We start from the raw sequence: 57,671 nt of genomic DNA, 5'->3' as shown, positions 1-57,671 counted from the left end.
CACGCCGGGCCGCCGAAGACGGCCTTCCAGTCGTTCGGCGGCAGGGCGCCGTCCGGGCCCTTGCCGGGCCGGAAGAGGTACCGCGCCCGCTCCGGCGAGCCCGGGCCTGCCGCGAGGGCCGCCACGAACCAGGCGTGCTCGTCCGAGGTGTGGTTCGGGACGATGTCGAGGATGACCTTGAGGCCCAGGGCGTGCGCCTCGTCGATCATCGCCTGCGCCTCGTCGAGGGTGCCGAACGCCGGCTCGATGTCGCGGTAGTCGGAGACGTCGTACCCGCCGTCCGCCTGCGGTGACGGGTACCACGGGTTGACCCAGATCGCGTCGACGCCGAGCGCCGCGAGATAGGGCAGCCGCTGCCGGATGCCGGCGACGTCGCCGAGGCCGTCCCCGTTGCCGTCGGCGAAGCTGCGGATGTACAGCTGGTAGGTCACCGCCGAGCGCCACCACGGGTCGTCCGTACGGGTCGCGGCGGGAGCAGCAGCAGGAGCAGGGGCGGGAGCGGCTCCGCCGGCGGCGGGCGCGGAGGCCGGGCCGGTCGTCGGGGCGGCTGCCGTGTCGGTGGTCTCGGGCGTCACGGCCGACCACACTACAAGCGCTTTCACGGACGTCACCCCGACTGCGCCCCGACGTCCGCGAGAAAAACGCGCGTCGGGTGCATCCGGATGATCGACGTGCGCGGAAGTGGGGTCGACAACGGCGTCCGGCCGTCGATCCGAAAGGTCTCGCCCATGAAGCTCTCGCGCCGCCTCGCCCTGGTCGCCTCCGCTGCGGCCCTCTCCCTCGCGGGCACCGCCGCCGTCGCCCCGTCCGCCAGCGCGACGACGACCGGCACGAAGTCCCTCGCCGCGGTGCTCACCGCGGACAAGAGCGGCTTCGACACGAACAAGTACGACTACGACATCGTCACGGCCGCCGTCCTCGCGGTGCTCGGCGCGAAGCCGAAGTCGGCCGTCGGCGTCCTCACGAAGGGCGACGTGGCCGTCACGGCGTTCATCCCGAACGACCAGGCCTTCCGGTACCTCGTGCACTCGCTGACCGGTAAGTGGGTCAGCAAGGAGAAGGACGTCTTCGCCGCCGTCGCCGGCCTCGGCATCGACACCGTCGAGACCGTGCTGCTCTACCACGTCGTCCCCGGCGCGACCGTGACCGCGAAGCAGGCGGTCAAGCTCGACGGCGCGAAGCTGACGACCGCCCAGGGCGGGACGATCAAGGTCAAGGTCACCTGGCACTGGTGGATCCCGACGATCACGCTGCGGGACAAGGACACCAACGCGAAGAACCCGGTCGTGAACAAGGTGAACATCAACAAGGGCAACAAGCAGATCGCCCACGGCATCAACCGGGTGCTGCGCCCGGTCGACCTGCCGCCGCTCGCCGCGCACTGACGAGCCCGCTCCACGACGACCCGGCAGGCCTGCGCCTGCCGGGTCGTCGGCGTCCGGGGGCTGTCGCCCGGGCGACGGCCGGTCTACGGTGATCTTGTCGCCGTCGGCAGGGGGTCGTCATGCCGTTCAAGGAGCACCACGTCGGCAAGGGCACGATCGCCTACCGGGGCGAGGACCCGGAGTACTGGTCGCGGAAGTCCGCGTCGTGGCGGCCCCGGCGCAACGCCGTCACCGTCGCGCTCACCGTCCTCGGGCTGCTCCTGCTGGGCTTCGCGGCGAGCCCGCTCGCGCGGCACCACCAGGAGGCCGAGGTGCTCACGCGGACGGCGGTGACCCCGCTCGACCCGGACGACCGCCGCGGGCCGCACGCCGTCCTCCAGGTCCGCGTCCTCCACGAGGGGGCGACCGCACCGCTCGAGGTCCTCGCCCCCACGGAGGTCCTCACCGACGACGCCTACCGGCCCGGCGCCGTCGTCACGGTGACGACCGGCGGGGCGGGGACCACCGTCCTCGGCGCCGACGACCTGCTGTGGCCCTGGGTCTTCGGCGGGCTGCTGGCCGCCGTCGCCCTCGGCCGGTTCCTCGGGGACCGGGCGACCGCGGACCGGCCGCACCGCTTCCGCTGAGGGCGCCGTCCTGCCGCGCCCTCGCGGACCGGTAGTTTGGAGGTCATGGCGGAATTCATCTTCACCATGACGAAGGCGCGCAAGGCGCTCGGTGACAAGGTCATCCTCGACGACGTCTCGATGTCGTTCTACCCGTCCGCCAAGATCGGCATGGTCGGCCCCAACGGTGCGGGCAAGTCGACCATCCTCAAGATCATGGCCGGCCTCGACCAGCCCTCGAACGGCGAGGCCCGGCTGACGCCCGGCTACACGGTCGGCATCCTCCAGCAGGAGCCGCCGCTCACCGAGGACAAGGACGTCCTGGGCAACGTCCAGGAGGGCCTCGGCGAGATCAAGGTCAAGCTCGACCGGTACAACGAGATCGCCGAGAAGATGGCGGTCGACTACTCCGACGAGCTCATGGAGGAGATGGGCCGGCTCCAGGAGGACATCGACCACGCCGACGCCTGGGACCTCGACGCCCAGCTCGAGCAGGCGATGGACGCCCTGCGCTGCCCGCCGCCGGACGCCGACGTCACCGTCCTGTCGGGTGGCGAGCGCCGCCGGGTCGCGCTGTGCAAGCTCCTGCTGAGCAAGCCCGACCTGCTGCTCCTCGACGAGCCGACGAACCACCTCGACGCCGAGAGCGTGCTCTGGCTCGAGCAGCACCTCGCCGGCTACGCGGGCGCCGTCATCGCCGTCACGCACGACCGGTACTTCCTCGACAACGTCGCGCAGTGGATCGCCGAGATCGACCGCGGCCGCCTCTACCCGTACGAGGGCAACTACTCGACGTACCTGGAGAAGAAACAGGAGCGCCTGCAGGTCCAGGGCCGCAAGGACGTCAAGCTCGCCAAGCGCCTCAAGGAGGAGCTGGAGTGGGTGCGGCAGAACGCCAAGGGCCGCCAGACGAAGAGCAAGTCCCGGCTCGCCCGCTACGAGGAGATGGCCGCGGAGGCCGAGCGCACCCGCAAGCTCGACTTCGACGAGATCCAGATCCCGCCGGGCCCCCGTCTGGGCAGCCAGGTCATCGAGGCGAAGGGCCTGACGAAGGGCTTCGGTGACCGGGTGCTCATCGAGAACCTCTCGTTCTCGTTGCCGCGCAACGGCATCGTCGGCGTCATCGGCCCGAACGGCGTCGGCAAGACCACGCTCTTCAAGACGATCGTCGGTCTCGAGCCGATCGACTCCGGCGACCTCAAGGTCGGCGAGACGGTGAAGATCGCCTACGTCGACCAGGGCCGCACGTCGCTCGACCCGAAGAAGAACGTCTGGGAGACCGTCTCCGACGGCCTCGACTACATCAAGGTCGGCCAGGTCGAGATGCCGTCGCGGGCGTACATCTCGGCGTTCGGCTTCAAGGGCCCGGACCAGCAGAAGCCGGCCGGCGTCCTGTCCGGCGGCGAGCGCAACCGGCTCAACCTCGCGCTCACGCTCAAGCTCGGCGGCAACCTGCTGCTGCTCGACGAGCCGACGAACGACCTGGACGTCGAGACGCTCGGCTCGCTCGAGAACGCGCTGCTCGAGTTCCCCGGCTGCGCCGTGGTCGTCTCCCACGACCGGTGGTTCCTCGACCGGGTCGCGACGCACATCCTCGCCTACGAGGGTGACGACGAGAACCCGGCGCGGTGGTTCTGGTTCGAGGGCAACTTCGCCTCGTACGAGGAGAACAAGGTCGAGCGGCTCGGCGCCGACGCGGCCCGCCCGCACCGGGTCACGTACCGCAAGCTCACGCGCGACTGACCCTGCCGCAGGAGCCCCCCGGCGTCGTCGGGGGGCTCCTGCGCGTCACGACCGGTGCCCGCGGGCCGGGGGAGCCACGACCGGTTCGTCCCGCATCGTGGGCGGACGCCGTGAATCGATGCATCGGCCGTTGGTGATGTCCATACTGGCCTGCGTGCATGATCGACGACCCGGTGCCGGACCGGCTCCCGGCCCCGAGGGGGCTGCGTTCACCGGGTCGTGCAGCCGCCGGACCGGCGCCGTCCTGGCCGCCCTGGGCCTGGCCGGCGTGCTCGCCGCCGTGCTCCTCGCCCCGGCCGGGCAGCCCGACCACCGGCCGGTCACGGGCTACCTCGTCGGGGCGCTCGTCGCCCTGGCCTCCGGGCTCGTCGTCCTGCTCGCCCAGCGCTTCGGCCTCACCCTGCGGCCGGCGGTGCACATCCCGCCGGCCCGGGTCGTCGGCAGCCTCATGGTCGTGCGCGGTGCCTCCTGGTTGCTCCTCGCGGGCTCCGCGCTCGACGGCCGGGTCGGCGTCCCCGAACCCGGGGACGCCGTCAACCCGGTGACCGGGTTCCTCGCGATCGGTGCGGCCCTCGCCGCGGCGCGCGGGCTGCGCCCCCACCGGTCCCGGCTGCTCGTGCTCGAGATCCTCATGACGACCTCGACGACGCTCCTCGCGCTCTGGGCGGTCGCGTTCAGCCGGGCGGCGGACGACGTCGCCGCCGCGGACCTCGCGTGGTGCCTGGCGCTCGTGGCCGTGTTCGTCGTGCAGCTCGTCACCGGCATCCTCGTCCTCGGTGCCGAAGGCGTGCTCCGGACGAGCCCGACGACGGTCGCCCTCGTGCTCATCACCGTCGGCGACGTGACCGGTCTGCTCACGTCGCTCTCGGGACCGCGGCACGTGCCCGCGGTCGCCCTCGCCTGCTGGTGCCTCGGCTGGCCGCTGCTCGCGTGGCGCGTCCTCACCGTGCGGACCGGTGCCGCGCCGGCCCCGACGCACCTGATGCGGCTGCGGCGCCAGGCCGCCACGTCGACGATCGTCCTCGCCGTCTCCGGTCTCGGCGTCCTCACGGCGATCCTCACCTGGGTCACGGGGATGGCCCCGGCACCGACCGGCGCCGTCGCGGGCACCCTCATGATCCTGTCGCTCGTGTCGTTCGCGCTGCACGAGGCGTTCGTCGGGGCCGACCGGCTGCAGCTCACCGAGGACCTCGCCGAGCAGGCGCTGCGCGACCCCTGGACCGGCCTGGCCAACCGGCGGGGCCTGTCCGAACGGATCCGGCTGGTCCCGGCCGGCTCCGAGTGGGCGGTGCTCGCCCTCGACCTCGACGGCTTCAAGGCCGTCAACGACGTCCACGGCCACAGCCGCGGCGACACCGTGCTCGCCGAGGTGGCACGTGTCCTGCGCGCGAACGCGCCGCCGGGCGCGCTCACCGCCCGCACCGGCGGGGACGAGTTCGCGATGCTCGTGCCCGGGGACGTCGAGCACGGCCGGCAGATCGGCGCCGCGGTGGTCGCCGCCGTGCCGCGCGCGCTCGAGCCGCTCGCCCTCGCCGTCCCCATCACTGTGAGCGTCGGCGTCGGGCGGCTGGGGCCGGGCGGCGCGGCCGCGGCGGATCCCGCGGGCACCGACCCGCTCACGCCGCTCGTCGAGGCGTCCGCGGCGCTGCGGTCGGCGAAGGCCGGCGGCCGCAACCGGGTACAGGTCTACCCCGGGCACGTCGCCCGGCTGCGGGAGCGCAGGCTGCGCGTCGAGTCCCGGCTGCGCGACGTCCTCGGGCCGCAGCCCGCCGGGCCCGCCGCCGGCCCGGCGGAGGACGTCGCCGGCGGGGTGACGTCGGTCGGCCAGCCGGTCGTCGACCTCGCGACCCGGCGGGTCGTCGCGGTCGAGGCCCTCGCCCGCTGGCACGACGCCGAGCTCGGGACGGTCCCGCCCTCGGAGTTCGTCCCGGTCGCGGAGGAGACCGGCCTCGTCGCGTCCATGGGCACGCGGGTGCTGCGGTCCGCCCTCGACGGCTTCGCCGCGCAGGGGCTCGTCGGCAGCGGGCTGACCCTCGGCGTCAACGTCTCGCCGATCGAGCTGCGCAGCCCGTCGTTCGCCGAGTCCGTCGCCGGGATCCTCGCGGCCGCGGCGTTCCCGCCGCGGCACCTCGTCATCGAGGTCACCGAGGCGGTCCTCGTCGAGGAGGACGACCCCGCGGTCCGCGTCCTCGGGGCCCTGACCGACCTCGGTGTCCGGGTCGCCATCGACGACTTCGGCACCGGCTACTCGGCGCTCGGGTACCTGCGGCGGCTGCCGGTCCAGGCGCTGAAGATCGACCGCTCGCTGCTCGACGAGGCCCGGACGACGATGCGCACCCGGCACCTGCTCGCCGGTCTCGCGGACCTCGCGGGCCGGATCGGGGTCGCCGTCGTCGTCGAGGGCGTCGAGGACGAGCACACGGCCCGGATGGCCGAGGACCTCGGTGCCTCCCTGGGCCAGGGGCACTTCCTGGGCCGGCCGATGCACTGGGCCGGGGTCGCCGATCAGTTCCGTGGGAGCGCGACCAGCCCGACGTGACCGCGCACCGGCCGGGTTGCGGACGAAGATCACGCCGCCGGCGCGAACCGGTCATACTGCACGCGTGCTGCGCGTGCCCCGACCCGACCGGACCCCCGGGTCGGGCGCCGTCCTGCGCGTCGTGGTGGCGGTCGCCTGGCTGGGCTCGGTCGCCCTCGTCGTCGCCGACGTCGTCCGGGACGAGTCGGTCCTCGCGTCCGGCGGCCTCGTCGCCACCGTGGGAGCGGCGACCGCGCTCGTGGGCGAGCGCCTCGGCCTGCGCCTCCCGCCGCGCGGACCCGCCGAGCCGTCGCTGCGGGCCTTCGCGCTGGGCTCCTTCGTGCGCGCCTGGACGTGGCTCGTCCTGGCCTGGGAGCAGTCGCGTGCGCCCCTCGGGCTGCCGGCGTTCGGCGACCTGCCGCTCGCCGTCCAGACGATCGGGGTGGCGGTCGGGGTGCTCGTCGTCTCCCCGTACCGCAGCCTGGTGCGCAGCCTGCGCCTCGGGCTGGACGCCCTGCTGGCGACCTTCGGCGTGATCCTCGCGCTCTGGGTGCTCGAGATCGGCCCGGAGGTGGGGTTCGACCTCGGCCGCGGGCAGGTCCTCGTCGCCCTGGCGCTGTGCTTCGTCCTCACCCTGCAGGTCGCGCTCGTCGCGCTCGTCGTCGTCCGGGAGCCCGTGACGTCCGGGCCGGCGTCCGTGCTGGGGGTCGCCCTGCTCGTCGCCGCCGAGATGGGGCTCGTGATCACCGGCATCACCGCCGGGCCCGCGGACGGCGGCCGGCACGTGCCGTGGCCGCTCACGCTGGGCTGGTGCATCGGCTGGGGCGTCACCGTGCGCCAGATGCTCTACAACCGGTCGGTCCCCGCCGAGCTCGTGCCGGTGGAGACCGCGGAACGCCGGGAGATCCGGTCGACCGACCTCGCGACCGGGGTGGTCGTCGGCTCCGTGGTCCTGGTGCTCGTCGGCGTCCTGCTGTTCCCGCAGGAGGGCCGGGCGGTGCCGGGCGGCCCCGTCGCGGCCGCGGCGGTGCTCGTCGCGGTCTGCCTCTTCGCCGCCCGGGAGAGCGTGCTCGGCCGGCTGCGGGCCCGCCTCACCACCCAGCTGCGCTGGCAGGCCCGGATCGACCCGCTCACCCACCTGGTGAACCGCCGCGGTCTCACCGACCGGATCCGGCGGATCCCGCCCGGTGCGGAGTGGTCCGTGCTCGCGCTCGACCTCGACGGTTTCAAGGCCGTCAACGACGTGCACGGCCACGCGGCCGGCGACGAGGTGCTCGTCGTCGTCGCCGAGGCGCTGCGCGCCCTGGCCCCCGACGACGGGGTCGCCGCGCGGACCGGCGGCGACGAGTTCGCCGTCCTCACCCCGGGCGACGTCGACGCCGGTCGTCAGCTGGGCAACCGGATCGCCGCGGCCGTCCGCGAGCAGGTCGCGGGTCTCGGCCTCGGTCCGCGGATCACCGTGAGCGTCGGCGTGGGCCGGGTGGACCCCGCCCCCGGCGCCGTCCCGGGCGTGCGCGGCCTCGCGCCCGCGCACGCCGCGCCCGACCGCCTCGTCGCCGTCGTCGAGGCCGCGGCCGCGCTGCAGGCGGCGAAGGCGCTCGGCCGGGACCGGGTGCAGGTCTACCCCGGGGTCGTCGCCCGGCAGCGCGAGCGCCGGCTGCTCCTCGAGGCCCGGCTGGCGCAGGCGCTGGCCGACGGCTCGGTCACGGCCGTCGGGCAGCCGATCGTGGACCTGCGCACCGGCGCCGTCGTCGCCGTCGAGGCCCTCGCCCGATGGGACGACGACCTGCTCGGCCAGGTCCCGCCGGCCGAGTTCGTCGTCGTCGCGGAGCGCTCGGGCCTGGTCCCCGAGCTCGGCCGGTGCGTCCTCGCGTCGGCCGTCGAGGGCTACCGCGAGAACGGGCTCGTCGGCTCCGGGCTGCGCCTGGCCGTCAACGTCTCGCCGCTGGAGCTGCGCGGGCCCGGGTACATCGACGGGCTCGCCGACGTCCTCGCCCGGACCGGGATGCCGGCGCGCGACCTCGTCGTCGAGGTCACCGAGGCCGTCGTCATCGAGGCCGGCGACCCGGCGGTGCGGGTGCTGTCGGCGATCAACGACCTCGGGGTGCAGGTCGCCATCGACGACTTCGGCACCGGGTACTCGGCACTGGGGTACCTGCGGCGGCTGCCGGTCCAGGCGCTCAAGGTCGACAAGTCCCTCGTCGGCGAGGCGCAGACGAGCGTGCGGACCCGGCAGATCGTCTCCGGCGTCGTCGACCTCGCCCGCCGGCTCGGGCTCGTCGTCACCCTCGAGGGCATCGAGGACGGCGACACCGCCCGGCTCGCGGTCGACCTCGGCGCCGACCAGGGGCAGGGCTACTGGTTCGGGCGGCCCGTCACGTGGGACCTCGTCGCGCTCGCAGCGTCGCAGGAACCCCCCGGCGCGGCCGCAGGGTGACGAGCGGCTGCAGGCCGGGGTCGAAGCCCGGCGTCACCTCGGCCCGCCAGTCCCGGGCCAGCGTCGCGAGCAGCAGCGTCGCCTCCATCTGGGCGAACGCGGCCCCGATGCAGACCCGCGAGCCGGCCCCGAACGGCAGGAAGGCCCCGCGGGGCTGGCCCGGGGCGGCCTCGTCGTAGCGGCCCTCGGGGTCGAGCCAGCGCTGCGGCCGCCACCGGTCGGCGTCCGGGCCCCACGACTTCGGGTCGCGGCCCAGCGCGAACGGCGAGACGAAGCAGACCGTGCCGGCCCGCACCTGCGTGTCGCCGAGGGTGATGTCGGTGGTCGCGACCCGGGTCGTCGTGTGCGCCGGCGGGCGAAGCCGCAGCGTCTCGGCGACGACGGCCCGGGTCACCGGCAGCGCCTGCCAGTCCGCGCGGTCCAGCGCGTCGAGGGCCTGCGGCGTCGCCAGCTCGGCGTCGAGCAGGGCCGCCGCCTCCGGGTCTCGGGCGAGCTCGTACCAGGCCCACGACAGGAGCACCGCCGTGGTCTCGTGCCCGGCGAGCAGCAGGGTGAGGACCTCGTCGCGGACCTGCCGGGCCGGCATCGGCTCGCCGGTCTCCTCGTCCCGGACGGCGAGCAGCATGCTCACCATGTCGCCGGTGTCGCCGCCCGCGCGCCGGGCCGCGACGACGTGCTCGACGACCTCGTCGAGCGCTTCGACGTCCCGGCGGACCCGCCGTCGCAGCGGCGTCGGCAGCCGGACGGCGAGCAGGCCGAGCGGTCGCATGACCCGCGGGAAGAGGCTCAGCAGGTCGCCCTGGGCGCGGGCGACGGTCGCAGCGTCCTCGGTGACGTCCATCCCGAAGATGGTCCGGCCGACGACGTCGAGCGTCAGCGCCGACATCTCCTCGGCGAGGTCGAGCCGCTGCCCGTCGTGCCACAGTGCCGAGCGCTCTCGCGCCGCCCGGACGGCGTCGGTCGCGTAGACGGCGATCCGGCCCGGGTGGAACGCCGGCTGCACGAGCCGGCGCTGCCGCTTGTGCAGCTCGCCGCTGCTCGTGAGCAGACCCTGGCCGAGGATCGTCCGCAGGACGGCGATGCCGCGGCCCTGCGTCGTCCCGGTCGGGCGCGTGAGCAGCTCGCGGGCCAGCCCCGGGTCGCACAGCACCGCGAACCGGATCGGGCCGGAGCGGCCCTGGACGACGCCCGAGTGGGTCGCGACCAGCGCCGCCATCTTCTCCGGCATGGCGTCGAAGTCCAGCAGGAGCCCGCGCAGGCCCGGGGGCGGGCCCTGCGCGGCGGGGGCGGCGCTCGTGGCGGTCATCGCGGCAGGCTCTCCCGGGGCACCCGGACCATGCCCTCCTGGGCGACCGAGCACGCGAGCGTGCCGTCGCGGGTGTAGATCCGGCCGAGCCCGAGGCCCCGCGAGCCCTGCGCCGACGGGCTCTCCTGGGTGTAGAGCAGCCAGTCGTCGGCCCGCGCGGGCCGGTGCCACCACATCGCGTGGTCGAGGCTGGCCATCTTCAGGCCCGGGGTGATGAACGCGAGGCCGTGGGCGCGCAGGATCGGCTCGAGGAGCGAGTAGTCGCTCGCGTAGGCGAGGACGGCGGCGTGCAGCGCGGGGTCGTCGGGCAGCCGGCCGACGGCCCGCATCCACAGCGACTGCCGGGTCGACGGCTCCTTGGCCGGGTCGACGTAGAGCGGCTCCTCGACGTGCCGCAGGTCGATCGGCCGCTGCCGCACCCAGTAGTTGCCGCCGTAGGTGCCGGCGAAGCGCTCGGCGACCGACGGCAGCGTCTCGGGGGCGGGCACGGACGGCATCGGCTCGGCGTGGTCGACGCCGTCGGCCGGCTCCTGGAACGAGACGATCATCGACAGGATCGGCCGGCCGAACTGGAGCGCGTGCGTGCGCCGGGCCGAGAACGAGCGGCCGTCCCGCAGCCGCTCCACGGCGAAGGAGATCGGCTCGTTCGAGTCGCCGGCGCGCAGGAAGTAGCCGTGCAGCGAGTGCACCGGCCGGTCCGCGTCGACCGTGCGCTGGGCCGCGACGAGGGACTGCGCGAGCACCTGCCCGCCGTAGACCCGGCCCCACGGCTGCGGCTGGCTCTCCCCGGTGAAGACGTCGTCGCCCTCGGCGGGCACCGCGCGCAGGTCGAGCACCCGCAGCAGCGTCTCGAGCGCCTCGTCCGCGTCGGCCGGGGCCTTCTCCTGCCAGGCGGGGTCGGGCTCGCGCACGGGGCGGGTCTCGGTCTCGTCCGCCGGTGGGGCGCTCTGGTTCGTCTCCTCGGGCACGGGCGTCATTGTGTCCCTCCCTCCGGTGCGGCGCCCACCATCCGGGCGGCGAGGTCGGCGTACAGGGCGCCCAGGGCGGCGGGGGAGTCCCGGCCGGCCGGGTCGTACCAGCGGGCGACGTCGATGCCGAGCGACAGGACCGCCCGGGCCACCCGCCGCGGGTCGGGCGCCGTCATGACCTCGGCCCGGACGCCGTCCGCGACAGTCGCCTCGACGGCCCCCTCGATCCTGCGCCGCAGCGCGACCGAGTGCGCGCGGGCGTCGTCCGGCAGCGCCCCGAGCTCGTACTGGACGACGCGCGCGATCCGGTGGTGGGTCGCGTGCCACGCGACGAAGTCGGCGACGACGAGCCGCAGCCGCTCGACCGGATCGGTGCCGCGGGCCACCGCGGCCTCGACGAGCGCGAGGGCGGCCTCGTGGCCGGTGCTGCTGATCTGGGCGAGCAGCGCCGCCTTGCTCGGGTAGTGCACGTAGAGCGCCGCGGGCGACAGCCCGGCCCGGGCGGCGATGTCCCGCGTCGTCGTCGCGTGGTAGCCGCGCTCGGCGAACGCGTCGACCGCCCCGACGAGCATCCGCCGTGACGCCTCCGGCTCGACCGCCGCCCAGAGGGCGTCGGGCGACGTGTGCGGCACCACGACCTCCCGGTGGTTGACGTCGGCGCCCCGGTCCGGCGACGCTGGTCCGAGCATCGGAGGTAAGCAAGCGCTTAGTCAAGGCCCGGCCGCGGACCGGGCCGTCGGCCGACAGTGGGGGAGCCCGTTGGAACGCACGATCTTCACCGAGGAGCACGAGGCGCTGCGGGCGTCCGTCGCCGAGTTCCTCGACCGGCACGTCCGGCCGCGGTACGACGAGTTCGTCGAGGCGAAGGCGATCCCGCGCGACGTCTGGATCGAGGCGGGCAAGCAGGGCTTCCTCGGCCTCCAGGTGCCCGAGGAGCACGGCGGCGGCGGGGTCGCGGACGACTACCGGTTCACCGTCGTCCTCGGCGAGGAGCTGAGCAAGGTCTCGGCCGCGATGTCGTCGTGCCTCGGGATCCACGCGGACGTCGTCGCGCCGTACCTCACCGAGCTGACGACCGACGAGCAGAAGGCGCGCTGGCTGCCCGGGTTCTGCAGCGGCGAGATCGTCACGGCGATCGGCATGACCGAGCCGAGCGGCGGCTCCGACCTCGCCGCGCTGCGGACGACCGCGGTCCGGGACGGCGACACCTTCGTCGTCAACGGCTCCAAGACGTTCATCACGAACGGGTACGGCGCCGACCTCGTGCTCGTCGCGGCCCGCACCGATCCGGCCAAGGGCGCCAAGGGCATCTCGCTCATCGCGGTCGAGACCGGTATGGCGGGCTTCACCCGCGGCCGCAAGCTCGACAAGGTCGGCCAGGACGAGTCCGACACGGCGGAGCTGTTCTTCGACGACGTCCGGGTGCCCGCCGCGAACCTCGTCGGCGAGCTCGACCGCGGGTTCGTCCACATGATGGAGCGGCTGCCGCAGGAGCGGATCGGCGCCGCCGTCGGCAACCTCGCGCACGTCCGGCAGATCCTCGACGAGACGATCGAGTACACCAAGGCGCGCAAGGCCTTCGGGCAGTCGATCGGCAGCTTCCAGCACAACAAGTTCCTCATCGCCGACCTCGTGACCCAGGTCGAGGTCGCGCAGGCGTTCGTCGACCAGTGCGTGCTCGCGCACTGCGACCGCCGGCTCTCCGCCGTCGACGCGGCGAAGGCGAAGTGGTGGACGGCGAAGGTGCAGAACGACGTGCTCGACGCGTGCGTCCAGCTGCACGGCGGCTACGGGTTCATGAACGAGTACCGGGTCGGCCGGGCCTGGCGCGACGCCCGGGTGACGAAGATCTGGGCCGGCTCGAACGAGATCATGAAGGAGCTCATCGGCCGAGACCTGGGGCTGTGAACCCGGGCGCCGCCGCGGGTACCTGTGACGTCGGAGACCTGTGAAGATGCACCACGACGGGCCCGAGGGCGGGACCGCGACGAGGAGGGCACCGTGACGATGGGACGCTTCGACGGCAGGGTGGCCGTCGTGACCGGCGCGAGCCGCGGCATCGGGCTGGCGATCGCGCAGCGGCTCGTCTCCGAGGGCGCGAAGGTGGTCGTCACCGCCCGCAACGCGGGGCCGCTCGCGGAGGCGGTGGAGCTGCTCGGCGGCCCGGCGCACGCCGCCTCCGTCGCGGGCAAGGCGGACGACGTCGCGCACCAGGAGGAGGTCGTCCGGACCGCGGTCGAGCTCTTCGGCGGGCTCGACGTCCTCGTGAACAACACCGGGATCAACCCGGTGGCCGGCCCGGTCGCGAGCACCGACCCGGCGGCGATCGCCAAGACGTTCGCGGTGAACTTCACGGCGGCCGCGGGCTGGGTCGAGCGCGCCTGCCAGGCGGGGCTCGGCTCCCGGCCCGGCGCCGCCGTCGTCAACATCGCCTCGGTCGCGGGGCTCAAGCCCTCGCCGCCGATCGGCGTGTACGGCGCGAGCAAGGCCGCGCTCATCCATCTCACCGCCGAGCTCGGGGTCGAGCTCGCCCCGCGGATCCGGGTCAACGCGGTCGCGCCGGCCGTCGTCAAGACGAAGTTCGCGACGCTGCTCTACGAGGGCCGCGAGGAGGAGGTCGCCAGGGCCTACCCGCTCATGCGGCTCGGGGTCCCCGAGGACATCGCCGGCCCCGTCGCCTTCCTCGCGAGCGACGACGCGGCGTGGGTCACCGGGCAGACCCTGACGATCGACGGCGGCCTGCTCCTCGCCGGGTCCGTCGCATGAGCACGCCCGCCTCGCCGCCGCCCACGCCGCCGCCGTCCACGCCCCCGCCGACGATGCAGGCGTGGCAGGTCGGCGCGCACGGCGAGCCGGTCGACGTCATGCGGATCGTCGAGGTGCCGGTGCCGACGCCCGGGCCGGGGCAGGTGCTCGTCGAGGTCTGGTCGACGGCGCTGAACTTCCCGGACGTGCTGCTGGCCCGGGGCCACTACCAGGAGCGGCCGCCGCTGCCGTTCACGCCCGGCATCGAGATGTGCGGCCAGGTCGTCGCCGTCGGCCAGGGCGTCGGCCGGCACCTCGTCGGGGAGCGGGTCGTCGGCACGACGGTGCTGCCGCAGGGCGCGCTCGCCCGCTACGCGATCGCCCCCGCGTCCGACATCCACGAGGCGCCGACCGGCCTGGACGACGTGACGGCGTCCGCGCTCCACATCGCCTACCAGACGGCCTGGTTCGCGCTGTACCGGCGGGCGAACCTGCGCGTCACCGAGACCCTGCTCGTGCATGCCGCCGCGGGCGGTGTCGGCAGCGCCGCCGTCCAGCTCGGCAAGGCGGCCGGGGCCCGGGTCATCGCCGTCGTCGGCGGGCCACTCAAGGCGATGGCCGCGCGCGGCCTCGGCGCCGACGTCGTCATCGACCGGACGACGACCGACGTCGTCGAGGCGGTCAAGCAGGTCACCGGCGGCAACGGCGTCGACGTCGTCTTCGACCCGGTCGGCGGGGCGGCCTTCACCGCCTCGACGAAGGTCGTCGCGTTCGAGGGCCGGATCGTCGTCATCGGCTTCGCGAGCGGCGAGATCCTCCCCGCCGCGACGAACCACCTGCTCGTCAAGAACTACTCGGTCGTCGGCCTGCACTGGGGGCTGTACCGGTCGAAGAACCCCGAGCTCGTCCGGCGCTGCCACGAGGAGCTGACGAACCTCGTCGACGCGGGCGCCGTCCGGCCGCTCGTCAGCGAGCACATCGACTTCGACCGGGCGTCCGCGGCGCTCGGCCGGCTCGCGGCGGGGGAGAGCACCGGCCGGATCGTCGTCGCGCCGCCCACCGCGTAGCCCCCGGCCCGACGAGAGACGGGCGCCGGCGCACACCGCGTGCGGTGCGCCGGCGCCCGGTCTCGTGCCGCGGAGCGCCCCGTCCGCGCGGACCGGCGGTGCTCCGCCTGCCGTCGGTCCCTTCGGAACGGTGATCTGCTGGTCGGACGCCGCCGCCGCGGGCTTGAGCCGGACGGGCGACCCGATCCCGCGTGACCCACGTCACGAAGCCCGGGGCGGTGCTCGGCCGGGGGGTGCGCGGTGGTCCATCATGGGGCCGTGCCTCGCCACCGGGTGCTCACGCCGCTGCGCTGGTCCGACATGGACGCATACGGCCACGTGAACAACGTCCAGTTCCTGCGCCTCGTCGAGGACGCGCGCGTCGTCGCGTTCGCCGCCGCCGGCAGCGACGAGGGGGGCTCCGTCGTCAGTACGGGCCTGCTCGTCGCCCGGTCGGAGATCGAGTACGTCGAGCCGCTCGTCTACCGGACCGCGCCGGTCGCCATCGACCTGTGGGTCACCGCCTTCGCAGGGGCCAGCTTCGACCTCCAGTACGAGGTCCGCGACGACCCCACCGAGGAGGGCGGCAAGCCCGTGATCTACGCCCGGGCCGAGTCGACGCTCGTCCTCTACGACCTGGAGAACCACCGGCCGCGGCGGATGACCCCCGAGGAGCGGACGACGCTCGAGGCCTGGGTCGACGAGCCGTTCGTGTGGCGCTCGCGCAAGGCGCGCAGCCGGTGACCGCCCTGCTGCTGGCGGACGCCGAGGTGCTCGGCGACCTCGCGACGTTCGTCGCCCGGGCCAAGCGGGTCGACCCGGACGGCGCGGCCCGGCTCGTCGGGCACGGGGACGTGCTGGCCGTCTACGTCTCGCCGATCCACGGCGGCGGCGGCCCGACGGTCCTCGGCCTGCGGACGCTCGCGCTCGCGGCCCCGACCGACCTCGACGTCACCGTGCCGCTCGCGGCGCTCACCGACCGCTTCGCGCGCCCGGCCGACGGCGCCGCGCCCGAGGGCCCGGTCCCGCTCGCCGTCCCGCCGGCGCCCGTCGCCGCCCCCTGGGCCGGCGTCACCCCGCCGCGCACGGGCTGGACGGCGGTCGGCCTCGTCGAGTCCGCGACCCTGCGGCAGGTGGCCGCCGGCGGGATCGCCGAGGTCGCGCTCGGGATGCCGGACGTCGCCGGCGCCGCCGCCGTCGCCCGGCTGCGGGCCGGGGTCTGGGGCCGGCCGCTCTTCGGCGCCGGCGGTGGCCCGGACGTGCCGGCCGGTGTCGCCTACGCCGCCGACGCCCTCGGGTTCGTCACCGAGGGCGAGCCGGCCGCGCTGTACTCGAGCGGCCCGTGGTGGCGGCTCACGACGTCCCGCGGTCACGTGCTCGCGCGGCGTCCGGCGCTGCTCTGACCCGGACGGGCACGCCCGCGACCACTGGGCCGATCCGGTGAATCCGCTCCGGCGGCACGCACAGTAGTCATAACGGCTGGTTGTGTAGTGACTACGGATAGTTAGAATTGCGGATCATGTCGTGGAAGGACCGCCTGAGGTACAAGTTCGACAACGTCATGGCCCGGGGCGTCGCCGCCCAGGTGCTGCTGCTGGCCGTCGTCACGGCCGCGCTCGTCGTCGTCGGAGCCGCCGCCACGTTCGTGCTCGCCCGCCCCCAGGACGACGCGGGCGCGGACGACAACGCCCTCCAGGTCATGTGGCTGACGCTCATGCACGCGCTCGACCCCGGCATGATCGGCGGCGACGGCGTCACGGAGTGGGTCTACCTGCTCCTCATGCTCGCCGTGACCATCGGCGGCATCTTCGTCGTGTCGGCCCTCATCGGCGTCCTCAACCAGGGCTTCGGCGAACGCCTCGAGGACCTGCGCCGCGGCCGCAGCCGGGTCGTCGAGCACGGTCACACCGTGATCCTCGGCTGGAGCACGAAGATCTTCCCGCTGCTCTCCGAGCTCGCCGAGGCGAACCGCAACGTGCGGGGCGCGTGCGTCGTCGTCCTCGCCGACCGGGACAAGGTCGAGATGGACTCCGAGATCGCGGCCTTCCTCGCCGCGACCGCGGAGGGCACCTCGCTGCGCGTCGTCACCCGCCGCGGCGAGGCGCAGTCCGTCGACGACCTCGCGCTCGTCGCGCTCGACCGCTGCAAGGCCGTCGTCGTCCTCGCCCCGGAGCGGCACCCCGACGGCACGGCGACGACGCCGAGCGAGGCCGACGCCGTCGTCCTCAAGACGCTCCTCGCGCTGCGCAAGGTGACGGCCGACCACGCCCTGCACCTCGTCACCGAGATCGTCGACGAGCGGACCGCGCCGGTCGCGCGGATGGTCGTCGGGGACGCCGCCGCGCTCGTCCTCACCGGTCCGCTCGTGAGCCGGCTGCTCGTCCAGACCGGTCGGCAGTCGGGGCTGTCCGACGTCTACGGCGAGCTCCTCGACTTCGCCGGCTCGGAGATCTACGTGACGCCCGAGCCGCGCCTGGCCGGGGTGCCGTTCCGGGACGCCGTCCACCGCTACGGCTCGTCGACGCTGCTCGGCGTCGTCACCGCGGACGGCACCCTGCTGCTCCCGCCGGACCTGGACCGTCCCTTCGCCGCCGGCGACCAGGTCGTCGCCATCAGCGAGGACGACGACACGGTCGTCCTCGACGGCACGCCGCACGTCGACGAGACCGCGATCGCCGTCGTCGGGCCGCCGCGTGCGCCCGAGGCCGAGCGCACCCTCGTGCTCGGCGCCAGCCCCCGCCTGGACCTCATCCTCCGCGAGCTCGACGGGTTCATGGCGCCCGGCAGCGCCATCGTCGTCGTCGGCGAGGGTCGCCCGGACGTCGCCCTCGCCGGCCTCGCGCCCCAGCTCGTGCACGCGACGCTCGACCTGCGCCCCGGGGACGTCACCGACCGCAGCGTCCTCGACGGCCTCGACGTCGGCGGTTTCGACCACGTCATCGTGCTGTCCGAGACCGACGGCCGCTCGCAGGACATGGCCGACGCCCGGACGATCGTCGCGCTGCTCCACCTGCGCGACATCACCCGGGACGCCCCGGTTCCGGTCATCAGCGAGATCCTCGACGCCCGCAACCGCGACCTCGCGAGCACCGGCGAGCGTGACGACTTCATCGTGAGCAACCGGCTCGTGTCGCTCGTCATGTCCCAGATCGCCGAGAACCCGCACCTCGCGGCGGTCCTCGACGAGCTCATGAGCAAGCAGGGCCACGAGCTCTACGTCCGCCCCGTGACGGACTACGTGACGCCGGGGGAGGTCACCTTCGGCACCGTGTGCGAGGCGGCCCTGCGCCGCGGCGAGATCGCCATCGGCTACCGCAGCGTCGGCCGCAACGGCCAGGAGGACGGGCTCGCGGCGATCGTCAACCCCGCCAAGGGCACCCGGCTCACGTTCACCGCGGACGACAAGGTCGTCGTCCTCGCGGAGGCCTGAGGCCGGACGGCGGGGACGGCGGGGACGGCCGGGACCGGGGCGGACGGCGGTCAGCCGGGGGCGTTGACCATGCTCCAGGCGGCGCGCTCGAGGTAGTCCCAGAGGACCGATTCGTACATCGGCGCGAGCCGCAGGTCGGTGACGGCGGCGCGCATGTGGAGGAGCCAGCGGTCGCGGGCGTCGGTGTCGACCACGTACGGCGCGTGCCGCATCCGCAGCCGCGGGTGCCCGCGCTCCTCGCTGTACGTGCCCGGCCCGCCCCAGTACTGCTCGAGGAACCCGCGCAGCCGGTCCTCGGCCGGGCCGAGGTCCTCCTCGGGGTACATCGCCCGCAGCACCGGGTCGGCGGCGACGCCCTCGTAGAACTTCGCGACGAGGCGCACGAAGGTGTCGTGGCCGCCGACGGCCTCGTAGAACGTCTCGGCGCGCCCCTCGCGGCCCGTGCCGGGGACGACCTGCTCGCCGGCGGGTTCGGGCGTGCCCGTGCTCTGCTGCTCCACGGGCCCAGTCTCTCAGCCGCCGCCCGGGCCCCGGGACCCCGGGGGACGGCGGGCCGCCCGGTCAGCGCCCGTCCGGCCCCGAGATCGCGTCGGCGACCTTGCGCACCGGGTTGGACGGCTGCCACCGCGGCGGCGAGCCGGTCCGCTCGAACTCCTCGGCGGCCCGCGCGATGTTGCGCTGCATCCCGCCGAAGACGACGCCGTGGAACGGGGTCACCGACCACCAGTAGAGCTGGCCGAGCAGCCCCCGCGGGTGGAAGTACGCGGTCTGCTTGAAGACCGTGCGGCCCTCGTCGTCCTCCTCGACGGCGAGGTCGAGCCAGGCCAGGCCGGGCAGCCGCATCTCGGCGCGCAGCCGCAGCAGCCGGGTGTCCTGGACGTCCTCGACGCGCCACCAGTCGACGGCGTCGCCGACCCGCAGGTCGAACGGGCTGCGCCGGCCGCGACGCAGGCCCGGGCCGCCCCACACCCGGTCGAGGACGCCGCGGACCTGCCACGCGAGAGCCCAGGAGTACCAGCCGTTCTCACCGCCGATGCCCTCGACGACCGCCCACAGCGAGGCCTTCGAGGCTGCGACGACGCTCTTGCGCTCGTCGACGAAGAGGCTGCCGCCGGCCCAGTCCGGGTCGCTCGGCATCGGGTCGCTCGGGGCGCCGACGGTGGACGCCGAGGCCCACCGGGTCGCGACGTCCGCCTCGCCGATCCGGGTCAGGGCGAGCCCGACCGCGCGGTCGAACCCGACGAGCCCCTCGGCCGGGTCGGGGACGTGCTGCTCGATGTCGTGCTCCTTGCAGACGACCTCGTGGACGAGCGACTCGACGAGCGGTCGCGCGATGCTGTTCGGCACCGGGGTCACGACGCCGACCCAGTGGCTCGACAGGTTGGGCGTCAGCACGTTGACCGGCACGATGATCCGCTTCGGCAGCCCCGCGACGGCCGCGTAGCGGACCATCATGTCCTTGTAGGTGAGGACGTCCGGGCCGCCGATGTCGAACGCGCGGTGCACGTCGTCGGGCATCGTCGCGCTGCCGACGAGGTAGCGCAGCACGTCCCGGATGGCGATCGGCTGGATCCGGTTGAAGACCCAGCGCGGCGTGATCATGACGGGCAGCCGCTCGGTGAGGTAGCGGAGCATCTCGAAGGACGCCGACCCCGAGCCGAGGATCACCGCGGCCCGCAGGACCGTCGTCGGGACGCCGCTCGCGAGGAGGATCTCGCCGACCTCCTTGCGCGAGTCGAGGTGCCGGGAGAGCACCTCGCCCTCGGGGTAGAGGCCGCCGAGGTAGACGATCCGGCGGATCCCGGCCTCGCGGGCCGCCTGGCCGAAGACGATCGCCGTCCGCCGGTCGGTGGACTCGAAGCGGCTGCCGGTGCCGAGCGCGTGCACGAGGTAGTAGGCGACGTGGACGCCGTCCATCGCCCGGCGGAGCCCTTCGAGGTCGCCCGCGTCGCCGCGCACCACCTCGATGTCGTCCGACCAGGGCCGGTCCGCCAGTGCCTCCGGGCGGCGCGCGAGCGCCCGGACCCGCCAGCCGGCGGCGAGCAGCTCGGGGACCAGCCGGCCGCCGATGTACCCGGTCGCCCCGGTGACGAGGGCGATCCGGCCGCGCCCGGGGGAGAGCCCTTCGGTCGAGACCTGTGCCTCGTCGTCGGTGTCGGCGGGGTGGTCGTCGTCCGTCAGGGCCATGCGTCGAGTGTCGACGGGGTGTGGTCGGGGCGCATCCCGGAGTGATCGTTCCCGTGCTGGCCTGCGCTCACTCCTTGGGCTCGGCCGCCTCGTGGACGACGACCGCGCCCGGCCCGTAGGCCGCCCGGATGCCCTCGGTGTCGAAGCGCAGCTTGATCCGCCGCCGGAGCTCGCGGGCGACGCCCCACTGCTCCATGGGGGCGGTCTTGACGAGCAGCCGGACGACGACCCCCTCGGCCGACACCGACTCGACGCCGGTGACCTCCGGGTCCTCCAGCACGAGCGCGGCGAACTCCGGGTCCCGCTGGAGCCCGTGGGCCACGTCGAGGAGCACCTCGGACGCGCGGTCGACGTCCTCGCCGTAGGCGATGCCGACGTCGAGGACGGCCCGGGCCCAGCCCTGCGACCGGTTGCCGACCCTCAGCACCTCGCCGTTGCGGACGTACCAGACGGCACCGTCGACGTCCCGCAGCCGCGTCACCCGCAGCCCCACGGCCTCGACGACGCCCGACGCCTCCCCGAGGTCGACGACGTCGCCGACGCCGTACTGGTCCTCGACGATCATGAAGATCCCGGAGAGGAAGTCCTTGACGAGCGCCTGCGAGCCGAAGCCCACGGCCACCCCGAGGATGCCGGCGCTCGCGAGGATCGGGCCGATCGGGATGCCCAGGGTCTGGAGCACCATGAGCAGGACGACGGTCATGACGACGCCCGTCGTCAGGCTCTTGAGGACCGACGCGGTGGTGCGGGCACGCTGCTCGCGGCGGGCGGACGCCGTCGGCCCGCCGGAGAGGATCGCGGACGCCGTCGACAGCCTCCCGTCGAGCCGCCCGAGCCCGGCGCTGCCCGTGACGATCCGCTCGGCGATCCGCCCGATGAGCCGGTGCAGGACGTACCGCAGGACGAGCCCGAGGACGACGATCGTGAGGATCCGTAGCGGGGTGCCGAGCAGCGTCTGCGCCCACAGGCCGGCCTTCACGCTGCCGAACCAGTCCTGGAACGAGGAGCAGATGAGCGAGCCCTGGTCGCACTGCTGGGCCGCCTCGGTGAGGGGGCTGGTGAAGCTCGGGCTCGGCGACGGGGAGGGGGACGGCGTAGCGGCCGCAAGCACGCGGGAGGACCTCTCGGGAGCGGGACCGGACCCGTCGAGGCTACCGAGAACCGGCGCGCCGCGGACCTCGGCGGCGTCCCGGGCGGAGGGGGCGAGTCCGCCCGGGACGCCTGACGGCGTCGAGGCCGTCACGGTCCGGCGGGGTTCCGCCGGCGCTGGGGGCGCAGCGCCGGCTCAGCCGGATCGTCACGGCCGTGCGGCTCGTCCGCGGAGCGGGGCCGTTCCGCCTCTCGGCGCGGTCGTGACCTCTTCAGAGTGCACCACGGACGGGCGTTGCGCGAGACCCGGCGACCGGGCCGTGGCAAGGGATCGGCGCGCCGTCACGGTGCGCCGCGTACCCCCGCGCCCTGCGTGACGCCGGCGCCTGCGACGGGCGGCTCCGCCACGGTCTGCTGCGGTGCGGACGGTGCGGTGCCGGCGGGCGTCGCGACGGCCAGCGGGATGCGCAGAGACAGCAGCGCGCCACCCTCCGGAGCGGCCCCGGCGGTCGCCGTCCCGCCGTGCGCCGCGGCGACGGCGGCGACGAGCGCGAGGCCCAGCCCGGTGCCCGGCTCCTCGCCCTGCGGGTGCCGGTGGAAGAACCGGTCGAAGACGGCTTCCCGGTCGGCCTCGGGGATGCCGGGGCCGTCGTCGGCCACCTCGACGACGACGGTGTCGCCGTCCCGGCGGCAGCTCAGCCGGACCGTGCCGTCCACGGTCGTGAACCGCAGGGCGTTCTCCACGAGCGCGTCGACGGCCTCTTCGAGCCGGTGCTCGTCGGCCCGGACCACGCCGACCGGCGGGGCGTCGACGACCCAGGTCCGGGCGGCCGAGACCGACCAGCGCCGGCCGACCGCCTCGAGGAAGCCGCCCACCTCGATGGGCACCCGGTCGAGCATCCGCGTCGTCTGGAGCTGCTCGATCGACAGCAGCCGCCCCGCGAGGTGGCTCAGCCGGTCGAGCTGGTGGAGGACGACGTCGAGGTCCTCCTGGGCCTCGGCGTCGGTCGTCGTCATCCGCAGCAGGTCGACGTGGCCGCGGGCGATGGTGACGGGCGTGCGGATGGCGTGCGAGCTGTCCCGGAGGAACTCGCGCTGCCGGTCGAGCCGGGAGGACTCCAGCGCGGCGAGCTGCTCGACCCGGTGCTGCATCTGGCTGCGCCGCCAGGCGTGCATCGCCCCGATGCCGACGAGCAGCGGCATGAGCGGGATCTCGGTGAGCTCGTCGAGGGTGGTGTACCCGCGGACGTAGGCGACGAGGAAGTTCGCCGCCGTGAGGACGGCGAGCAGTCCGATGAGCGGGGCGAACACCCGCGGCGGCCACATCCGGAAGCCGTAGAGCAGCCCGAGCGAGACCCAGATGAGGTGGTACGGCCAGGTGAGGTTGTGCAGGTCGTTCCACATCTGCGCGAGCATGACGAGGACGAAGACGACCCACACGACGTCGACGGCGTCGAGCCGCCGCCGCGGGTCGTCCGCGGGTGCGGCGTCGCCGGTCGCCCCCGGCGGCACTCAGGCCTGCTGGAGCGCGTAGCCGACGTTGCGGACCGTCTCGATGCGCAGGTCCTGCAGCTTGGAGCGCAGCCGGGCCACGGTGACGTCGACGACGTTGCTGCCCGGGTCGAAGGCGTAGCCCCAGACCTCGGAGAGCAGCTCCGCGCGGGTGCAGACCGCGCCGGCGTTGCGCATGAGGTGCTGCATGAGCGCGAACTCGCGCTGCGAGAGCTCCACGTGACGGTCGCCGGTGACGAGCCGGCGCGTGCGCAGGTCGAGCCGGATGCCGGCGAACTGCAGCTCGTCGTCGGGCCGGGCGTGGGCCGCGGCGATCTCGCGCAGCCGGGACCGGACCCGGGCCAGCAGCTCGGCGACGGCGAACGGCTTGGGGAGGAAGTCGACCGCGCCGGCGTCGAGGCAGCGGACCCGCGCCTGGACGTCGCCGACCGCGGAGAGCACGAGCACCTTGGTGTCCCGGCGGTCCGCGAGCAGCGCCGCGAGGACCGCCGTGCCGGAGAGCCCGGGCATGACGAGGTCGAGGATGACGAGTGCCGGGCTGTGCTCGGCGGCCAGTCGCAGCCCCTCTGCGCCGTCCGCCGCGGTGAGCACGGAGTAGCCCTCGGACTCCAGTGCCCTGCGGATGAACCGGAGGATCCCCGGTTCGTCGTCGATGACGAGAATCTTGGTCATTGGTGCGCCCCTTCGGTGGGGCTCACGACCTGCCCCTGAAACATGTCGCGGCCCCAGGGAAAGCGTCTTCGTCACGTAACGCGTTGGGTATCCGCTGATCGCATGACACTGACGTCATCCGAGTCGTCATGTAAGCGATTTCAGGGGGGTTTTCGTCTCTTTGGGTGACCGTACGTGAGCGGAGCGGCGACGTTCGCCCCCGAACAGAATGACAAGCGAATGCTTCACATCCTGCCGGGGGCTCCGCGTCAGCCGAGCGGCAGGCCGGTCATCGCCGCGGTGAAGGCCATGGTGTCGGCGGACAGGTCGACGCTGCGCGAGACGGCGCGGGCGCCGTGGCCGACGTCCTTCTCCCGGCGCAGGAGCACCGGCAGCCCGGACGTCGTCGCGTGCTGGAGCGCGGCGCACATCTTGCGGGCGTGCAGCGGGTCGACGCGGGTGTCGCCGTCGAAGACCGTGAAGAGCACCGCGGGGTAGGCCGTGCCCGGGCGCACGTGGTGGTAGGGCGAGTAGCCGAGCAGCCAGCCGAGCTGCTCGGCGTCGGCCGCGGTCCCGTACTCGACGTTCCACGTCGCGCCGAGCCCGAAGAGCTCGTACCGGACCATGTCGAGCAGCGGCGCGGAGCAGACGACGGCCCGGAACAGGTCGGGCCGCTGGACGCACGCCGCGCCGACGAGCAGGCCGCCGTTCGAGCCACCGCTCACCGCGAGCCGCTCACGCGTCGTCCAGCCGTCGGCGAGCAGCCGCTCGCCCGCCGCGTGGAAGTCGTCGAAGACGTTCTGCTTGGCGCCGAGCATGCCGTCGCGGTGCCACTGCTCGCCCTCCTCGGCCCCGCCTCGCAGGTTCGCGACCGCGTAGACGCCGCCCGCCTCCACCCACGCGAGGATCGAGGCCGAGTAGCCCGGGGTCAGCGGGACCCCGAAGCCGCCGTAGCCGTAGAGGATCGTCGGCCGCGGGCCGGTCGGGGCGCCGTCCGGCCCGACGGCGTCGGCGCGGGTCATGACGAACATCCGCACCGTCGTGCCGTCGGCGGACGTGTACGCGACCTGGCGGGTGACGACGTCCGGCACCTCGACCGTGCCCGGCGGACGGGACCAGACCGCGACCGAGCCGTCCCGGCCGTCGAGCCGGTGCACGTGCGGCACCGTCGTGTGGTCGGTGTAGGAGAACCACGCCTCGTGGCCCCCCTCGGGGCGGGTGACGATGCCGCCGACGGAGCCGAGGCCGGGCAGCGGGACGCGGCCGCGGTCGCCCTCGAGCCGGGCACCGGTCACGAGGTCGTGGACGGTCACCTCGCTCACGGCGTGCCGGGTCCACGCGGCGACGAGCATCGGGGCGTCGAGCTCCGGGCCGTCGAGGACGCCGAAGTCCTCCAGGACCGCCTCGTCGTCCTGGGGAAGGAGGTCGACCCAGGTGTCCGGGGTCGGGGTGAGCGGGGACGTCACCGCGAGCCGGCCGCGCGGCGCGTCGAGGTCGGTCGCGACGTAGAGCCGGCCGTCCCGGCCGACCCACAGCCCGACCCGGGCGTCGAGGCCGACGGCGACCGGGGAGAGCGACGGTCGCTCGGTGCGCTCCCGGTCCACCTCGGGCGCCGGACCGCCCGCGGGCCGGTCCGGGTCGGTCGCGTCCGCGGTGAGCGGTGCGATCCAGACGTCGTTGCGGGGCGCCGTCCCGGTCGCCGCGGACACCGTGAGCCAGCGACCGCTGCGCGAGACCGAGACGCCGTAGTAGCTGCGCAGGTCCTGGCCCTCGCCGAAGATCTCGACGTCGGTCGCGGGGTCGGTGCCGACCCGGTGCAGCCAGACCCGGCGGTGGTACTGGTGCTCGTCCGCGGGCAGGGTCGCCGGGTCGAGCCGGCGCACGTAGTAGTAGGCGCTGCCGCCGGGCAGCCATGCGACGGGGGAGTACCGGGCCCGGTCGATCGGCCCGTCGACGACGTCGCCGGTCGCGACGTCCATGACCCGCAGCGTGCTCTCCTCGGTGCCGCCCTCGGAGACCTGGTAGGCGAGCAACCGCCCTTCGAGGTCCGGCTGCCAGGCATCGAGCGTCGTCAGGCCCGTCGGGTCCAGCGACATCGGGTCGACGAGGACGCGCTCGGCGCGCGGGGCGTCCGGCCCGGCCGACGGGTCGGCGGGCACCGAGGTCACGAGGACGCCGTGCTCCTGGCTGCCCTCGCGCCGCACGAAGAAGCAGCGCTCGCCGCGCCAGATCGGCACCCCGACGACGCCCGCGCCGAGCAGCTCGCGCAGGCGGCGGGCGACGGCGTCCCGGCCCGGCCATGTCGCGGCGGCGCCGGCGAACAGGTCGTCCTGCGCCGACGACCAGTCGACGGTCCGCGGGTCGGCGGTGTCCTCGAGCCAGCGGTACGGGTCGGCGACCTGGTGGCCGTGGAGGTCCTCGACGAGGTCCAGCCGTTCGGCGGCGGGGTACTGCGCGGGGGCGTGCTGGGTGGGGGCGTCGGCCATGCACGGAGCCTAGGGCGTCCGGGGACGTCGCCCCCGGACGATCGCGGCCGTCGCGGCGACCAGTGCCGTGAGCCAGCCCGCGGTCATGGCGGTCAGCGCCGCTGCGGGCTGCCGCGCGGACACGTAGGCCGCCCCTGCGGCGACCGAGGTGAGCGTCCCCGCGAGGGCGACCAGGGGGAGTGGTCGCGCGCGTGCGGTGACCGCAAGGGCCGTCGCGTGCACGAGGACGAGCGCTCCGAGGGCCGCGTGGGCCGCCGCGTAGGCGTGCGTCGCGAGGAAGCCCCACGCGATGGAGGGGTCGGCCGCCGTCGGGAACGCCGGCCCGAAGCCGGCCAGGGCGGCGACGGCGACGAGCTCCACCGCGAGCGCGACGGTCCACGACCGCTGTCGTCCGGGCGTCATGACCGCCCCTCCCTATCGCAACTCCGCGTTGCGTTATGCTCCGAGCATGCCAGTGTCGAGCAGTCATCGCAACAGCTTGTTGCGATCTGGGGCGGTGCCGTCGTGACGGCCCGCCGTGGCGAGGTGGTCCGGCAGGCGGTGCTCGCCGCGGCGCTCGCGGAGCTCGCCGAGCGGGGCTACGCGGACCTGTCGGTGGAGCACGTCGCCGTCCGCGCGGGGGTCCACAAGACGACCGTGTACCGGCGCTGGCCGGACCGGGAGTCGCTCCTCACCGATGCCGTCCTCGAGCAGGCGGCCGGTGACTTCGCGATCCCCGACACCGGGGACGTCGACGGCGACCTCGCCGTGGGCCTGCGCGCCCTGGTCGCCTGGCTGACCGGCCCGACCGGTCGGCCGCTCGTGGCGATGCTCCGGTCGGACGCCGGCCGGCTGCCCGCCGTGGTGCAGGCCCGCCGGCGTTTCCTCGCAGCCCGGGCGCAGGTCCTGGCCCGGCGACTGGCGTCGGCGGTCGAGGCCGGGCAGGTGCCCGCCGGCACCCGGCCCGACGTCTTCCTCGCGACCCTCGTGGCGCCGGTGTACCTGGACCTTCTCGTGCTGGACCGGGACCCGGCGCCCGAGGACTGCGACCGCTGGGCGAAGGTGGCCCTCGCCGCCGCCCGGGCGCACCTGCTGGCCTGAGGACCGGCGCCGGGCCCGGTCGCCGTGCCGGATCCTGGTCCGCACACGGACCGGGTCGCGCGGTCTGGCAGGATTCACGGCGGGCCTGACGGCGCCGGAGGGGGATTCCGGACGGCGCGCGCCGGGTTCGCCCGCGCCGAGCACCGCCAGCACAGCCGACCGAAAGCCGAGACGTGACCGACAAGCCCCGCACGAGTCCCGATCCGCAGGTGCCGCCCGCCGGCCCTGCGGCGGTCGACCTGTTCCGGCCGAACGTCGAGCCGGGCCCGCTGCCGGAGCACGACCCGGAGCACGACCCGGAGCACGGCCCCGAGCACGGTGGTCCCGCGGTGAACGGCGCGCACCCCGAGGCGGGGACCGAGACGGGGGACGACGAGGCGCCCGTGGTTGACGAGGCGCCCGTGGCCGACGAGGTGCCCGTGGCCGACGAGGCGGTCGCGGCGGACGAGGCCGCCGCGGAGGACGACGACGCCGCGGTCGGCACCGAGGACGAGGCGGCCGCGGAGGTCGACGCCGCGGCCGGCACCGAGGACGAGGCCGAGCCCGTCGCGGAGCCCGAGGCTGTCGTCGAGGCCGCGCCCGAGGAGCTCTCGCAGCACCTCGTCGAGCTCGCGCACGTCTACGGCGTCGCCACCGAGTTCTGGGACTGGCAGGGGCGGCACACCGTCGTCCCGCGCCGGACCATCCTCGCCGTCCTCGACGCCCTCGGTGTCGTCGCGCGCACCGAGGACGAGATCACCTTCGCCCTCGGCGAGGCCCGGGACCGCTCGTGGCGCCGCACCCTGCCGAACGTCGTCGTCACCCGGGCCGGCCAGACGCCGCGGGTGCCGGTCCACGTCGACCACGGCCAGCCCGTCGAGGTCTGGGTCGAGACCGAGGACGGCGAGAGCCGCCCGCTCGGCCAGGAGGACCGCTGGGTCGAGCCGCGCGTCGTCACCGGCCGGCTCGTCGGCCAGGCGAGCTTCCTCGTGCCGCCGGACCTGCCGCTCGGCTGGCACACGCTGTACGCCCGGCACTCCGGCGGCCTGTCCGCCTGCCCGCTCGTCGTCACCCCGGCCCGGCTCGAGCTGCCCGAGCAGGTCGCGCAGCGGCGCGCCTGGGGCTTCATGACGCAGCTGTACTCGGTGCGCTCCAAGCAGTCCTGGGGGACGGGCGACCTCGCCGACCTCGCGGAGATCGCCGACTGGAGCGCCCGCGAGCACGGCGCCGGGTTCGTGCTGGTGAACCCGATGCACGCGGCCGAGCCGATCGCGCCCATGGAGCCGTCGCCGTACCTGCCGACGACCCGGCGCTTCGTCAACCCGATCTACCTGCGCGTCGAGGACGTCCGCGAGGTCGCGTACATGCCCTCGACGGACCGCGCGATCGTCGAGTGGCAGGCCGAGGAGCTGTGGGCGCTCAACGACGCCCCGGGCGAGCTCGACCGGGACCGGGTCTGGGAGGCGAAGAAGAACGCGCTCGAGACGGTCTTCGCCCAGCCGCGCTCGGCGGCCCGGCAGCGCCAGTTCGAGGCGTTCTGCGTCCGTGAGGGCCAGGGCCTCGTCGACTACGCGACGTGGTGCGCCCTCGCCGAGCGGTACGGGCTGCCCGCGGCCGGCTGGCCGTCGCACGCGCGCGACCCGCGCTCGCAGTCGGTCGCGCAGATCCGTGAGGAGCTCGCCGACCGGGTCGAGTTCTACATGTGGCTGCAGTGGTGCCTCGACGAGCAGCTCGCCGCGGCGCAGCGCACCGCGAAGGACGCCGGGATGCCGCTGGGGATCATGCACGACCTCGCGGTCGGCGTGCACCCGGACGGTGCGGACACCTGGGCGCTGAGCGACGTCCTCGCGACCGACGTGACGGTCGGCGCCCCGCCGGACGCCTTCAACCAGCAGGGCCAGGACTGGAGCCAGCCGCCGTGGCGGCCGGACCGGCTCGCCGACCTCGGGTACGCGCCGTACCGCGACATGCTCCGGACGATCCTGCGGCACGCCGGGGGCCTGCGGGTCGACCACATCATCGGCCTCTTCCGGCTGTGGTGGGTGCCCCGCGGCGCCGGCCCCGACGAGGGCACCTACGTGCGTTACGACCACGAGGCGCTCGTCGGCATCCTCGCGCTCGAGGCGCACCGGGCCGGTGCCGTCGTCGTCGGCGAGGACCTCGGCACCGTCGAGCCGTGGGCCCGCGACTACCTGCGCGAGCGGGGCATCCTCGGCACCTCGATCCTGTGGTTCGAGAAGGACCACTCCGGCCGCCCGCTCGCACCGCAGGCCTGGCGCGAGCTGTGCCTGGCGACCGTCACGACGCACGACCTGCCGCCGACCGCCGGCTACCTCGCGGGCGAGCACATCGAGCTGCGCCAGCGGCTCGGGCTGCTCACCCGGTCGATCGAGGAGGAGATCGCGGTCGACGAGGCGGACCGGCTCGCCGTCCTGCGCCAGCTCACGGAGCTCGGGCTGCTCGGGGAGCGGTCGACCGAGCGCGAGCGGGTCGAGGCGCTGCACCGCTTCATCACGTGGACGCCGGCCCGGCTGCTCGGCGTCGCGCTCGCGGACGCCGTCGGCGACCGCCGGGCGATGAACCAGCCGGGAACGAGCCGCGAGTACCCGAACTGGCGCCTGCCGCTCGCGGACGGCGTCGGGCAGCCGGTGCTCCTCGAGGACGTCATGACGAGCGTGCGGGCGGCGTCCCTCGCCCGGTCGGTGCACGAGCGGGGCTGAGCAGCCGCCCGGCGCCCGGCGGCCTTCGTCCCCACCGTTCCCGGCGGGCGTGATGGACGCTCCACACGGTGGCGCACGCCGCTCGGGGCCGTTGCCGACGTGCGCGCCGCGTGGTAGCAAGGCGCACCGTCGTCCACGGGGGTGGAGATGTCGGCTTCACGAGCCTTCCGGCGCCGCGTGGCGCTGCTGGGAGCAGCGGCGACGGCGGTGCTCGTACCGGGGCCGGTCACGACCGGGCCCGCGCAGGCGGCCCTGACGTGCCGCGACGACCTCGTCATGAACATCGCCGCCCACGAGGACGACGACATCCTCTTCATGAACCCGGACATCCAGACGGGTGTCGCGGCCGGTCGCTGCACGCTCACGGTGTTCGTCACGGCGGGCGACAACGGTCTGAACCCGGTGTACTGGGAGGGCCGGGAGGCCGGCGCCCGGGCCGCGGCGGCCCACATGGCCGGCGTCGAGGACGACTGGACGCGCGAGGGGCTCCGGCTCGCCGACGGGCAGACCGTCGTCCACGACGTGCTCGTCGGCCGGCCGACGGTCGGTCTGGTCTTCCTGAGGCTGCCCGACGGCGGCAGCGGTGCGGGATTCGGTGCGACCGGCAGCCAGAGCCTGCAGCGGCTCTGGCAGAACAGCATCACCTCGATCGACGCGATCGACGGGAGCGCCCGCTACAGCCGGGCCGGTGTCGTCGCGGCGCTCGCGTCCCTCATGACGACGTTCCGGCCGGTGCTCGTGCGGGCGCACGACCACGTCGGCAAGTTCGGCGACGGCGACCACAGCGACCACCACGGCTCGGCGTTCTTCGCCCGCGCCGCTCACGACCTCGTCACCGAGCGGCACCGGTTCACCGGCTACCGGGGGTACGGCGTCGCGGCCCTGGCGGCGAACCTCACCGCCGCCCAGGCCGACGCCAAGCTCGCGACCTTCCTCGCCTACGCGCCGCACGACCGTTTCGTCTGCCAGGACGCCGCGGCCTGCCTGGCGAGCAGCAGCGGCCCGCGCTTCTCCCGGCAGTACACCGTCGGCAGCGAGCTGGGCGGCCTGCAGAACGCGGCCCGGGTCGGGACGGCGAAAGCCTCCTCGCAGAACACGACGACGGGCCAGACCGCGGCCAAGGCCGTGGACGGCGTCATCGGCGGCAACCCGGTCGCCACCCTCAACGAGTGGGCCACGGTCGGCGGCCGGGCCGGCAGCTGGCTCGAGGTCACCTGGCCCGGCCCGCACACCCTCGAGAGCGTCGTCCTCTACGACCGCCCGAACTCCTCGGACCAGGTCACCCGGGGGACGTTGCTGTTCGGCGACGGCAGCACCGTCGCGGTCGGCGCGCTGCGCAACGAAGGCAGCGCCACCGTCGTGACGTTCAGCCCCCGGCGGGTGACCCGGGTCCGGCTGCGGGTGGACGCCGTCAGCCCGACGACCCGCAACGTCGGGCTCGCCGAGCTCCAGGCGTTCACGACGAACGTCGCGCCGCGAGCGGTCGTCACCGCGTCGTCGCAGAACACCTCGACCGGGCAGACCGCCGTCAAGGCCGTCGACGGCTACCCGCTGGGCAACCCGGCGGCGACGACCCGCGAGTGGGCGACGGTCGGCGGCCGGGCCGGGACGACGCTCGACCTCACGTGGCCGGTGCCGGTGCGGGTCGACCGGGTGGTGCTCTACGACCGGCCGAACGCGAACGACCAGGTGACGGCCGGCCAGCTGACGTTCAGCTCGGGCAGCGCGGTCACGGTCCCCGCCCTGCCGAACGAGGGCGTCCAGAAGGTGGTGACCTTCGCGCCCAGGACCATCACGAGCCTGCGCCTGACCGTCACCGCGGTGAGCCCGACGACGCGCAACATCGGGCTCGCGGAGATCCAGGTGCAGACCGGTTGACCGGCCGCGGCCGGACGACGGGCCCGCGTCGACATGGTCAGGAGAGGCGTCCCTCGTCCCGCCGGCGCACGAGATGGGCGCGCTGGGGCGCGTCGTGCGTGAGCGCGATCGCCTCGTCGTAGGCGGTCACCGCCTCGCGGTCCCGGCCCAGGCCGGCGAGCAGGTGCGCGCGGGCCGCCCATGCGGGCTGGAACCGCCGGGCGGCCGCGCCGTGGGGCTCGAGCAGCGCGTCGAGGAGCGCCAGGCCCCGGGCGGGGCCCTCGACGCCGGCGGTGACGACGGCGAGCGCCGTCGCGCTGCCGAGCGAGGGCGCGACCGCGTGCAGCGCCTCGTGCAGGTCCCGCAGCGTGTGCGGGTCCGCCGGTCCCGGCCCCGTCCGGGCGCAGTGCACGGCCTGGACCGCCGCCTCCAGCTGGAACCGGCCGAGCACCCGGTGCCCGTGCGCGGCGCGCAGGTGGGCCCGGCCGCGCTCCACGAGGTCGCGGTCCCAGCGGGCCGGGTCCTGCTCGTCGAGCGGCACGAAGCGCCCGTCGGGGTCGAGCCGGGCCGCCGCCCGCGCGGACGACAGCGCGACGAGGGCGGCCAGGCCGCGGACCTCCGGGTCGTCCGGCAGCAGGTCGGCGAGCACCTCGGCGAGCTGCAGGGCCTCGGACGGCGCCCCGCGCGGCTCCGGGCCGGTCGTCGACCACTCGACGGCGTAGGCGCCGTAGACCGCCTCGAGGACCGCCGCCGTCCGGGTCCGCAGGTCCTCGCGGCCGGGGAACACGAACGGGATCCCGGCCTGGGCGACCCGCCGCTTGGCCCGGACGAGCCGGGTCGCCATCGTCGCCGTCGGGACCGACCAGGCCCGGGCGATCTGCTCGGCGGTGAAGCCGAGCACGGTGCTGAGCATGAGCGGGGTGCGCGCCGGGGCGGCGATCGCCGGGTGCGCGCAGACGAGCATGAGCTCGAGCCGCTTGTCGGGCACGGCGTCCGGGTCGACGGCGTCGAGCGCGTCCAGGTGCACCGGTGCGTGCGCCACCGGGTCGAGCGGCTCGGTCCGCCGGACCTCCGCCGAGCGCCACCGGTCGCGCAACCGGTTGCGGGCGACGGTGAGCAGCCAGCCGGCCGGGTTGCCCGGCGTCCCGTCGTCCGGCCACGTCCGCAACGCGCGCTCGAAGGCGTCCGCCAGGGCGTCCTCGGCGCTCACGAGGTCGCCCGACTGCGCGGCGAGCAGGGCCAGCAGGCGGCCGTACCCGTCCCGGGCCGCCGCCTCGGCGACGGCCCGGGACGCGTCGTCCGGGTCGGTCACGCCGTCCAGGCGCCGTCGACGAACGACGTGGCGACCGGGCGGACCTCGATGACGCCGAACTGGGCGGCCGGGCACTTCTCGGCCCAGCCGAGCGCGGCGTCCAGGTGCGGGACGTCCAGCACGAAGACGCCCGCGAGGGCCTCCTTCGTCTCGGCGAAGGGCCCGTCCTGCACCTGGAGGTCGCCCGAGCGCAGCGTCACCGTCGTCGTCGCGGCGCCCGGGGCGAGCACCTCGGCGGCGACGAGGACGCCGGCGTCCTCGAGTGCGCGCCCGTACCGGCCGAACGCCTCCTGCACCTCGCGGATCGTCTCCGCCGGGACCTCGCCCTCGCCGGGCTCGGGGTAGTGCAGCAGCAGGGTGTAGCGCATGGTGCCTCCTCGACGGTCACGGGGCCGCCGTGCGGCGGCCCCGTACCGATGACGATCGGGGCCGCCCCGGATCGTCAGCCTGCCCCGCCCTCGGAGGACGGGTCAGCGGGCCCGGTCCCGCTCGTGCGCGGCGACCGCCCGGGCCACGCCGTCCCGGGCCTCGACGACGAGCCGGCGCAGCGCCGGCTCGGCCTGCGTCGTCGCGAGCCACGCCTCGGTGCGCTCGAGGAGCGCCGGGCCCGCGAGCACGGTCGGGTAGAGCCCGACGACGATCTGGGTCGCCATCTCGCTCGTCCGCTCGGCCCAGACCGGCTCGAGAGCGGCGAAGTAGCGCTCGACGTACGGCTCGAGGAGCGTCGTGTCGCTCACCCGGCCGAAGCCGCCGATGACCGCCGCCTGCACGGCGTTCGGCAGCTCGCCGGTGCCGACGACGAGCTCCCAGGCCTGCGCCTTCGCCTCCGGGGTCGGGACGGCGGCCCTGGCCGCCGCCGCGTGCACCCGCCCGCTCGCGGTGTCGTCGCGGTCGAGCTCGCGGACGACGTCCTCCTCGCCGAGGACACCGCCCGCGACGAGCGCGGTGAGCAGCGTCCAGCGCATGTCGGTGTCGACCGAGAGCCCCGCGACGGGGGCGTCGCCGTCGAGCAGCCCGCGCAGCCGGGCGAGTTGCTCGGGCGTCGTCGCGTGCGCCGCGAAGGCCCGGGCGTAGAGCAGCTGCGCGTCGCCGCCCGGTGCCGCGCCCTCGAGCAGGGCCAGCAGCGCGTCGGCCGCCGAAGCCGTTGCGGCGGAACGGTTCTCGGGCGCGACGTAGAACATGAGCGTCGACGCGAGCTGGCGCAGCAGGGTCTGCGCGACGCTCGCGTCGTCGACCGACGCGATGTTGCGCACGACGAGGTCGACGAAGTCGCGCGGGCCCGTCTCGGCGTCCCGCGTCATGTCCCACGCGGCGCCCCAGACCAGGGTGCGGGGGAGCGAGTCCTCGAAGTCGGACAGGTGCCCGATCGCGGTGTCGAGCGAGCGCCCGTCGAGCCGGATCTTGCAGTACGCGAGGTCGTCGTCGTTGACGAGCAGCAGGTCCGGGCGGGCGTGGCCGACGAGCTGCGGCACCTCGGTCGCGGCGCCCGCGACGTCCAGCTCGATCCGCTGCGTGCGGCGCAGCCGGCCGTCGACGACGTCGTAGCAGCCGACCGCGAGCCGGTGCGAGCGCAGCGTCGGGTGGTCGGCGGGGGCCTCCTGGCCGATGACCGCCGTCGTCACGACGCCGTCCGCGTCGACCTCGAGGTGCGGGCGCAGGGTCGCGACGCCGGCGGTCTGCAGCCACTCGGCCGCCCAGGCGTCGAGGTCGCGCCCGCTCGTCGCCTCGAGCTCCGCGAGCAGGTCGGCGAGCGTCGTGTTGCCCCACTCGTGCGCCCGGAAGTACCGGCGCAGGCCCTCGTCGAACGCGTCGGTGCCGACCCAGTGCACGAGCTGCTTGAGCACCGAGGCGCCCTTCGCGTACGTGATGCCGTCGAAGTTCACCTCGACGTCCGCGAGGTCGCGGATGTCCGCGACGATCGGGTGCGTCGAGGCGAGCTGGTCCTGCCGGTAGGCCCAGGACTTCTCGGCGCTCGAGAACGTCGTCCACGCCGTCGTCCAGCGCGTCGCCTCGGCCTGGCAGCGGGTGCTCGCGTACTCGGCGAACGACTCGTTGAGCCACAGGTCGTCCCACCAGCGCATCGTCACGAGGTCGCCGAACCACATGTGCGCCAGCTCGTGGAGGATCGTCAGCGCGCGCCGCTCGACGGCCGCCTCGGGGACCTTCGAGCGGAAGACGTACTGCTCGGTGATCGTCACGGCCCCGGCGTTCTCCATGGCGCCGGCGTTGAACTCGGGCACGAAGAGCTGGTCGTACTTGTCGAACGGGTAGGCCCGGTCGAAGAGCTCCTCGAAGAACGCGAAGCCCTCGCGGGTGACGTCCATGACGTTGCCCGCGTCGAGGTGCTCGGCGAGCGAGGCCCGGCAGAGCACCCCGAGCGGGATCGTCCGCCCGTCCCGGCTCGTGAGCTCGCCGCGCTCGGCGTGGTACGGGCCGGCGACGAGCGCGGTGACGTAGGTCGACAGCCGGGGCGTCGCGGCGAAGGCCCAGGTGGCCCGGCCGTCGCCGAGGTCCTGCGGCGCGGGTGTGGGGGAGTTGGAGACGACCTGCCAGTGGGACGGCGCGGTGACGGTGAACGCGTACGTCGCCTTGAGGTCGGGCTGGTCGAAGCAGGTGAAGACCCGGCGCGCGTCGGAGACCTCGAACTGCGTGTAGAGGTACACCTCCTTGTCGACCGGGTCGACGAAGCGGTGCAGCCCTTCGCCGGTCGTCATGTAGGCGGCGTCCGCCACGACCCGCAGCTCGTTGCGGGCCGCGAGGTCGGACAGGGCGATCCGCCCCGTCGAGACGACCTCGGCGACGTCGAGCGCGCGGCCGTTGAGCACCACCTCGCGCACGGTCGGGGCGATGAGGTCGACGAACGTCGACGCCCCCGGCTCGCGGCACGTGAACGTGACGACCGTCGTCGAGGCGTACGTGTCCGCGCCCGTCGTGAGGTCGAGGGTGACGTCGTAGGCCTCGACGCCCAGCAGACGCGCGCGCTCGGCGGCCTCGTCGCGGGTCAGGTTGGTGCCGGGCACGGGTTCTCCTCGGAGGTGGTGCGTCGGGGACGGTGGGGGACCGGAGGGTTTCCTGCGCAGGACCCGGTCGCCCGGCCGAAATTGTTGCACCGACCGCTCCCGGCGCGCTCACCGACCCGCGCCTGCGCCGGTCGGGAACCGGCCCGGACGCTGCCATGACGGACTGTCATGTCGGCCCCGAATTCGCGTAGTCGATCGTGCGCGGAAAGTTACTTCAGGCGTGCTTGACCCGGCGAGGACCACGAACTGGTGACACGCGGATGACACGCCCGTCACGCATGGGTGCGGGATCTCCGCAAGGGACGAAAGTCCGTCGGGCCGGTCAAGGTGACGTAAGGGGTAGTCATGTCTCGTCGTGGGCTGCGGTTCCGCCAGTCTCCACTCGCACGCAGGCGGGCGCTGTCGTGGCTCGTCGTCCCGGCCCTCGCCGTCGCGGCGACGGTCGTGCCGATCCTCGCGGGCGTCGTGTCACCCGCGCAGGCGGCGACACCGAGCCGGATGTGGCTCGAGGTCGTCAGCAGCGCGACGGGCAGCCCGGCGGTCGGCGAGTACCGCTGGCTCGTCACCCGCGAGGGTGTCCAGGACGTCGGTGACCCGTCGTCCGACCGGTCGACGCCGGAGGGCGCCGCCAACCTCGGCAAGTGCCTGCCGGCGAGCAACGCCGCCGGTGACACGAAGGCGGGCTACACCCCGGCCCTGTCGTACCAGGCGAACGCCCCCGTCTTCGGGCAGCCGGACCCGGTCGCACCCGTGACGTCGACCCTCGGCACGGCGAACTGCCCGTGGCCCTCGGTGCGGCCGACCGCCGGCGACACCCACACCGTCGCGTCCGGCGACCAGGACGACGTCGCCGCGGACGGCACGGTGACCTTCACCGACGGCTCGGGGGCCGCCGCGGCCGACCAGGACCTCGCGCCCGGCAGGTACCTCGTCTCGGTCGTCGCGAACGGGTTCAAGATCGGCGGTGCCCACTTCTCGGTGCCCATGACGTCGTCCGCCCCGGCGACCGTCACGCTGCCGACGACCCCCACGCCGCTGGGCAACATCCGCGTCCAGGTCTTCGAGGACGCCGCCTTCGTCGACGGGACCTACGCGGCCGGTGCCGAGGGCCCGGACCCCGGCAACAACGACGTCTTCACGAAGATGCCCGGCTTCCAGGCCTTCATCAGCGACGTCATGGGCCCGGTGACGACCGACTTCTTCGGCAACCCGCTGTGCACCCACTACGTCCACACCCCGAAGGGCACGGTCACCGCCGACACCCCGGACGGCGACGGCCCGATCGCGAAGGACCCGGACGGCAGGCCCGTCGTCGACGGCACGAAGCCGGCGAAGTGCGTCACGGACGCCCGCAACCAGATCCTCATCCCCAACCTCGGCCCGAACCGCTACGGCGTCACCGTCAACCCGCCGGCCGGCCAGGTCTGGTCGCAGACGACCAACCTCGAGGGTGGTCACGACCACGACGTGTGGGTCATGGAGAACGACACCGGCTTCGACACCGAGCTCGTCGTCGGTGGTGAGCCCGTGCCGTTCGTGCCGTTCGGCTTCGTGAAGCCCAAGAGCATCGGCGGCGGCACCAACACGGTCACGGGCCAGGTCATGGCCGGCCTCAGCTACATCGGAGGCCCGGGCGGCGGTCAGACGATCCCCGCCGAGCCGGGCGTGGGCACGGGTGCCTACAAGGGCCCGATCGACCGGCCGTGGGTCGCGCTGTCGGACCTGAACAACGGCGACAAGCAGGCCTGGACCGGTCGCGGCGACGCCGACGGCACCTTCACCGTCAGCGGCGTGCCGGACGGCACCTACGCGCTGACGACCTGGGACGACGCCCAGAACTACATCATCCAGAACGTCACGATCTCGGTGCAGGGCGGCGAGACGCTCGACGTCGGCAAGCAGTTCCTGCCGGGCTGGTTCACCGAGATCAAGGGCACCGTCTTCGTCGACGACAACGGCAACGGCCGACGGGACGCCGGTGAGCAGGGCCTGAAGAACACGATCGTGACCCTGCGGGAGCGCGACAACACCCTCATGGACCAGTTCGCGAACACCGCGACCACGGACCAGAACGGCCACTACGCGCTGACCCAGTCCTACCCGCTGACGAAGTGGCTCGTCCTCGAGCACTTCAACACCCTCTACGAGGGGACCGGCGTCACGGTCCAGGCCTCGAACGACCCGACGCCGACGACCTACCACGGCTCCGCGGTCGACATCAGCGTCGCCAACATCATCGGCCTCGGCGGCACCGTCGACTGGGGCGTCAAGCCCTACGACGCCGGGACGAACGGCGGCATCGCCGGCACCGTCTCGTACGACACGACCCGCAACGAGCTCGACCCCCGCTACGACGCGGCCGAGCCGTACCAGCCGGGCATCCCCGACGTCACCGTGAACCTCTACCCGACGCTGCGGTGCGAGACGGGTGCGGTCGGCGTGCAGCGCCTCTTCGACCCGAAGACCGGCGCCGAGCTGCCCTGGGTCGACGAGGGCAGCGGTGACCCCGTCGCGGCCTGCACGCCGGGCGCGCTCATCGACGACCCGGACGGCACCGGGGAGCCGCACAAGGACCTGAGCCACCTGCTCGGCACCACCGTGACCGAGCACTGGGCGGCGCCGACCGGCTGCACCGCCCGGGACTACCAGGGCAAGCCGCTGACCGACCAGCTCGCGCTGCCGGCCTTCGGCGACCCGAAGAACCTCTGCGTCGAGGCCCCGATGGGTGGCTTCCAGGCCCGCCCCTCCGAGGTGACGACGGACGCCGACGGGAACAACGTCGACTTCGCGCAGACGGTGAACGGCAACTACGGGTTCTCCGAGTCCGAGCTCAACCTCTTCGCGCCGGGCGACCCGAAGAACCCGGCCGCCGGTCACGACCTGCCGCTGTACGCGAACCTCGCCGACGCCGGCTTCGACCCGCAGCCCCTCCCCGCGGACGACTACGTCGTCCAGGTCGTCAGCCCTCAGGACGACAAGGGCAAGCCGGTCTACCAGGTCACCAAGGAGGAGGACGTCAACGTCTTCGACGGTGACGGCCGCGACGCCCAGGAGAACTTCGCCCACGGCCAGGTGACGACGGTCGACCAGACGCCGCAGCTGGCGCCCGGCGACGCGCCGACGTCGTCGACGCCGCCGGAGCCGCCGAGCCAGCAGGCCGGCATCGTCCCCGCCTGCGTCGGTGCGCCGCACACCGTGCGGGTGACGAACCCGAACTTCGCCGACGCCGGGGGCAGCCCCTTCGAGGGCCAGGACCGCCCCCTGTGCGACGAGCGGCTCGTGACCCTGCGCAGCCAGCAGGCCGTCGCGCCGACGTTCTTCATGTTCACCCCGGTGCCGCTGCCCACGCACTTCTGGGGCATCGTCATCAACGACCTCGGGCTCACGTACGACCCGCGGAGCACGAACTACGGCGAGGCGCAGGGCATCGGCAACGTGCCGGTCGGCCTGTACGACTTCCGGGGCGACCTCGTCGACACCGTCACGACGGACTTCAACGGCTTCTACGAGGCCATCGAGCCGTCGACGAGCTCCTACAACTGCCCGCTGCCGGCCGGCCCCTGCCCGGGGATGTACCGGTTCGTCGGCAACGACCCCGGCCAGCCGGACCGCGCGAACGCCAACTACGACCCGCGGTTCCGCACGATCGCCACGAACTTCCAGGCGTGGCCCGGGCTGTACACCGTCACCGACACGGCGCCGACGATGGTCGCGAACCAGATCCTGACGCCGGGCTCGACGACGCCGACGCAGCCCAACTGCGACGTCGTGACGACCGACATCCCCGCGACGGCCACGGCACCGGGCGTCCGGGCCACCCCGCAGCTGTTCGCCTCGAGCAAGGTCGTCCTCGAGACCGGCTCGAACGCGTCGGCCCGGGCCGTGGCCCTGAGCGGCGCCGGCTTCGGGACCACGAAGGGCCGCGTCACCCTGACGACCCCGTCCGGGGGAGTGCGGACCCTGCAGGGCGGCGACATCGCGACCTGGTCACCGACGAGGATCACGTTCACCGCGCCGAACCTGCCGCAGAACACCTACCAGGTGGCGGTCACGACGGCCGGGACGACGGCCCTGGCCGCACGGTCGACGGTGACCGGGCTGACCCTTCACGTCGTGGACTCGCTGGCCCACGTGTTCATGGTCAACCCACCGGCGAACCTCGACCCGGCCGTGCCGGCCGCTCGGCGGTCGACGACCGTCCAGGGGGCCCTCGACAAGGCCCGTGACTACGTCAGCGGCGGCAGCAACCGGAGCACGCCGGTCGTCGTGGTCTACCCGAACCCGTCGGCGGGTGCGTTCAACGCGCACCGGGGGTACGTCGAGAACGTCATCGTCCAGTCCCGGGTGCGGCTCCAGGGCGTCGGCCCCGGTGGCCTCGACCCCGTGACGAAGCAGTGGGTCGCCGGCTCCGAGCTGAGCGGCCTGGGCTTCGACGCCGACCCGGTGACGGCGGCGACCTGGTACGACAAGCTCGCCTCCCAGCCGCACGGCGGGATCGCGGACGTCGCGGACGCCGCGGTCGTGACGATCGTGCCGCCGGCGCCCGGCGGGACCGTCGGCCGGCGGGCCTTCCTCGACACCACCGCGGGCCGGTCGATCATCGACGGGTTCAGCATCACCGGTGGCCACCAGATGGGCGGCGGCGGCAACGTCAACGCGATCACCGGCGCCGTGCACACGGCCGTCGGCAGCGCCGGGGCGACCGTGACCCAGGGCGGCGGCATCTACGCCCACGCCTACGCCCACGACCTGCAGGTCACGAACAACGTCATCGCCGGCAACGACGGCACCTACGGCGGTGCGGTCCGGATCGGGACGCCGTTCGTGGACAACACGAACAGCGGCAACAGCAACCAGAACCGGGACATCCGGATCGCGAACAACTACATCCGGGACAACGGCGGCATCAACCTCGCCGGCGCGGTCGGGATCTTCAGCCAGGCCGACCGGTACGTCGTCGACCGCAACGTCCTCTGCGGGAACTTCTCCGCCGAGTACGGCGGCGCCGTCACGGTGTACGGCCGCAGCCCCAACGGTTCCGTGACGAACAACGACGTCTACTACAACCTCAGCTACGACGAGGGCGGCGCGCTCATGCTCGCCGGTGAGCTGCCGGCCGACCCGGACCAGGTGTCGCGGGGGATCGGTCAGACCGCTTCGACGACCCGCGTTGCGGGCAACGAGTTCTACTACAACAACAGCAACGACGACGGCGGCGCGGTCCGGCTGCTCCAGGCGGGCACGTCCCGCTTCGACATCTACAACAACATGATCGCGGACAACGTGTCGGCCCACGAGGGCGGCGGCGTCGCCCTCGACGACGCGCCGAACGTGCGCTTCTACAACAACACCGTCGTCAACAACGTCACGACGGCGACCGCGATCACGAGCGACGGCCGGCCCGCCCCGGCAGGCCTGTCGACGGGCGACACCAGCGTCCAGCTCAGGGCGGCCGCGGGACTGCCGCAGTTCTCGCCGCCGGTCATGTTCAACAACGTGTTCGGCAACAACCGCGCCGGGACCTGGGACGCCGCCGGCGGGACGGTGACCGGCATCGGTATCGGCGGCACGTCGGACGTCAGGGTCTGGGACATGGGCGCCCCCGGCAGCAGCGGGGTCCTGACGATCAACCGCTCGGTCTACCAGCCGGCCGACGCGACCGGGTCGACGGACCCGGTGCTCGGCACCGGGAACACCGCCACCGCGGCGACGTTCTTCCGGCCCGTCGACCTGTCGGTCTCGGTGCTGCCGTGGCGGACGATGCCCGCCTTCCGGCAGGCCATGATCGTCACGCAGAACCTGCCCCTGTCGCGCTACAGCCTCGACTACCGGCTGCGGCCGGGGGCGAACTCGGCGGCCGGACTCGGCCGGTCGACCGTGGGCGGCGTCGCCGCACCCGCGACGGACTTCGAGGGCACCGCGCGCAACGGCTCGAGCATCGACGCCGGGGCGGACGAGCGATGAGCCGCGACACCTCCACGAACCGGTCCACGTCAGACGAGGGGACAGCCGTGAACGACACCCCGGCACGACGCGGCGTCAGCCGCAGGAGCCTGCTCACCGGCGGGCTCGGGATGGTGGGTGCCGGCGTCGTCGGGGCCACCGTCCTGCAGCCCCAGCTGGCGAGCGCGGGCCTCAACGACCCCCGCCCGGCCGACGTCGCGGCGGCCAAGGCCGGGCTCACCGACGGCCGCACGCTGCACCTCGCGGCGACCGACGGCTGGGTCGGGATGCCGACGGACGCCCCCGCGCGGGCGCCGTTCTTCCCGGACGCCCTGGCGCCCAGCCCGTTCAACACGTACGTCTTCGGGTTCCGGGACGTCACGCACCTGCACGCGGCCGACGGCTCGATCTCGGACGCGAACCAGGCGAAGCTCGACGCGCTCAAGGGGCACGCCCAGATCAGCGCCCCGCTCCTCGACTTCGACGAGATGACGAGGGTCCGGGTCTCGCTGACGAACCTGGGGCTGGCGATCCGGCCGGACCTCACCGACGGGCACACCGTGCACTGGCACGGCTTCGACAACGCCATCCCGCTCTTCGACGGCGTCCCGGAACTGTCCGTCGCCGTGCCCATCGGGCACACGTTCACGTACTACTACCAGCCGCGCGACGCCGGCACGTACATGTACCACTGCCACTTCGAGGACGTGGAGCACGTCCAGATGGGCATGACGGGCATGCTCTTCGTCCGGCCGAAGCAGAACGGCACGACGAAGAACCACGGCGGCAAGACGTTCTCGAGGTTCGCGTACAACGACGGCGACGGGTCGACGGGCTACCACCGCGAGTTCGCGTTCATGCTCACCGAGCTGTGGTCGGAGGCGCACTACCGGGACGCGCACATCCAGGTGAACGACTGGACCGACTACGCGCCGAGCTTCTGGCTGCTCAACGGCCGCGCGTACCCGGACACGCTGGCGGACAACGGCTCCCTGGACGCCGGTTCCGGCGACTTCGCCGTCCCGGCCGACGAGCGGCTGCGCTATCAGCCGATCTCCTCGCTCGTCGAGGCCAACAAGGGCGACCGGGTGCTGCTGCGGCTGTCGAACCTCGGCTACCAGCAGCACGCCATGACGCTCGACGGCCTCCCGATGCGGGTCGTCGCCAAGGACGCCGGGCTGCTCCGCAACGGCGGGACCGACCTCAGCTTCCTCACGAACACCGTCGAGATCGGCCCGGGGGAGAGCCGCGACGTCCTCGTGGACACGGACACGGAAGGGGAGTTCCTGCTCTACGACCGGAACTTCTCCTTCCTCACCAACGGCGGCGACTCCACGCAGTACGGCGGCCAGATGACGAAGGTCGTCGTGCACCCCGCCGGGACCCTGGCGCCCCAGTCCCGCGCCAACGAGAACCCCCACGCCTGAGCCGGTCGAGGAGACGACGATGCGAACCAAGCTTCCCCGGGTGATCTCCCGGGTCGGTGGGGCCGTGCTGGCAGGCGCCGTCGTGGCGCTCATGGCCGCGACCCCGCCCGCCGCGCAGGCGGTCACGGACGGCGTGGAGTGCGAGACGCCGACGAGCGCGAGCGACACCGCGGAGAGCTACGTGCTCACCGCGAAGTCGGGCTACGTGTTCACCCCGGACGGCAACTCCATCTTCATGTGGGGCTACGCCGGCAGCACCGGCAGCTTCCAGCTGCCCGGTCCGACGCTCTGCGTCACGGCCGGCCGGACGGTCTCGGTGACCCTGAAGAACACCCTGCCCGACCCGGTGTCCATCGTGTTCCCGGGGCAGCAGCAGGTCACCGCGGACGGCCAGGCCGACGCGGCGAACCTCGCGGCGAGCCCGCCGACCCTCGCCAAGCCGGCGGCGCGGACGAGCGGGACGGTCACCTACACGTTCGTGCCCGACAAGCCCGGGACCTACCTGTACGAGAGCGGCACCGACCAGCGCAAGCAGGTGCAGATGGGCCTGTTCGGCGGGCTCATCGTCCGCCCGGCCAACTACGCGAGCGGCGGCGCCGACGCGCACACGGCCTACGGGACAGCGGCGACGAGGTTCGGCGAGGGGCAGGAGTACCTGCACATCCTCTCCGAGGTCGACCCGGCCGTGCACCTCGCGGTCGAGAAGAACCGCGTCGTCAACTGGGCCGGTTACCGGCCGCGCTACTTCATGATCAACGGCCGGAGCATGCCGGACACGCTGGCGCCCAACCGGGCCAGCTACCTGCCCGCGCAGCCGTACAGCGCGTTCGTCCACGTGCAGCCGTTCGACCCGACCGCCAACCCGGACCCGGCGATCATCCGGTACGTCAACGTCGGCACGGTCACGTACCCGTTCCACCCGCACGGCAACTCCCAGCGGGTCGTCGGCCGCGACGGCCGCCCGCTCCAGGACGGCGCGGCGGACCTGAGCTACGACAAGTTCCTCGTCAACGTCGGCCCGGGGCAGACCGTCGACACGCTCTTCTCGTGGACCGACGTCGACATGTTCGACCCGATCGACAACTCCCTCGCCGAGTTCGTCCCGAACCAGGCGGACGTCATGACGACGGGCGACACCTTCTACAGCCAGAGCCCGTACCTCGGCAGCTACGCCGACCCGATCCAGGGCGTGACGAGCTACAACGTCTGCGGCGAGTACTACCACGTCGCCCACAGCCACGCGCTGCAGCAGTCCACCAACTACGGCGCGGCGATGGGCGGGATGATGACCTTGATCCGCATCGACCCGCCGTCGGCCCTGCAGACCGTCGACAAGCCGTGCAACTGACCGGAAGGACGAGGACGATGCGAACCACTCCTCGGTACCGGCGCGCCCTCGCGGGCCTCGTCGGGACCACCCTCGCCCTGACGGTCCCCGTCTGGGCGGCCTCGGCGGCGTCCGCCGCGGTCGGCGCGTGCGCCGGCACCGCGGACACCTCGCTCGACCTGTGGACGGCGAGCGGCAAGGTCACGCTGACCGCCGGCGCCACGCCGGTCAGGGCCGACGTGTGGGGCTACTCCACGACCGGCAATGTCACGGACCTGACCGCCCCCGGCGGCCCGCTGCTCACGGTGACCAAGGGCAGCAGCGTCCAGGTCACCCTGCACAACGGGCTGGCCGTCCGCTCGTCGCTCTCCCTGCCGCAGATGGACGGGTTCACCGACGACGCCGGCGGTGCACCGGCGGGTGGCACCCAGACCTACTGCTTCACCGCGGGCCGGGCCGGCACGTACCTCTACCAGGCCGGTGCCACGGCGACCGGCGCGCGCCAGGTCGCGATGGGCATGGCCGGCATCCTCGTCGTCCGGCCCGCGGCCGGGGACGTCGCCGCGAGCATCGACGGCACGGCGGCCACCGGGTACGCCACCGAGGCACCCCTGCTGCTGCAGGAGATCGACCCCGCGCTCAACGCGGACCCGACCGGCTTCGACATGCGGCTCTACGCGCCGAAGTACCGGCTCATCAACGGGCGCACGTTCCCGACGCGGACCGCGACCGACCACGTCGCCGCCACCGCCGGGACGACGCTCGCGCTGCGCCTGGTCAACGCCGGCATCGTCGAGCACTCGCTCGGCGCGCTCGGCCTGCGGCAGAGCGTCGTCGCCCTCGGCAGCCACGTGCAGGCGCACCCGGAGGACCTCTACGCAGAGACCCTCCAGCCGGGCGGCACGCTCGACGCGCTCGTCGCGATCCCCGCCGCCTCGCCCTCGGCGCCGACGTCCTACGTGCTCTACGAGACCGCGGCCGGCAACGGCGTCTCCTCGCTGCAGAGCTTCTCCGGCATGGCGACGACGATCGACGTCGCGCCGGCCGCCGTCGACCCGAACGCCCCCGTGGTGTCCGCGCTCGTGGCGTCGCCGGCGAGCGTCACCGCCGGCACGGACGTCCAGGTGACCGGCCAGGTCACCGCCGGAACGCTCGAGTGGCAGCTCGACGGCGTCGGGCCGTGGACCGCGGCACCGTCGTTCCCCGTCACGGTCCCGACCACCGGCCTGGCCGCAGGTGCCCACACGGTGTACGTCCGCGGTGCGGACGGCGCCCTCACCGGCGCCGCCGCGACCGTGGGCCTCACCGTCCAGGCCACCGGCGCGGGGGCCGACACCACCGGCCCGCTCGTCACCGGGACGACCGTCTCGCCCGCGAAGGTCAAGGGCGGTCAGACGGTGGCGGTCAGCGCGACCGGTGACGACCGGACGACCGGCGGCTCGAACGTCGTCTCCGCGACCGTGTCGCTGGACGGCGGCGCGACGGCGCCGATGACGCTCAACCGCACCGACAACCCGGTCGCCGCGCTCACCGCGACGGTGTCCTCCGCGGCGGGCGGCCACCACACCGTCGCCGTCCGCGCCACGGACGCGGCCACGCCGGGGAACACGAGCACGACCCCGGGGACGGCGACCTTCGACGTCGACGCCACCCTGCCGACCGTCGGCACCGTCGTCGTCAGCCCGGCGGCCAACAACGGCACGCTCGAGAGCCGGGTCGGGGCCGGGGTGTTCAGCGTCTCGGCGGTCGTCACCGACCCGACCGCGGACGGCGTCGGCGGCAGCATCGGCTACGGCGAGGCCTTCCTCGACAACGCCGGCGGTGCGGTCGGTACCGGGTTCCCGATGGTCCCCGGCACCGGGGTCGACCCGACGAGCGCCTCCCAGGCCGCCGGCGGGGTCACCGTCGTCGCCGACATCCCGCTCAGCCAGCTCACCGGCATGGCGGGCGGCAGCACGCACACGATCTACGTGCGGGGCCGGGACGGCGTCGGCAACTGGAGCGCCGCGATGGCCTCGGGCACCTTCCTCGTCGACAGGACCGCCCCCACGGTGTCGAGCACGACCGTGGCGGCGAACCGCGGGGCGAGCACCGTCACCGTGTCCGGTGCGCTGGCCGACACCGCACCGAGCGCCGGCTTCACCGGTGCCGGATGGGTCGAGGCGTGGGTCGGCACGACCGCACCGGCCGTCGGCGGCGGCACCCGGCTGGCGGTGACGGGGACGTCCTACTCCGGCCCGCTCACGGTGCCCGTGCCGGCGTCCGGCAGCAGCACCGTGCGGGTCAACGTCCGGGCCCGGGACGGCGCGGGCAACGTCAGCGCCGTCCGGAGCACGAACGTCACGGTGACCGCGAACGCGTTGTTCTCCAACGGGTTCGAGACCTCGGCGTCGCCGTACGGGTGGAGCAGCCGCAGCGGCTCGATCCTGTCCAGGACCACGGCGGCAGGGGTCCGGATCGCCGGTGCCGCCAGCGGGTCCCTGTCCCTGGCCGGGTCGACGGCGGGCTACGTCGTCACCACCGGTCCGGCCGCGGAGACCGGCTACCACGCGTCGTTCGCCGTCCGGCCGCTGGCGACCGGGAGCCCGGCCGCCCCGGTGCCCTTCCCGGTCTTCCGCGCGGCCTCGGGCACGTCGGCCTCGGGCGGCGAGGTGTTCCGTGTCGACATGCAGCGCACGTCGGCCGGCGTCAACCAGCTCCGCCTCACCGCGGGGACGGCCCAGACCACCTGGGTGAGCCTGCCGACGACCGCGGGTGCGGTCAGCTCGGTGACGGTGGACTGGACCCAGGCCGGGGCGTCCCTGACCGTCAACGGCACCACGGTGGCGACGGCGGCCTACACGACGACGGCGACCGTGGAGACGGCCTTCCTCGGTCGGACGGTCGGTGCGAGCACCGGTCTCGGCGGCTCGCTCGTGCTCGACAGCTTCGTGTCCGCCCGCGACCACCTCCCGCTCCCGTGACCCGGGCGCAGACAGGAGAGGCAGCAACCATGACGACAGCGACCGCCCCCCGTGGGGCACGCAACCCCTGGGTCCTGCGCGGCGTCACCGTGCTCGTCGTGCTGGCGATGGCCGTGTTCGGCTACAGCCAGCGCGCCGACGCGCGGCAGCGGCCGAAGATGCCCACGAGCGCGACGTTCGAGGGCAGGTCCGGGATCCGCGTCACCCGGGTCGCCGTCGTCGGGGACGGCGGCCTCGTCGACGTCCGGTTCGTCGTCCTCGACCCGCAGAAGGCGCACCGGTACCTCGGCGACAAGTACAACGGGCAGGACCCGAAGGCCGACCGGAAGGCGGTCGAGGCACCGACCCTGCGCAGCGGCTCGAAGCACACCCGGCTCAAGGACGTCGCGTCGATGCACCAGCACGCCGACTACGTCGCGGGCCAGTCCTACTACCTGCTCTACCTCAACCCCGCCGGCGCCATCAAGGCCGGCGACCGGCTCGACCTGGAGGGCACCGCCGTGAAGGAGAACCTCGGCGCCCTGCCGGTGAGCTGACGACGTGGCGACGCCCCGCGCCACGGTCGGGCTGCGGCGCGCCCTCGCCGCAGCGGCGGTGGCCGTCGGACTGGTGGTCCTCACCGGTCCGGCGGCCACCGCGCACGCCGACGTGGACCGCAGCGACCCGCCGAACGGCCGCCGGCTCGAGGTCGCGCCGACCCAGGTCTCGGTGACCCTCACCGAGCCGGTCGAGCAGGACCGCACCCGGGTCCGGGTCGTCGACGACGCCGGCCGTGACGTGCCGGTCGGGCCGGTCCGGGTCACCGCCGTCGACGTCGCGCGGATCGACGGGCCCGTCACGGTCACCGTCCCGCTGGGGGAGACCCTGCGGACCGGCAGCTACCACGTCTCCTGGCGGACCGTCTCCTCCAGCGACATGCACTCGACGTACGGCACCTTCACCTTCGGCGTCGGGACGACGGTCGCGGCGAGCGCCGAGGTGTCGTCGGCCGCGGGCGGCCTCCGGCTCCCCGCCGAGACACTGCTGCGCTGGGGTGTCTTCACCGGCCTGGCCGGGCTGCTCGGGGCCTCGTACGTCGGCCTGGTCGCGGCCCGCCGGACCGGCGGCACCGCGGCCGTCGACCGGCTGCTGCGCCTGGGGTCGCGGTCCGCGGCGGGCGCCGTGGCGGCCGCCGCCCTGCTCGAGGCGGTCCTCGTCGCCGGGGCGCCGTCCGCCGCGTGGACGTCGGACTTCGGCCGGGTCTGGGGCGTCGTCCTCGCACTGCTGCTCGTCGCCGCGCTCACCGCCCGGCGGGCCGCCCGCAGCGCGACCGGCCGGACCCGGTCCCTCGGGCTCGCCCTCGCGGCCGCCGCGGCCGCCTGCACCGCGTCCGGGTTCGTCGGCCACGCCGCCGCCGTCCGCGGGGCCGGCTGGGTCACCGCGGTCACCGCGGCCCACCTGCTCTCGACGGCGCTGTGGAGCGGCACCGTCCTCGCGCTCGTCGTCCTCGGGGCCGCCCGCCGTCCGGTCCTCGGCGCCGTGGCCGCCGTCGCCGGCCCGGCGGCCGCCGTGAGCCTGGCGTCGGGCCTGCTCCTCGCCGGTGTCCTCGTCCCGTCCCTCGGCGCCGCGACCGGCTCCGACTACGGCCGGGTCCTCGTCCTCAAGCTGCTCCTCGTCGCCGGGGCGGTCGCGCTCGGCGCGGCCAACTCCGGGGCCCTCGGCGTGCTCCGGCGCCGGCCGGGGCGGGTGCGCGGTGCGGGGGGCCCGCCCGGCACCCGCCTCGTCACCGCGGAGGCGGCCGTCCTGCTCGGCGTCCTCGCGCTCGCCGGCGTCCTCGGCTCCTCCGGACCGCCGACCGCCGTCCGGTGGGCCCCGACGCCGACGGCCGTCGCGGACGGCGCGCCGGTGACGCAGTCGATCGACGACCTGCTCGTCGGGGTGTCCGCGACGCCGAACGTGCCGGGGCAGAACTTCGTCACGGTCGACGTCCGGAACACCCGGCGGCCGGCACCCGGCCCGGTGACCGCCGTCGTCGTCGCGGTCGGCGGTACGGCCGCCGCGCCGGCCCGGGCGCAGGGCGACGGCACCTGGCTGCTCCCCACCGACGCGCTCGCCCGCTCCGGGCCGGTCGACGTCGCGGTCCGCGTCGTCCGCGGCGGCCTGCCGGACGCCTCCGGGCGGTGGACGTGGACCGTCGCCGCGGCCCCGGGCACCGAGCAGGGCGGCCGGTCGACCCGGCCCCTCGTCGTCCTCGGGCTCGTCGTCGTGCTCGGGACGGCGGCCGCGGCCGGCCGGGGAAGTCTGCGGCGGCGCCGGGCGTTGGGCGTCCTCGGACGGCATCATCTGCCGACGACGACAACGACGAAGGGACCGCCTCGTGAGCGAGCGCGCCGTAGCCGACTTCTGGTTCGACCCGATCTGCCCGTGGGCCTGGATGACCTCGCGCTGGGTGCTGGAGGTCGAGAAGCAGCGGCCGATCCAGGTGAAGTGGCACGTCATGAGCCTGTCCGTGCTCAACGAGGGGCGTGACCTGCCCGAGCAGTACCGCGAGCTCATGACCAAGGGCTGGGGTCCGGTCCGCGTCGTCAACGCCGCGCGCATCCTGCACGGCGACGACGTCGTCGGCCCGCTCTACACGGCGATGGGCACCCGGATCCACCCGGGCGCGAACTCCGACTACGACGCGGTCATCGCCGAGGCGCTCGCCGAGGTCGGTCTGCCGGCCGACCTCGCGAAGTACGCGACGTCCGACGAGTACGACACCGAGCTGCGCGCCAGCCACGAGGAGGGCATCACGAAGGTCGGCACCGAGGTCGGCACGCCGATCGTCGCGTTCGACGGCGTGGCCTTCTTCGGCCCGGTCGTGACCCCCGCGCCGAAGGGCGAGGCCGCCGCGAAGCTGTGGGACGGCTGCGTCCTCGTCGCGTCGACGCCGGGCTTCTACGAGCTCAAGCGCACCCGGACCGAGGGCCCGATCTTCGACTGAGCCGCGACCGGCCCGGTCTCAGACCACGATCCGCATCGGCAGTCCGGCGGCGTCCGTCCCGCCCCCGAGGACGACGGCGTCGCCGGACTGCCAGCGCCACGCCGACCAGGCGGTGGCCAGGGCGTCGAGGTGGTCGTCGCCGTCCGGTGCGTCGTCGAGCGCCGCCGCGGCCGCGGGCGTGAGCCAGCGGCGCAGCGCCGCCTCCCGCGCCGCCCGCCCCGGTGCGGTCTTCTTCGACGGCAGCGGGTCGCGCCAGGCCCGGCCGGCGAGCGCCATGAACGACAGCTCCGGGTGCACCTCGGCGACCCGGTCCGCCATCGGGTGCGGACCGGCGGCCGCCGGCCGCAGCACGGCGTCCAGCGCCAGGACGACGCGGCGGATGCCGTAGGTCTGGGCGCTCACCGAGCGGCCGCCGAGCAGGTCGCGGGCCACCGCCCGGGCGTCGGCGTAGGTGGGGGCGGCGAGCACCGGGCGCGGCGGTGCGAGGAAGACCCGGGCCGACGCCGCCCCGAGCAGCCGCTTCGCCTCGAGGTCGCAGGGCCGCCAGCCGTCGGCCGGTAGGCCCACGGGGCAGTCCACGCCGACCGCGGCGGCACCCGCCGCCGCCGCGAGGTCGAGCACGGCGGCGGCGCCCGCGGCGTCCTGGCCGGGCACGGTGCGCCACGTCACGTGCCGCGCGCGGCCGCTGCCCGCGTGCACCCGGACGACCGCGACGGCCCAGCCGCCACGCCGTCCGTCGACCCCGACGACGACATCCACCCGGCGAGGCTGCCAGACTCTGCGCCATGCGCGTTCACCTCGGGGCCGACCACGCCGGGTTCGAGCTCAAGGAGTACCTGCGGCAGCACCTCGCCCAGGCCGGCCACGAGGTCGTCGACCACGGGCCGTCCGAGTACGACTCCCAGGACGACTACCCGCCGTACTGCCTGCGGGCCGCCGAGGCGGTCGTCGCCGACCCCGGCAGCCTCGGCATCGTCATCGGCGGCTCCGGCAACGGCGAGCAGATCGCCGCGAACAAGGTCAAGGGCGTGCGCGCCGCGCTCGCCTGGAGCGTCGACACCGCCCGCCTGGCCCGCCAGCACAACGACGCGAACGTGCTCGCGGTCGGCGGCCGGATGCACGCCCTCGACGAGGCCTCGTCGTTCGTCGACGCCTACCTCTCCGAGCCGTTCTCCGGCGACGACCGGCACTCGCGCCGGATCGCCATGCTCGCCGACTACGAGCAGACCGGGGTGCTGCCCCCGCTGCCCGGCGGCGCGCGGGGCTGACCGCCCGCCTGTCCGCGTCCCCGCCTGCACACCGGTCGCCCCGGTTCCGGGCGGCGCCGACGGCCCAGGTGTGCTGAAGTTCTCCGGTGCCCGAAGGTCATACCGTCCACCGCCTCGCCCGTGAGCACCTCGCGACGTTCGGCGGCGCCCGCCTCGCCGTCGACAGCCCGCAGGGCCGCTTCGCCGCCGGGGCCGGGCGGCTCGACGGCCGCACGCTCGCCGGCGCCCAGGCGCACGGCAAGCACCTCTTCCTCGGCTTCGCCGACGACGCCGACGCCCGCCCCGACGCCTGGCTGCACGTCCATCTCGGGCTCTACGGGAAGTGGACGTTCGGGGCCGGCGAGCCGCCCGCGCCGCGGGGCGCCGTCCGGGTCCGGTTCGTCTCGGACGACGCGTGGGCCGAGCTGCGCGGCCCGACGGCGTGCGAGGTCCTCACCCCGGACGACGTCGCGCACGTGCGCGCCCGGCTCGGCGCCGACCCGCTGCGCCGCGACGCGGACGTCGCCGGCGCGGGGGAGCGGGTCCGCCGCTCCCGGGCACCCGTCGGGGCGCTCCTCATGCAGCAGGAGGTCGTCGCCGGCGTCGGCAACGTCTACCGCGCGGAGGCGCTGTTCCGGCAGCGTCTGGACCCCTGGTCGCCGGGCCGGGCGCTGACGTCCGACGGCTGGGACGCCCTGTGGGCCGACCTCGTCGTCCTCCTCAAGGACGGCGTCCGGCGCGGCCGGATCGTCACGACCCTGCCCGAGGACCGCGACCGCCGCAGCGGCACCGTGCGCCGGGACGACGCGCACTACGTCTACAAGCGGACCGGCCTGCCGTGCCGGGTCTGCGGCACCCCGGTCGTGTCCGAGCCGATGGTCGGCCGCACGCTCTACCGGTGCCCGTCCTGCCAGGCCGCCTGAGCGCCGACCTGAACCCGTCGCGCCCGACGGGTTCAGGTCGGGGCCCGCGCGACCGAGCACTGAGGGGAAGGCCGGGTCCGCCCACCGGACGAAGGAGCTACGGATGACGTCGCCGCGCCCGACCACGGGCGAGCTCCTGCACGCCCTCGGCGACCCCGACCCCGGGGTCCGGGCCGCCGCCGTCCTCGCGCTCGCGGACGTCGAGGCCGCCGTCGGGTCGTTCGTCCTGCGGATGGCCGTCGAGACCGACGCCCAGGTCCGGGCCGCCCTCGTGGCCCAGCTCGTCCGGCACGACCGCCCGGACGTCGTCGACGGGCTCGTCGGGCACCTGCTGAGCGACGACGCCGCGCTGCGCGTGGACGTCGTCCACGTGCTCTCCCGGACGACGGCCTCGACCGTCGCGCGGATGCCGCAGTGGCTCGCCGACCCCGACCCGGACCTGCGGATCCTCGCTGTCATGGTGCTCGCCGAGCTCGACCACCCGAGCGTCATCGGCTGGCTCAGCCGCCTCGTCCGGGAGGACGAGCACCCCAACGTCGTCGCCGCGGCGGTCGCCGAGCTCGTCGTCCGGGCCGGCCCGGCGTGCGCCGCGGACGTCCGGGCCGCCGCCGCGCGCTTCCCCGACGACCCGTTCATCACGTTCTTCCCCGGTCAGGGCTCGGAGGGGCCGCGGCGCGGCACCGTCGAGTCCGCGCTCGGCGCGCCGCCCCCGGTGCCCCCGGTGCCCCCGGTGCCTCGGCAGGGCCCCGGGGAGCCGGGGACGGGGCCGCTCGTGCTCGTCGTCGACGACTCCGCGACGTACCGCACGTACCACCGGCAGATCCTCGAACGCGCCGGGTACCGGGTGCGCGAGGCCGGCAACGGCGACGAGGCGCTGCGGGCCGCGCTCGGCGTCCGCATCGACCTCGCGGTCGTCGACGTGAACATGCCGGTCATGGACGGTTTCACCTTCCTCCAGGCCCTCGGGCAGGTCTTCCCGGGGCGGCGGATCCCGGTCGTCATGGTGAGCTCCGAGGCGGAGTGGGCCGACTCGTCCCAGGCGTACGAGCACGGCGCGGACGCGTACGTCGTCAAGCCCGCCGACCCGGTGCAGCTCGTCGAGGTCGTCCGCCGGCTGCTCGCCGGGGAACCGGTCGCCGACCTCGTCTGAGCGACCCTGCCGGACCGCCCGCCGCGGCCGACCGGTGACCGTTTCCGCCCGGCTCGCTCAAGCGCACGCCCCGACGAGCCGACTCAGCACACATGCCGATCGCTGACCGCCTTCCTCGCGGGGCAACGCTGACACCCGAGTCCTTCGCGGCCCGCCACACCGTGGTGACCCGCCTCGTGTGGACCCACGTACCGCTGCTGCTCGTCCTCGGGCTGCTCGGGCCGATGCCGCTGTGGGAGGCCCTCGTCCTGCCGCTGCTGCCGGCCCTGCTCGCGGTCGCGGGCACCGTCGCCGGGCCGATGCGGCTGCGCTCGGAGCTCATGAGCGTCGCGGCGATCTCCACCTCGTTCGTCGCCATCGAGCTGAGCGGCGGTCGGCTCGAGGCGCACATGCACCTGTTCGCGATCCTCGTCTTCGTCTCGCTCTACCAGCAGTGGACGCCGCTGCTGTGGACCGTCGGTGTCGTCGTCGTCCACCACGGCGGCCTCGGGCTGCTCGCACCGCACCACGTCTTCGGCATGGACATGTCCTTCCTCGTGACCCTCGGCATGGTCGCCGTCCACGCCGGCATCGTCGTCCTCGAGGTCGTCGGCATCCTCGTCGTCTGGCACTTCAGCGAGGAGAGCGAGGGCCACGTCAGGGCCGTCATGGCGCAGGCCGAGGCGGAGCGTGCGGCGCTGGAGTCCGAGCGCTCCGAGCAGGCCCTCCTCGACGCCGAGCGGGAGCGGGAGCGCGTCGCGCGGCTGTCGGCGCTCGCCGGCCAGGTGGCCGCCGAGGCCGAGGTCGTCCGGTCCGGGGCCCAGGAGGCCGCGGCTGCCGTCGCGATCGTCGACGGCTCCGTCGGCATGCTCGCCTCCGCCGTCAACGACATCGCCCAGCGCTCCCAGCAGGCCGCCGACACCGCGTCGTCCGGTCAGCAGGTCGCGGTCGCCGCGGCCGAGGAGGTCCGCCGCCTCGAGCGCTCCATGGGGGAGATCGCCGACGTCAATGCGATGATCGCCCAGCTCGCGGAGCAGACGAACCTGCTCTCCCTCAACGCGACCATCGAGGCGGCCCGGGCCGGCGAGATGGGCAAGGGCTTCGCCGTCGTCGCGAGCGAGGTCAAGCAGCTCGCCAACGAGACGTCCGAGTCGGCCGGCAAGGTCAGCTCGGTCATCGCGAGCGTCGTCCAGGAGACCGAGGCGGTCGCGCGCAGCTTCGCCTCGACCTCCGCCGTCGTCGGCGAGATCCACGGCCTCCAGGTCGACATCGCCTCCTCCGTCGAGGAGCAGGCCGCGACCCTCGCCGAGGTGACCCGCGAGCTGAGCAACGCCGCCCAGGCGGCGCAGGCGATCCTCGACGGGCTCGAGCGGCTCACGCTCACGGCGTCCGACGCCGCGGGCTGACCGCGGGCCCGGCACCGCGGGCCCGGCACCGCGGGCTCAGCCGAGGCCGGGGGCCCGCCGGGTCCACGGCCGGGCGCCCTCGAGGTGCGCCGCGAGCCCGAGGAGCAGCGCCTCGCCGCGCACGCCGAGGCCCGTCGTCGACCCGGTCGAGAGCATGACCGACAGCGGGGTGCCGTCCGGGTGGACGCCGGCCGGGACGGCCACCGACGGGTACGCGGCGAGGTTCCACAGGCCGTGGAAGCCGCCCGTGTAGCTCGCCGCCGCCCAGTAGTTGTGGAACCAGCCGCGGCCCGCGTGCCCGTCGGCGGCGACCGGCGGGGTCGCCAGGCCCGGGGAGAGCACGACGTCGTGCTCGGCGAGGAAGACGTCGAGCCGCTCGCGCCATCGGTCGGTGTCCGCCTCGGCGACGAGGCCCAGCCGCATCGCGCCGCGGCCGAGCCGCGCGTGGGTCCGCGTCCGGCGCGGGAGCGCGTCACGGGCGGGGCCGGAGAGCGCGGCGTCCGCCTCCGTGCCGCCGAACCAGCGTGCCGCGGCCCGGACGACGAACCGCAGCGGCACCGGGAGCTGCCGCTCGACGACCGTGTGCCCCGCGGCCCGCAGCGCGTCCGCGGTGGCGAGGGCCGCCGTCCGCCACGCCGGGTCGATCCGGGTGCCGGGGACCGGGGACGCGGTGGACACCGCGACCCGCAGCGGCCGGCCGAGCGCCGCGAGGTCCGGCGCCGCCGCGAGGGCCGGGTCGGCGGCCATGACGGACAGGCCGAGCGCGGCGTCCGCGACCGTCGTCGCGAGCGGGCCGTTCTCCGACATCCGGGTCCAGCTGTCGTGCCCGATGTCCGCGGGGACCGTCCCGAGTCCCGGCTTGAGGCCGACGAGGCCGCAGCACGCCGCCGGGATCCGGATCGAGCCGAGCCCGTCGTTGCCGTGCGCGAGCGGCACGAACCCGGCGGCCACCGCGGCGGCGCTGCCGCCGGACGAGCCGCCCGGCGTCCGGGTGAGGTCCCAGGGGTTGCGGACCGTGCCGAGCGGGCCGTCGGTGAACGGCCACACGGACAGCTCCGGCACGTGCGTCCTCCCGACGACGACGGCGCCGGCCGCACGCAGCCGCTCGACGACGACGTGGTCGGACGGCGCGGCGGCGGTGCCCGTGTGCGGGCTGCCGTCGCGCGTCGGGTGACCGGCGAGCGGGATGTTGTCCTTGACGGCCACCGGGACGCCGGCGAGCGGCAGGTCCGCCCGGTCGGCGCGGGCGTCGACGGCGTCCGCCTCGGCGAGCGCCTCCTGCACGCGGACGGCGACGAAGGCGCCGACCCGCCCGTCGAGCGCCGCGATCCGGTCGAGATGGTCCTGGACGACGTCACGCGCGCTCGCGCGACCGCTGCGGACGTCGTCGGCGATCTCGACGGCCGTCCGGCCGAGGTGGGACACGTCGCCTCCGGGGCGCTCGCAGGGGCCGGTCCAGCCGGTCGGCCAGATCATCCCCCGTCGCGGCCCGGCGGTCCATGGGGCCGGGCCGCCACGACCGTGTCGACGACCGTGTCACTGCGTGGTGCTGCCCCGCGGGGTGAAGACCTGGATCCGCACCACGTCGAAGGCGGGCGTCTGGTTGGCGCGCTGCATCATCGGGATGCGGTGCGAGCCGTCACCGGCCCAGACGGCGCACTGCGCGAGCCCGGCCCGGGGGAGCCCGGTGACCGTGACCTCGACGGTGTCCGCCGTGCTGCTGCCGCCGCCGTCCTCGGTGGCCTTGAAGAAGGCGGGCACCGGGGCCGGGTCCGGTGCCCGCCGGCTCGAGTCGAGCATCCGGCAGGCCGTGTGGAAGTGCCCGCGCTGCAGGCCGTCGGCGTTGAGGTAGGAGCTCTCGAGGTAGTAGCCGCCGGCCGCGGCGCCGAGGAAGCGGTCGCGCACGAGGTTGCGGGTGCTCACGCGCAGGGTGAACGAGCGGCCGACGGCGACGGCCCGCGGTGCCCGGGTGATGAGCAGCGAGGGGTTCTGCTCGGCCGGACCGACCTCGCCGAACGAGGTCTGGACGCAGCGCGGCCCCTCCTGGAAGCCGGTGTGGGCGGAGAGGTCGCTGTTCGCGCACGAGTTGCCGAGGATGAGCAGACCCTGCGGGGTCGTCGTCGGGTCGCCCTGCGCGGCGGCGAGCCCGACGACGTCCACGGGAGGCGTGCTCGCCGACGGGGCGACGAGAGCGCCCGTGACGGCGACGCCCAGGCCTACGCCGAGCGCCACGAGGGCGGCGGTGCGCAGGGAGGTGGGGGAGGC

Annotated in this window: 41 protein-coding genes and 1 pseudogene (1 of these 42 running past the window's edge); 25 read left to right on the top strand and 17 right to left on the bottom strand. The window is 74.5% G+C overall.

What is annotated here, in order from left to right; all coding sequences use genetic code 11:
• Positions 1-431 carry the 5' portion of a glycoside hydrolase family 13 protein gene (locus tag ECOMGDLI_RS17495; protein ID WP_369812765.1) on the bottom strand. Its footprint begins 1,189 nt before the window's first position, so 431 of the gene's 1,620 nt are visible here — the first part of the coding sequence; it begins with the start codon at positions 429-431; the stop codon falls past the left edge of the window.
• A 297-nt stretch (positions 432-728) separates the two neighbouring features.
• Between ECOMGDLI_RS17495 and ECOMGDLI_RS17490 the strand changes: the two genes are divergently transcribed.
• From ECOMGDLI_RS17490 to ECOMGDLI_RS17470, 5 genes are all read left to right on the top strand, one after another.
• A complete protein-coding gene (locus ECOMGDLI_RS17490) occupies positions 729-1,385 on the top strand; it encodes a fasciclin domain-containing protein (protein WP_088318138.1) in 657 nt (218 codons plus the stop codon).
• A gap of 119 nt (positions 1,386-1,504) precedes the next feature.
• Complete coding sequence (locus ECOMGDLI_RS17485; protein ID WP_088318137.1) at positions 1,505-2,011, top strand: hypothetical protein; 507 nt, start codon at positions 1,505-1,507, stop codon at positions 2,009-2,011.
• Between the two features lie 45 nt (positions 2,012-2,056).
• Positions 2,057-3,733 (top strand): energy-dependent translational throttle protein EttA, encoded by a 1,677-nt coding sequence (ettA, locus tag ECOMGDLI_RS17480; RefSeq protein WP_088318136.1) that lies wholly within the window; start codon positions 2,057-2,059, stop codon positions 3,731-3,733.
• Positions 3,734-3,887: 154 nt separating this feature from the next.
• Positions 3,888-6,272, top strand: coding sequence for a bifunctional diguanylate cyclase/phosphodiesterase (locus ECOMGDLI_RS17475; RefSeq protein WP_158221044.1), 2,385 nt, complete (start codon positions 3,888-3,890; stop codon positions 6,270-6,272).
• Positions 6,273-6,336: 64 nt separating this feature from the next.
• Positions 6,337-8,688, top strand: coding sequence for a bifunctional diguanylate cyclase/phosphodiesterase (locus ECOMGDLI_RS17470; protein ID WP_088318134.1), 2,352 nt, complete (start codon positions 6,337-6,339; stop codon positions 8,686-8,688).
• Here the strand turns inward: ECOMGDLI_RS17470 and ECOMGDLI_RS17465 are convergent.
• The 3 genes from ECOMGDLI_RS17465 to ECOMGDLI_RS17455 all read right to left on the bottom strand — a co-directional run bounded on the left by ECOMGDLI_RS17465 (position 8,627) and on the right by ECOMGDLI_RS17455 (position 11,534).
• Positions 8,627-9,994, bottom strand: a complete 1,368-nt coding sequence (locus ECOMGDLI_RS17465; RefSeq protein WP_088318133.1) for a cytochrome P450 — start codon at positions 9,992-9,994, stop codon at positions 8,627-8,629. The two genes, ECOMGDLI_RS17470 and ECOMGDLI_RS17465, sit on opposite strands and share 62 nt — an antisense overlap.
• Positions 9,991-10,905 carry an acyl-CoA thioesterase gene (locus ECOMGDLI_RS17460; RefSeq protein WP_369812764.1) on the bottom strand — a complete coding sequence of 305 codons (915 nt, stop codon included), beginning with the start codon at positions 10,903-10,905 and terminating at the stop codon, positions 9,991-9,993. Before ECOMGDLI_RS17460 ends, ECOMGDLI_RS17465 begins: the two co-directional genes overlap by 4 nt.
• Positions 10,906-10,967: 62 nt before the next feature.
• Complete coding sequence (locus ECOMGDLI_RS17455) at positions 10,968-11,534, bottom strand: TetR/AcrR family transcriptional regulator (protein WP_369812763.1); 567 nt, start codon at positions 11,532-11,534, stop codon at positions 10,968-10,970.
• 187 nt (positions 11,535-11,721) lie between these two features.
• On the opposite strand from ECOMGDLI_RS17455, the gene ECOMGDLI_RS17450 reads away from it, so the two are divergent.
• The 6 genes from ECOMGDLI_RS17450 (at position 11,722) to ECOMGDLI_RS17425 (ending at position 18,183) form a co-directional block, all read left to right on the top strand.
• Complete coding sequence (locus ECOMGDLI_RS17450) at positions 11,722-12,870, top strand: acyl-CoA dehydrogenase family protein (RefSeq protein WP_088318130.1); 1,149 nt, start codon at positions 11,722-11,724, stop codon at positions 12,868-12,870.
• 99 nt (positions 12,871-12,969) lie between these two features.
• A complete protein-coding gene (locus ECOMGDLI_RS17445) occupies positions 12,970-13,728 on the top strand; it encodes an SDR family oxidoreductase (protein WP_088318150.1) in 759 nt (252 codons plus the stop codon).
• Between the two features lie 53 nt (positions 13,729-13,781).
• Entirely contained in the window at positions 13,782-14,774 is a 993-nt protein-coding gene (locus ECOMGDLI_RS17440; protein WP_088318149.1) for an NADPH:quinone oxidoreductase family protein, read from the top strand.
• A gap of 258 nt (positions 14,775-15,032) precedes the next feature.
• Positions 15,033-15,497, top strand: a complete 465-nt coding sequence (locus tag ECOMGDLI_RS17435; RefSeq protein ID WP_233153504.1) for a thioesterase family protein — start codon at positions 15,033-15,035, stop codon at positions 15,495-15,497.
• Positions 15,494-16,156: a hypothetical protein gene (locus ECOMGDLI_RS17430; protein WP_088318147.1), complete on the top strand. Its 663-nt coding sequence runs from the start codon at positions 15,494-15,496 to the stop codon at positions 16,154-16,156. The genes ECOMGDLI_RS17435 and ECOMGDLI_RS17430 overlap by 4 nt, the downstream gene beginning before the upstream one ends.
• A gap of 116 nt (positions 16,157-16,272) precedes the next feature.
• A complete protein-coding gene (locus ECOMGDLI_RS17425; protein ID WP_088318129.1) occupies positions 16,273-18,183 on the top strand; it encodes a potassium transporter TrkA in 1,911 nt (636 codons plus the stop codon).
• 50 nt (positions 18,184-18,233) lie between these two features.
• Here ECOMGDLI_RS17425 and ECOMGDLI_RS17420 read toward each other — a convergent pair whose 3' ends face one another.
• The 7 genes from ECOMGDLI_RS17420 to ECOMGDLI_RS17390 all read right to left on the bottom strand — a co-directional run bounded on the left by ECOMGDLI_RS17420 (position 18,234) and on the right by ECOMGDLI_RS17390 (position 26,510).
• Positions 18,234-18,683: a globin gene (locus tag ECOMGDLI_RS17420; RefSeq protein WP_088281773.1), complete on the bottom strand. Its 450-nt coding sequence runs from the start codon at positions 18,681-18,683 to the stop codon at positions 18,234-18,236.
• 61 nt (positions 18,684-18,744) lie between these two features.
• Positions 18,745-20,370 carry an SDR family oxidoreductase gene (locus tag ECOMGDLI_RS17415; protein WP_088318128.1) on the bottom strand — a complete coding sequence of 542 codons (1,626 nt, stop codon included), beginning with the start codon at positions 20,368-20,370 and terminating at the stop codon, positions 18,745-18,747.
• Between the two features lie 67 nt (positions 20,371-20,437).
• Positions 20,438-21,481, bottom strand: coding sequence for a mechanosensitive ion channel family protein (locus ECOMGDLI_RS17410; RefSeq protein WP_233153503.1), 1,044 nt, complete (start codon positions 21,479-21,481; stop codon positions 20,438-20,440).
• Between the two features lie 320 nt (positions 21,482-21,801).
• Positions 21,802-22,971, bottom strand: a complete 1,170-nt coding sequence (locus ECOMGDLI_RS17405) for a HAMP domain-containing sensor histidine kinase (protein WP_088318127.1) — start codon at positions 22,969-22,971, stop codon at positions 21,802-21,804.
• A complete protein-coding gene (locus ECOMGDLI_RS17400; RefSeq protein WP_088281783.1) occupies positions 22,972-23,643 on the bottom strand; it encodes a response regulator transcription factor in 672 nt (223 codons plus the stop codon).
• Positions 23,644-23,891: 248 nt separating this feature from the next.
• Positions 23,892-26,108 (bottom strand): prolyl oligopeptidase family protein, encoded by a 2,217-nt coding sequence (locus ECOMGDLI_RS17395; protein ID WP_088318126.1) that lies wholly within the window; start codon positions 26,106-26,108, stop codon positions 23,892-23,894.
• Positions 26,109-26,117: 9 nt separating this feature from the next.
• Positions 26,118-26,510 carry a hypothetical protein gene (locus ECOMGDLI_RS17390; RefSeq protein WP_143447763.1) on the bottom strand — a complete coding sequence of 131 codons (393 nt, stop codon included), beginning with the start codon at positions 26,508-26,510 and terminating at the stop codon, positions 26,118-26,120.
• 102 nt (positions 26,511-26,612) lie between these two features.
• Here ECOMGDLI_RS17390 and ECOMGDLI_RS17385 point away from each other — a divergent pair, with 102 nt between their 5' ends.
• From ECOMGDLI_RS17385 to ECOMGDLI_RS17375, 3 genes are all read left to right on the top strand, one after another.
• Positions 26,613-27,188, top strand: coding sequence for a TetR/AcrR family transcriptional regulator (locus ECOMGDLI_RS17385; RefSeq protein ID WP_088318124.1), 576 nt, complete (start codon positions 26,613-26,615; stop codon positions 27,186-27,188).
• A 173-nt stretch (positions 27,189-27,361) separates the two neighbouring features.
• Complete coding sequence (gene malQ, locus ECOMGDLI_RS17380; protein WP_233153502.1) at positions 27,362-29,887, top strand: 4-alpha-glucanotransferase; 2,526 nt, start codon at positions 27,362-27,364, stop codon at positions 29,885-29,887.
• Positions 29,888-30,064: 177 nt separating this feature from the next.
• Positions 30,065-31,765 (top strand): PIG-L family deacetylase, encoded by a 1,701-nt coding sequence (locus ECOMGDLI_RS17375; protein ID WP_158221043.1) that lies wholly within the window; start codon positions 30,065-30,067, stop codon positions 31,763-31,765.
• A gap of 37 nt (positions 31,766-31,802) precedes the next feature.
• On the opposite strand, the gene ECOMGDLI_RS17370 is transcribed toward ECOMGDLI_RS17375, so the two are convergent.
• The 3 genes from ECOMGDLI_RS17370 to pepN form a co-directional block, all read right to left on the bottom strand.
• On the bottom strand, positions 31,803-33,056 hold the full coding sequence (locus tag ECOMGDLI_RS17370) for an RNA polymerase sigma factor (protein ID WP_088318121.1): 1,254 nt from the start codon (positions 33,054-33,056) through the stop codon (positions 31,803-31,805).
• Positions 33,053-33,424, bottom strand: coding sequence for a YciI family protein (locus ECOMGDLI_RS17365; protein ID WP_088318120.1), 372 nt, complete (start codon positions 33,422-33,424; stop codon positions 33,053-33,055). Before ECOMGDLI_RS17365 ends, ECOMGDLI_RS17370 begins: the two co-directional genes overlap by 4 nt.
• A gap of 102 nt (positions 33,425-33,526) precedes the next feature.
• Positions 33,527-36,076: an aminopeptidase N gene (gene pepN, locus ECOMGDLI_RS17360; RefSeq protein WP_088318119.1), complete on the bottom strand. Its 2,550-nt coding sequence runs from the start codon at positions 36,074-36,076 to the stop codon at positions 33,527-33,529.
• Positions 36,077-36,421: 345 nt separating this feature from the next.
• Between pepN and ECOMGDLI_RS17355 the strand changes: the two genes are divergently transcribed.
• Genes ECOMGDLI_RS17355 through ECOMGDLI_RS17325 form a run of 7 tightly spaced genes read left to right on the top strand, consistent with a single transcriptional unit; the run spans position 36,422 to position 50,701 of the window.
• On the top strand, positions 36,422-42,040 hold the full coding sequence (locus ECOMGDLI_RS17355; protein WP_088318118.1) for an SdrD B-like domain-containing protein: 5,619 nt from the start codon (positions 36,422-36,424) through the stop codon (positions 42,038-42,040).
• A gap of 47 nt (positions 42,041-42,087) precedes the next feature.
• Complete coding sequence (locus ECOMGDLI_RS17350; RefSeq protein ID WP_158221042.1) at positions 42,088-43,446, top strand: multicopper oxidase domain-containing protein; 1,359 nt, start codon at positions 42,088-42,090, stop codon at positions 43,444-43,446.
• A gap of 19 nt (positions 43,447-43,465) precedes the next feature.
• Positions 43,466-44,794, top strand: a complete 1,329-nt coding sequence (locus tag ECOMGDLI_RS17345; protein ID WP_143447761.1) for a multicopper oxidase domain-containing protein — start codon at positions 43,466-43,468, stop codon at positions 44,792-44,794.
• 17 nt (positions 44,795-44,811) lie between these two features.
• On the top strand, positions 44,812-47,736 hold the full coding sequence (locus ECOMGDLI_RS17340) for a multicopper oxidase domain-containing protein (RefSeq protein WP_088318115.1): 2,925 nt from the start codon (positions 44,812-44,814) through the stop codon (positions 47,734-47,736).
• Positions 47,737-47,765: 29 nt separating this feature from the next.
• Positions 47,766-48,272 carry a hypothetical protein gene (locus tag ECOMGDLI_RS17335; RefSeq protein ID WP_088318114.1) on the top strand — a complete coding sequence of 169 codons (507 nt, stop codon included), beginning with the start codon at positions 47,766-47,768 and terminating at the stop codon, positions 48,270-48,272.
• Positions 48,273-48,276: 4 nt separating this feature from the next.
• The gene (locus tag ECOMGDLI_RS17330; RefSeq protein WP_088318113.1) at positions 48,277-50,244 is read left to right on the top strand and encodes a copper resistance CopC family protein; all 1,968 of its coding nucleotides are present in this window, start codon (positions 48,277-48,279) and stop codon (positions 50,242-50,244) included.
• Entirely contained in the window at positions 50,150-50,701 is a 552-nt protein-coding gene (locus ECOMGDLI_RS17325) for a disulfide bond formation protein DsbA (RefSeq protein ID WP_143447764.1), read from the top strand. The genes ECOMGDLI_RS17330 and ECOMGDLI_RS17325 overlap by 95 nt, the downstream gene beginning before the upstream one ends.
• An 18-nt stretch (positions 50,702-50,719) precedes the next feature.
• Here ECOMGDLI_RS17325 and ECOMGDLI_RS17320 read toward each other — a convergent pair whose 3' ends face one another.
• Positions 50,720-51,460, bottom strand: a complete 741-nt coding sequence (locus tag ECOMGDLI_RS17320) for a DUF429 domain-containing protein (protein WP_088318111.1) — start codon at positions 51,458-51,460, stop codon at positions 50,720-50,722.
• A 26-nt stretch (positions 51,461-51,486) separates the two neighbouring features.
• On the opposite strand from ECOMGDLI_RS17320, the gene ECOMGDLI_RS17315 reads away from it, so the two are divergent.
• From ECOMGDLI_RS17315 to ECOMGDLI_RS17300, 4 genes are all read left to right on the top strand, one after another.
• On the top strand, positions 51,487-51,969 hold the full coding sequence (locus tag ECOMGDLI_RS17315; protein WP_088318110.1) for a ribose-5-phosphate isomerase: 483 nt from the start codon (positions 51,487-51,489) through the stop codon (positions 51,967-51,969).
• A gap of 86 nt (positions 51,970-52,055) precedes the next feature.
• Positions 52,056-52,871 carry an Fpg/Nei family DNA glycosylase gene (locus tag ECOMGDLI_RS17310; RefSeq protein WP_088318109.1) on the top strand — a complete coding sequence of 272 codons (816 nt, stop codon included), beginning with the start codon at positions 52,056-52,058 and terminating at the stop codon, positions 52,869-52,871.
• Positions 52,872-52,974: 103 nt separating this feature from the next.
• The gene (locus ECOMGDLI_RS17305; protein ID WP_088318108.1) at positions 52,975-54,021 is read left to right on the top strand and encodes a response regulator; all 1,047 of its coding nucleotides are present in this window, start codon (positions 52,975-52,977) and stop codon (positions 54,019-54,021) included.
• A 92-nt stretch (positions 54,022-54,113) separates the two neighbouring features.
• Positions 54,114-55,406: a methyl-accepting chemotaxis protein gene (locus tag ECOMGDLI_RS17300; protein WP_088318107.1), complete on the top strand. Its 1,293-nt coding sequence runs from the start codon at positions 54,114-54,116 to the stop codon at positions 55,404-55,406.
• Between the two features lie 36 nt (positions 55,407-55,442).
• Here ECOMGDLI_RS17300 and ECOMGDLI_RS17295 read toward each other — a convergent pair whose 3' ends face one another.
• Together ECOMGDLI_RS17295 and ECOMGDLI_RS34710 are read right to left on the bottom strand one after the other, a co-directional pair.
• The gene (locus ECOMGDLI_RS17295) at positions 55,443-56,831 is read right to left on the bottom strand and encodes an amidase (RefSeq protein ID WP_198954953.1); all 1,389 of its coding nucleotides are present in this window, start codon (positions 56,829-56,831) and stop codon (positions 55,443-55,445) included.
• Between the two features lie 111 nt (positions 56,832-56,942).
• Positions 56,943-57,671 (bottom strand): annotated as a pseudogene (locus ECOMGDLI_RS34710) (hypothetical protein); the annotation flags it as partial.

The sequence above is a fragment of the Kineosporia sp. R_H_3 genome (genome assembly GCF_002198675.1).
Lineage (GTDB): Bacteria > Actinomycetota > Actinomycetes > Actinomycetales > Kineosporiaceae > R-H-3.
Note: the sequence above shows the minus strand (reverse complement) of the source record. Positions and strands in the feature narration are given on the sequence as shown.

Bases quoted from the DNA above. Each gene is read 5' to 3' on its own strand.
- ECOMGDLI_RS17305 (WP_088318108.1), top strand. From the start codon at position 52,975: ATGACGTCGCCGCGCCCGACCACGGGCGAGCTCCTGCACGCCCTCGGC.
- ECOMGDLI_RS17335 (WP_088318114.1), top strand. From the start codon at position 47,766: ATGACGACAGCGACCGCCCCCCGTGGGGCACGCAACCCCTGGGTCCTG.
- ECOMGDLI_RS17345 (WP_143447761.1), top strand. From the start codon at position 43,466: ATGCGAACCAAGCTTCCCCGGGTGATCTCCCGGGTCGGTGGGGCCGTG.
- ECOMGDLI_RS17325 (WP_143447764.1), top strand. From the start codon at position 50,150: ATGACCTCGCGCTGGGTGCTGGAGGTCGAGAAGCAGCGGCCGATCCAG.
- ECOMGDLI_RS17300 (WP_088318107.1), top strand. From the start codon at position 54,114: ATGCCGATCGCTGACCGCCTTCCTCGCGGGGCAACGCTGACACCCGAG.
- ECOMGDLI_RS17315 (WP_088318110.1), top strand. From the start codon at position 51,487: ATGCGCGTTCACCTCGGGGCCGACCACGCCGGGTTCGAGCTCAAGGAG.
- ECOMGDLI_RS17340 (WP_088318115.1), top strand. From the start codon at position 44,812: ATGCGAACCACTCCTCGGTACCGGCGCGCCCTCGCGGGCCTCGTCGGG.
- ECOMGDLI_RS17400 (WP_088281783.1), bottom strand. From the start codon at position 23,643: ATGACCAAGATTCTCGTCATCGACGACGAACCGGGGATCCTCCGGTTC.
- ECOMGDLI_RS17365 (WP_088318120.1), bottom strand. From the start codon at position 33,424: ATGCGCTACACCCTGCTGCTGCACTACCCCGAGCCCGGCGAGGGCGAG.
- ECOMGDLI_RS17415 (WP_088318128.1), bottom strand. From the start codon at position 20,370: ATGGCCCTGACGGACGACGACCACCCCGCCGACACCGACGACGAGGCA.
- ECOMGDLI_RS17465 (WP_088318133.1), bottom strand. From the start codon at position 9,994: ATGACCGCCACGAGCGCCGCCCCCGCCGCGCAGGGCCCGCCCCCGGGC.
- ECOMGDLI_RS17440 (WP_088318149.1), top strand. From the start codon at position 13,782: ATGCAGGCGTGGCAGGTCGGCGCGCACGGCGAGCCGGTCGACGTCATG.
- ECOMGDLI_RS17455 (WP_369812763.1), bottom strand. From the start codon at position 11,534: ATGCTCGTCGGGGCGGTCGACGCGTTCGCCGAGCGCGGCTACCACGCG.
- ECOMGDLI_RS17445 (WP_088318150.1), top strand. From the start codon at position 12,970: ATGGGACGCTTCGACGGCAGGGTGGCCGTCGTGACCGGCGCGAGCCGC.
- ECOMGDLI_RS17355 (WP_088318118.1), top strand. From the start codon at position 36,422: ATGTCTCGTCGTGGGCTGCGGTTCCGCCAGTCTCCACTCGCACGCAGG.
- ettA (WP_088318136.1), top strand. From the start codon at position 2,057: ATGGCGGAATTCATCTTCACCATGACGAAGGCGCGCAAGGCGCTCGGT.
- ECOMGDLI_RS17395 (WP_088318126.1), bottom strand. From the start codon at position 26,108: ATGGCCGACGCCCCCACCCAGCACGCCCCCGCGCAGTACCCCGCCGCC.
- ECOMGDLI_RS17490 (WP_088318138.1), top strand. From the start codon at position 729: ATGAAGCTCTCGCGCCGCCTCGCCCTGGTCGCCTCCGCTGCGGCCCTC.
- ECOMGDLI_RS17485 (WP_088318137.1), top strand. From the start codon at position 1,505: ATGCCGTTCAAGGAGCACCACGTCGGCAAGGGCACGATCGCCTACCGG.
- ECOMGDLI_RS17390 (WP_143447763.1), bottom strand. From the start codon at position 26,510: ATGACGCCCGGACGACAGCGGTCGTGGACCGTCGCGCTCGCGGTGGAG.
- ECOMGDLI_RS17425 (WP_088318129.1), top strand. From the start codon at position 16,273: ATGTCGTGGAAGGACCGCCTGAGGTACAAGTTCGACAACGTCATGGCC.